50 protein-coding genes (2 of these 50 cut by a window edge) are annotated in these 57,671 nt (G+C 48.2%); 43 read left to right on the forward strand and 7 right to left on the reverse strand.

All coding sequences use genetic code 11. The features are described from left to right. The 18 genes from PBN151_RS24140 to treC form a co-directional block, all read left to right on the forward strand. Positions 1-222: the 3' portion of a cytochrome C oxidase subunit IV family protein gene (locus tag PBN151_RS24140; protein ID WP_021256217.1), read on the forward strand. 99 nt of this gene lie to the left of the window's left edge; only the last 222 of its 321 coding nucleotides appear in the window; its start codon lies off the left edge, out of view; it ends in the stop codon at positions 220-222. 117 nt (positions 223-339) lie between these two features. After that, positions 340-1,248: a cytochrome c oxidase assembly factor CtaG gene (ctaG, locus tag PBN151_RS24145; protein ID WP_028533568.1), complete on the forward strand. Its 909-nt coding sequence runs from the start codon at positions 340-342 to the stop codon at positions 1,246-1,248. Between the two features lie 87 nt (positions 1,249-1,335). Then, positions 1,336-1,800, forward strand: a complete 465-nt coding sequence (locus PBN151_RS24150; protein ID WP_021256215.1) for a DUF420 domain-containing protein — start codon at positions 1,336-1,338, stop codon at positions 1,798-1,800. Positions 1,801-2,146: 346 nt separating this feature from the next. Further along, on the forward strand, positions 2,147-2,872 hold the full coding sequence (locus tag PBN151_RS24155) for a hypothetical protein (RefSeq protein ID WP_072731028.1): 726 nt from the start codon (positions 2,147-2,149) through the stop codon (positions 2,870-2,872). Between the two features lie 36 nt (positions 2,873-2,908). Then, on the forward strand, positions 2,909-3,301 hold the full coding sequence (locus tag PBN151_RS24160) for a GntR family transcriptional regulator (RefSeq protein ID WP_021261259.1): 393 nt from the start codon (positions 2,909-2,911) through the stop codon (positions 3,299-3,301). Between the two features lie 29 nt (positions 3,302-3,330). Next, positions 3,331-4,236, forward strand: a complete 906-nt coding sequence (locus PBN151_RS24165) for an ABC transporter ATP-binding protein (RefSeq protein WP_083545310.1) — start codon at positions 3,331-3,333, stop codon at positions 4,234-4,236. Continuing rightward, positions 4,233-5,138 carry an ABC transporter ATP-binding protein gene (locus tag PBN151_RS24170; protein WP_021256211.1) on the forward strand — a complete coding sequence of 302 codons (906 nt, stop codon included), beginning with the start codon at positions 4,233-4,235 and terminating at the stop codon, positions 5,136-5,138. The genes PBN151_RS24165 and PBN151_RS24170 overlap by 4 nt, the downstream gene beginning before the upstream one ends. Then, positions 5,131-6,417 carry an ABC transporter permease gene (locus PBN151_RS24175; RefSeq protein ID WP_072731029.1) on the forward strand — a complete coding sequence of 429 codons (1,287 nt, stop codon included), beginning with the start codon at positions 5,131-5,133 and terminating at the stop codon, positions 6,415-6,417. The genes PBN151_RS24170 and PBN151_RS24175 overlap by 8 nt, the downstream gene beginning before the upstream one ends. Positions 6,418-6,677: 260 nt before the next feature. Next, a complete protein-coding gene (locus PBN151_RS24180; RefSeq protein WP_072731030.1) occupies positions 6,678-6,980 on the forward strand; it encodes an urease subunit gamma in 303 nt (100 codons plus the stop codon). 25 nt (positions 6,981-7,005) lie between these two features. Beyond that, positions 7,006-7,329 carry an urease subunit beta gene (locus tag PBN151_RS24185; RefSeq protein ID WP_072731031.1) on the forward strand — a complete coding sequence of 108 codons (324 nt, stop codon included), beginning with the start codon at positions 7,006-7,008 and terminating at the stop codon, positions 7,327-7,329. Continuing rightward, positions 7,326-9,038: an urease subunit alpha gene (ureC, locus tag PBN151_RS24190; protein ID WP_072731032.1), complete on the forward strand. Its 1,713-nt coding sequence runs from the start codon at positions 7,326-7,328 to the stop codon at positions 9,036-9,038. Before PBN151_RS24185 ends, ureC begins: the two co-directional genes overlap by 4 nt. 46 nt (positions 9,039-9,084) lie before the next feature. Continuing rightward, positions 9,085-9,504: an urease accessory protein UreE gene (ureE, locus tag PBN151_RS24195; protein WP_370510453.1), complete on the forward strand. Its 420-nt coding sequence runs from the start codon at positions 9,085-9,087 to the stop codon at positions 9,502-9,504. Beyond that, the gene (locus PBN151_RS24200; protein ID WP_072731034.1) at positions 9,497-10,183 is read left to right on the forward strand and encodes an urease accessory protein UreF; all 687 of its coding nucleotides are present in this window, start codon (positions 9,497-9,499) and stop codon (positions 10,181-10,183) included. Before ureE ends, PBN151_RS24200 begins: the two co-directional genes overlap by 8 nt. 34 nt (positions 10,184-10,217) lie before the next feature. Next, entirely contained in the window at positions 10,218-10,829 is a 612-nt protein-coding gene (ureG, locus tag PBN151_RS24205) for an urease accessory protein UreG (protein WP_072731035.1), read from the forward strand. Then, entirely contained in the window at positions 10,830-11,654 is an 825-nt protein-coding gene (locus tag PBN151_RS24210; protein ID WP_072731036.1) for an urease accessory protein UreD, read from the forward strand. A gap of 225 nt (positions 11,655-11,879) precedes the next feature. Then, on the forward strand, positions 11,880-12,596 hold the full coding sequence (gene treR / locus PBN151_RS24215) for a trehalose operon repressor (RefSeq protein ID WP_072731037.1): 717 nt from the start codon (positions 11,880-11,882) through the stop codon (positions 12,594-12,596). A gap of 344 nt (positions 12,597-12,940) precedes the next feature. Continuing rightward, positions 12,941-14,353: a PTS system trehalose-specific EIIBC component gene (gene treP / locus PBN151_RS24220; protein ID WP_072731038.1), complete on the forward strand. Its 1,413-nt coding sequence runs from the start codon at positions 12,941-12,943 to the stop codon at positions 14,351-14,353. A 78-nt stretch (positions 14,354-14,431) separates the two neighbouring features. Continuing rightward, a complete protein-coding gene (gene treC / locus PBN151_RS24225) occupies positions 14,432-16,132 on the forward strand; it encodes an alpha,alpha-phosphotrehalase (RefSeq protein ID WP_275936822.1) in 1,701 nt (566 codons plus the stop codon). A gap of 173 nt (positions 16,133-16,305) precedes the next feature. On the opposite strand, the gene PBN151_RS24230 is transcribed toward treC, so the two are convergent. After that, positions 16,306-16,665 (reverse strand): hypothetical protein, encoded by a 360-nt coding sequence (locus PBN151_RS24230; RefSeq protein ID WP_021256206.1) that lies wholly within the window; start codon positions 16,663-16,665, stop codon positions 16,306-16,308. Positions 16,666-16,833: 168 nt separating this feature from the next. Between PBN151_RS24230 and PBN151_RS24235 the strand changes: the two genes are divergently transcribed. Next, complete coding sequence (locus PBN151_RS24235) at positions 16,834-17,637, forward strand: DUF2935 domain-containing protein (protein ID WP_072731039.1); 804 nt, start codon at positions 16,834-16,836, stop codon at positions 17,635-17,637. A 120-nt stretch (positions 17,638-17,757) separates the two neighbouring features. Further along, a complete protein-coding gene (locus tag PBN151_RS24240) occupies positions 17,758-18,945 on the forward strand; it encodes a stalk domain-containing protein (RefSeq protein WP_072731040.1) in 1,188 nt (395 codons plus the stop codon). A 55-nt stretch (positions 18,946-19,000) separates the two neighbouring features. Here the strand turns inward: PBN151_RS24240 and PBN151_RS24245 are convergent, their stop codons facing one another. Next, positions 19,001-19,876, reverse strand: coding sequence for an AraC family transcriptional regulator (locus tag PBN151_RS24245; RefSeq protein ID WP_072731041.1), 876 nt, complete (start codon positions 19,874-19,876; stop codon positions 19,001-19,003). Positions 19,877-20,134: 258 nt separating this feature from the next. Beyond that, positions 20,135-20,719, reverse strand: coding sequence for a DUF6609 family protein (locus PBN151_RS24250; protein ID WP_072731042.1), 585 nt, complete (start codon positions 20,717-20,719; stop codon positions 20,135-20,137). A gap of 251 nt (positions 20,720-20,970) precedes the next feature. Between PBN151_RS24250 and PBN151_RS24255 the strand changes: the two genes are divergently transcribed. The 10 genes from PBN151_RS24255 to PBN151_RS24300 all read left to right on the forward strand — a co-directional run bounded on the left by PBN151_RS24255 (position 20,971) and on the right by PBN151_RS24300 (position 36,208). Continuing rightward, a complete protein-coding gene (locus PBN151_RS24255; RefSeq protein WP_072731043.1) occupies positions 20,971-22,608 on the forward strand; it encodes a spore germination protein in 1,638 nt (545 codons plus the stop codon). Positions 22,609-22,633: 25 nt separating this feature from the next. Then, complete coding sequence (locus tag PBN151_RS24260) at positions 22,634-23,749, forward strand: GerAB/ArcD/ProY family transporter (RefSeq protein WP_072731044.1); 1,116 nt, start codon at positions 22,634-22,636, stop codon at positions 23,747-23,749. After that, positions 23,733-25,052: a Ger(x)C family spore germination protein gene (locus PBN151_RS24265; protein ID WP_083545311.1), complete on the forward strand. Its 1,320-nt coding sequence runs from the start codon at positions 23,733-23,735 to the stop codon at positions 25,050-25,052. Before PBN151_RS24260 ends, PBN151_RS24265 begins: the two co-directional genes overlap by 17 nt. A 148-nt stretch (positions 25,053-25,200) precedes the next feature. Next, positions 25,201-26,256: a PTS sugar transporter subunit IIC gene (locus PBN151_RS24270; RefSeq protein ID WP_072731045.1), complete on the forward strand. Its 1,056-nt coding sequence runs from the start codon at positions 25,201-25,203 to the stop codon at positions 26,254-26,256. A gap of 246 nt (positions 26,257-26,502) precedes the next feature. Then, a complete protein-coding gene (locus PBN151_RS24275) occupies positions 26,503-28,131 on the forward strand; it encodes an SWIM zinc finger family protein (protein WP_072731046.1) in 1,629 nt (542 codons plus the stop codon). Further along, a complete protein-coding gene (locus PBN151_RS24280; protein ID WP_072731047.1) occupies positions 28,128-31,154 on the forward strand; it encodes a DEAD/DEAH box helicase in 3,027 nt (1,008 codons plus the stop codon). Before PBN151_RS24275 ends, PBN151_RS24280 begins: the two co-directional genes overlap by 4 nt. Positions 31,155-31,242: 88 nt before the next feature. Further along, on the forward strand, positions 31,243-31,917 hold the full coding sequence (locus PBN151_RS24285) for an SOS response-associated peptidase (protein WP_072731048.1): 675 nt from the start codon (positions 31,243-31,245) through the stop codon (positions 31,915-31,917). A 273-nt stretch (positions 31,918-32,190) separates the two neighbouring features. Beyond that, positions 32,191-33,129, forward strand: a complete 939-nt coding sequence (locus tag PBN151_RS24290) for a PD-(D/E)XK nuclease family protein (protein ID WP_072731049.1) — start codon at positions 32,191-32,193, stop codon at positions 33,127-33,129. 345 nt (positions 33,130-33,474) lie between these two features. Beyond that, positions 33,475-33,915, forward strand: a complete 441-nt coding sequence (locus PBN151_RS24295; RefSeq protein ID WP_036592279.1) for an ArsR/SmtB family transcription factor — start codon at positions 33,475-33,477, stop codon at positions 33,913-33,915. Continuing rightward, on the forward strand, positions 33,887-36,208 hold the full coding sequence (locus PBN151_RS24300; protein WP_072731050.1) for a heavy metal translocating P-type ATPase: 2,322 nt from the start codon (positions 33,887-33,889) through the stop codon (positions 36,206-36,208). Before PBN151_RS24295 ends, PBN151_RS24300 begins: the two co-directional genes overlap by 29 nt. A gap of 125 nt (positions 36,209-36,333) precedes the next feature. Here PBN151_RS24300 and PBN151_RS24305 read toward each other — a convergent pair whose 3' ends face one another. Continuing rightward, positions 36,334-36,882, reverse strand: coding sequence for a GNAT family N-acetyltransferase (locus tag PBN151_RS24305; protein WP_072731051.1), 549 nt, complete (start codon positions 36,880-36,882; stop codon positions 36,334-36,336). Positions 36,883-37,087: 205 nt separating this feature from the next. On the opposite strand from PBN151_RS24305, the gene PBN151_RS24310 reads away from it, so the two are divergent. Beyond that, positions 37,088-38,410 (forward strand): cell wall-binding repeat-containing protein, encoded by a 1,323-nt coding sequence (locus tag PBN151_RS24310; RefSeq protein ID WP_072731052.1) that lies wholly within the window; start codon positions 37,088-37,090, stop codon positions 38,408-38,410. Positions 38,411-38,571: 161 nt separating this feature from the next. Here the strand turns inward: PBN151_RS24310 and PBN151_RS24315 are convergent, their stop codons facing one another. Next, positions 38,572-39,360: a class I SAM-dependent methyltransferase gene (locus PBN151_RS24315; RefSeq protein WP_072731053.1), complete on the reverse strand. Its 789-nt coding sequence runs from the start codon at positions 39,358-39,360 to the stop codon at positions 38,572-38,574. A gap of 248 nt (positions 39,361-39,608) precedes the next feature. Here PBN151_RS24315 and PBN151_RS24320 point away from each other — a divergent pair, with 248 nt between their 5' ends. The 4 genes from PBN151_RS24320 (at position 39,609) to PBN151_RS24335 (ending at position 44,143) form a co-directional block, all read left to right on the forward strand. Next, entirely contained in the window at positions 39,609-40,409 is an 801-nt protein-coding gene (locus PBN151_RS24320; protein WP_227775033.1) for a DsbA family protein, read from the forward strand. A gap of 78 nt (positions 40,410-40,487) precedes the next feature. Further along, entirely contained in the window at positions 40,488-40,904 is a 417-nt protein-coding gene (locus PBN151_RS24325) for a disulfide oxidoreductase (RefSeq protein WP_072731054.1), read from the forward strand. Between the two features lie 35 nt (positions 40,905-40,939). Then, the gene (locus tag PBN151_RS24330; RefSeq protein WP_083545313.1) at positions 40,940-42,214 is read left to right on the forward strand and encodes a methyl-accepting chemotaxis protein; all 1,275 of its coding nucleotides are present in this window, start codon (positions 40,940-40,942) and stop codon (positions 42,212-42,214) included. A gap of 186 nt (positions 42,215-42,400) precedes the next feature. Next, positions 42,401-44,143: a glycoside hydrolase family 35 protein gene (locus PBN151_RS24335; RefSeq protein ID WP_370510452.1), complete on the forward strand. Its 1,743-nt coding sequence runs from the start codon at positions 42,401-42,403 to the stop codon at positions 44,141-44,143. A 112-nt stretch (positions 44,144-44,255) separates the two neighbouring features. On the opposite strand, the gene PBN151_RS24340 is transcribed toward PBN151_RS24335, so the two are convergent. Then, a complete protein-coding gene (locus PBN151_RS24340) occupies positions 44,256-45,323 on the reverse strand; it encodes an alpha/beta hydrolase (RefSeq protein ID WP_072731055.1) in 1,068 nt (355 codons plus the stop codon). Positions 45,324-45,909: 586 nt separating this feature from the next. On the opposite strand from PBN151_RS24340, the gene asnB reads away from it, so the two are divergent. Together asnB and PBN151_RS24350 are read left to right on the forward strand one after the other, a co-directional pair. After that, positions 45,910-47,760 (forward strand): asparagine synthase (glutamine-hydrolyzing), encoded by a 1,851-nt coding sequence (asnB, locus tag PBN151_RS24345; protein WP_021256184.1) that lies wholly within the window; start codon positions 45,910-45,912, stop codon positions 47,758-47,760. Between the two features lie 281 nt (positions 47,761-48,041). After that, positions 48,042-49,124, forward strand: a complete 1,083-nt coding sequence (locus PBN151_RS24350) for a cohesin domain-containing protein (protein WP_072731056.1) — start codon at positions 48,042-48,044, stop codon at positions 49,122-49,124. A 115-nt stretch (positions 49,125-49,239) separates the two neighbouring features. On the opposite strand, the gene PBN151_RS24355 is transcribed toward PBN151_RS24350, so the two are convergent. Further along, a complete protein-coding gene (locus PBN151_RS24355) occupies positions 49,240-50,862 on the reverse strand; it encodes an MDR family MFS transporter (RefSeq protein ID WP_072731057.1) in 1,623 nt (540 codons plus the stop codon). Between the two features lie 236 nt (positions 50,863-51,098). Between PBN151_RS24355 and PBN151_RS24360 the strand changes: the two genes are divergently transcribed. The 6 genes from PBN151_RS24360 to PBN151_RS24385 all read left to right on the forward strand — a co-directional run. Further along, complete coding sequence (locus PBN151_RS24360) at positions 51,099-52,025, forward strand: TetR/AcrR family transcriptional regulator (RefSeq protein WP_021256182.1); 927 nt, start codon at positions 51,099-51,101, stop codon at positions 52,023-52,025. Then, the gene (locus PBN151_RS24365; RefSeq protein WP_072731058.1) at positions 52,010-52,747 is read left to right on the forward strand and encodes an energy-coupling factor transporter transmembrane component T family protein; all 738 of its coding nucleotides are present in this window, start codon (positions 52,010-52,012) and stop codon (positions 52,745-52,747) included. The genes PBN151_RS24360 and PBN151_RS24365 overlap by 16 nt, the downstream gene beginning before the upstream one ends. 144 nt (positions 52,748-52,891) lie before the next feature. Then, positions 52,892-53,512, forward strand: a complete 621-nt coding sequence (locus PBN151_RS24370; RefSeq protein ID WP_139295418.1) for an ECF transporter S component — start codon at positions 52,892-52,894, stop codon at positions 53,510-53,512. A gap of 33 nt (positions 53,513-53,545) precedes the next feature. Next, positions 53,546-55,237 carry an ATP-binding cassette domain-containing protein gene (locus tag PBN151_RS24375; RefSeq protein WP_072731059.1) on the forward strand — a complete coding sequence of 564 codons (1,692 nt, stop codon included), beginning with the start codon at positions 53,546-53,548 and terminating at the stop codon, positions 55,235-55,237. A 54-nt stretch (positions 55,238-55,291) separates the two neighbouring features. Then, entirely contained in the window at positions 55,292-56,827 is a 1,536-nt protein-coding gene (locus PBN151_RS24380) for an MDR family MFS transporter (RefSeq protein ID WP_072731060.1), read from the forward strand. A gap of 237 nt (positions 56,828-57,064) precedes the next feature. Next, positions 57,065-57,671, forward strand: the 5' end (the start) of a protein-coding gene (locus PBN151_RS24385; protein WP_072731061.1) for a putative bifunctional diguanylate cyclase/phosphodiesterase. Its footprint extends 2,135 nt past the window's final position; the window shows 607 of its 2,742 coding nt (coding positions 1-607); it begins with the start codon at positions 57,065-57,067; its stop codon lies beyond the right edge, outside the window.

Consider the following 57,671-nt stretch of genomic DNA (forward strand, 5'->3'; position numbering starts at 1 on the left):
ACGTTGATCGCATTTGCTACGGTAGGTTCAGCGGGTGAAGTAAACCCAACGTTCACAGTTATCATCCTTCTCGTCATGGCAGTCTTGCAGGTTGTCATTCAGATGGGGTATTGGATGCATATGAAAGATAAAGGACATATGATTCCGATACTGTTCATGATAGGTGGAGCCGTCATTGCTTTCACGGCCATCATAATGGCTGTGTATTGGGTATGGTGGTAAAGTCGGATAAGTGAGAAGAGGGGACGCGAAGAGCGTCGCCTCTTTTTCCGTAATAGGGCTAAATGTGGCGAAATGGTGGCGCCTCGGGTGTTGCAGGATGAGGAGGGCTGAACATTTATGTTCGGATTGACAGAGTACTTTAGTTTCTATGATGTGTGGAGTCCGTTGTTTCTTACAGCAACGGTGCTTATCAATGTGTTATATTTCGGGCTGACAGGGCCTTTTCGCAATCGATTCTCATCTTCTGAGCCAGTGCCTGCGTCGAAGAAGCTAATGTTTGTAATTGGGACAGGCTTGCTCTACCTAGCTCAAGGCGGACCTATTAATATGATGAGTCATATGATGTTCACCTTCCATATGGCGATGATGGCATTATCATACATTATTGTACCGCCGCTTCTATTATTAGCTATTCCGTCCTGGTTATGGCGATATCTATTGGATCGCAAGCCGCTGAAGCGATTGAAGCTGTTAACGAATCCGATTCTTAGCGCTGTTCTATTCAATACCTTGTTCTCTTTCTATCATGTGCCGGCAGTGCATGATTACGTCATGACTCATTATACGGAACATATTATTTACTACATTGTATTGTTCATTGCTGCTATGCTGATGTGGTGGCCAATCGTCGTTCCGGTACCAGAGTGGAACTCGCTGACAGATGTGAAGAAGATGGGCTATGTTTTTTTGAATGGCGTTCTAATTACTCCTGCCTGTGCATTAATCATCTTTGCAAGCGAGCCTCTCTATGCTACGTATGTGGACAAGGAAGCCTGGGTGCAGGCAATGGGCTATTGCATATCCGGGGATCCTGTAAAGATGCTCGCCGCATTTGATGGGCCTAGCTTCTTTAATTGGTTCACTCCGATTGAAGATCAACAGCTCGGAGGCATTCTAATGAAGCTGATTCAAGAAACGATGTATGGCTGTATTCTCTTCTACGTATTCGTCCACTGGTTCAGACGTGAAAGTAAAGATGATGACGATTTTGTGGACACCACAGCAGAAGGGCAGTTGAATTCGTAAAAATGCTCTATAATGGGTAGCGTAAGCAGAAGCAGGAGAGTTATTGGCTGCTTCGTTGCCGATGTATATGAGGAGGGCGTTTCATTCGTGGATCTATACTTTATTATGCCAACTATCAGCACGACGTTCATCGTCGTCAGCGCCATATTGGTCGCTATCGGTTGGGCTCAAATTATTAAGGGCAAGCGGGAACAGCATAAGAAGACAATGCTGGCAGCGGCCGTAGCTGCGACAATCTTCTTCATTATTTATGCGTCTCGCACGGTTTTCGTTGGCAATACCGCATGGGGCGGCCCGGATGACCTTAAGGTATATTATCTGGTCTTCCTGTTGTTCCATATTGTGCTTGCAGCTGTAGCAGCTGTGTTCGGCTTGACGACACTGTATACAGGGTATAAAGGGAGTTATGCGAAGCACCGCAAGCTAGGCAAGTTCACCTCTGTCATCTGGTTCATTACTGCAATAACAGGGGCAACCGTATATCTTTTGCTGTATATCTTGTATCCAGGTGGTCATACAAAGCCAGTAATAGATGCTATATTTGGTCTGTAATCAACTAGTAGACGGCGATTTGTGAAGAGGATTTCCACGAATCGCTGGTTTGTTCTGAGTGCGATAGTTAGTTTAGAAGAAGCTCGTTCTTTCTGCACTTTAAGTGCGAAAGGCGAGCTTTTTTTGCGTGCTTAGATTCTTCATCATAGTAGGCTTTTAACGGTGCAAATAAAGATGAGTCTGGATAGGGTAATGTTTATTTTTCCTAATGATGAATTGACAGGGAAGTAGTCACTCATTATACTGTGTATAAAGATATATACAGTAAGCACAGTGATGAGCGAGCAAGCACACTTGATTTACCGATCTATAGTGTGAATCAGTTTGATATAAAGGGGGTCTTGAAGTGCGTAGACCATATAGAGAAGCGTGGATGCTTGTAAAGAGCGATCTTGTTCGATTCAAATGGGGCTTGTTGATGACGGTAGCGTTCAGTGTTTATATGGCCACGATGAGCGGTCTGGTGTTGCGAGAGTTATTTCGTGGCGACGAGGTCTTGACGAGAGCTTTCAAGGGGGTTGCGGATTTTGTGTTTCTTTTTACGATCCCGAATCTTGGTTTCTTTTTCTCTCGAAGATCAATGCGATATATGAAGGATGACTCGTATACGAAATGGATGCGGAAGCTGCGCATACTCCCAATCGATGCGAGAACCATAGTGTATTCACGTACGATGCAGATGTGTGTGGCTCTGCTGATTAATATGAGCATTGTTATCGTGGGGCACTTCTTACTCAGTGAGACACTGAGAAGTCTTGACTGGATCAGCATCTTATCCTATGTATTCATGCTGGTAGCGTACGCTGTTGCTGTTAATTGGTTGTATATCTCGTGTGAGCTGAGCATGAGCGGACGATTATATATGAGGTATACATTTATTCTACTAGGCGTTATAACAGTTGTGTCCGTCCTGGTAGGGGTAGCGGACGGAAGTATTTTACAGACTGTGGTAGACGTAGCGCGATCGTACCCTTGGATGGGTATCGTGTTGTCCATTGTTATCATCGTCAATTCGATGGTAATAGGAATGAATCGACTGCGTAAGATCGTTTTGAAGCGAGATTGGATGTAATGAAGCACAGAATGAATCAGGAGGTGATGAGAAGCGGTGTTTATACCGATTCAAATTAATACGAATAGCTCCGAACCGTTGTATGCCCAAATTAAACACCAGCTTCGTGCACTCATCCTGAGCGGGCAGGTAGAAGAGGGAACGCTGCTTCCGTCCATACGTGAATTCGCAAATCAGCTCCAATGCAGTGTGATTACAGTCAGAAGGGTATATCAAGACTTGGAGAACGAAGGGATGCTGCGGACGAAGCAAGGCACGGGGACATTTGTGACACCGGTTCAAGCGGCAGATCGCGACAGGTATCGCAAGGAAGCGATCGAGCAGGCACTCGAGCAAGCCGTAGAAGCTGCAATGCATGTGGATGTATCAACTGAAGAACTCATGCAGATGCTTCAGGAAATCATCCAGCGTAAGCACAGCGGGAGCTAGTATTTGGTGCGTACAAGGGGGGAGAAGCATTGGACAATCAACATGTAATTGAGATGAAACAGGTAGTGAAGCAGCGTGACAACTTCCGCATTGGCCCGTTAAATATATGCATACCACAAGGCTGTGTCACCGCAATCATAGGTACGAATGGGTCTGGCAAGACGACGATGCTTGGAATGTGCCTGGGACTTGTTCATCCTGATGAAGGTAAGGTAACTGTGCTGCAGGAGAAGACAGAGCCAGAGCTAAGCACACTTGTGAAGGCGCGAATTGGCTTCGTAGCGGAGAACTCTGATTCGGAGGAGGACGATATGACAGCGGAGCAAGTCGTATCCTTTGTTTCACAGTGGTATCCTTCATGGGATTGGCAGCTCTACCACCAGCTTATGGCGAAGTATGAGCTGCCGCCGAAGCAGAAGCTGAGTAAGCTGTCGAAGGGAATGCGCCGCAAGCTGGATTTGATCGTTGCGATATGTCCGCAGCCAGAGCTGCTGCTGCTTGATGAACCGTCCTCCGGGTTCGATCCACTATCTTGGCGCATGATGATCAATGATTTGCATTCGTATTTAAAGGATGGGAAGCGAACCGTCTTAATCGCGACACATATCGTGGATGAGGTGAAGCGGTTGGCCGATTATATTCTGATTATGCATAAGGGCAAGGTGCTTCATTTTACGGAAAAGGACACCCTGTTCGATGCTTGGAAAGTGTTCGTCGTGGATGGCGAGGCAGCGGATTACGAAGGTGCACCAGGTCTGATGAAGGCTATGCAGGAGCGCTTCGGGGTAAGACTTATTGCGCATAATGCTACCGGTTTGGAGCGTTTTTTGCACGATGAAGGGATTGAGGTTGTTCAGACTCATGCATTGGAGCTGGATGACATATTAGCTTATATGATTGAGATGCATATTGAGGGGAGCGTATACGCGCAATGAATCCATTACAGTTGCAGCAAGTCGTGAAGCAGTACGGTGACAAGACAGCCGTGAATGGTCTTAGCTTTAAGGTAGAAGAAGGGGAAATCTACGGATTGCTTGGTGCGAATGGTGCGGGCAAGACAACGACGATGCGGATGGTGCTCGGTCTTATTTATCCAGATGGCGGTTCGATTACGTATCATGGCAAGCCGTATCATGAAGGGCTGACTCGTATTCTCGGGTATTTGCCGGAGGAACGGGGAATGTACCCGAAGGTGAAGATTAGCGAGCAGGTAACGTACTTGGCGCAGCTGCGCGGGATGAAGCGTGCGGAAGCAGACAAGAACCTAAAGTATTGGCTGGAACGGTTCAATGTACCGGAAAACTACAACAAGAAAATTGAGGAGCTGTCTAAGGGGAATCAGCAGAAGATTGGCTTCATTGCAGCTATTGTTCACAAGCCGAAGCTGCTCATCTTGGATGAAGCGTTCAGTGGTTTGGATCCCGTTAACGTCGAACTGTTGAAGGAGACGGTTAAGGAGCTGCGCGATCAAGGCACGAGCATTCTGTTCTCTACGCACCGGATGGAGCATGTAGAAGAACTGTGCCAGAACCTGACGATTTTGCAAAAGGGCAATGCGGTGCTGCAAGGGTCGCTGCGTGAATTGAAATCTCAATATCCACGAGAGCATGTCATCCTGCGCACGAGTGGAGATGTGGATGGTTTGGATCGCATCGCAGGCGTCCAATCCGTTTCCCGAACAGGAGACGGTTATAAACTGCACATTACGAATGAAGTGGCCGCACAGGATATCCTGCAGCTTGCGATGGCACAATCGACAGTTCAGCAGTTCGAGCTGAAGGAGCCGACATTGAACGAGATCTTCATTAAAGCAGTTGGAGGCGAATCTAATGCATAACCTGGGGACGGTCATTCGATTCACATTGAAGACGAAGATGATGACGAAGTCGTTCATCATTACAACGATTATTTTAGCACTCATTATGTCAGTTGGGGTTAATATTCCGTATCTGATCTCGCAATTTTCGAGCAATGAGCCTACATCAATCGGTCTGGTACAGGGTGGAGAGTACGCGGACATTGTGAAATCATTTGAAGATCAAATGACGAAGCATGGAGGCAGCGACTTAAAGCTTGTTCCGTCCGCTTCAGAAGAAGAGCTGCGCAAGAAAGCGGAGTCCGGCGATCTGGAAGGATACTTGAAGTTCGAGCTAAAGAAGGACGAAGCGGGCAATGTGGAGAAGCAATCGTTCCCGCAGGTTGTGTTCCATGGCAAGGATGAGCTTGGACATGGCGATGAGGCGACGGTTACAGGTGCATTAAGTGCAGTGAAGACTGAGTGGCTCGTGAAGGATTCACTTACCGAACAGCAGAAGGCAGAGCTGAGCAAGCCGGTTACGATTGATACACAGAAGATCGTGAAGGAAGGCGAGAAAGCGAAGGAAGAAAATCCGATACAAAAAACGATTTCGATTATCGTCGTTATGGTATTGATCATTCTGTTCTTCATGACGAATACGATGACAGGTAACATGATTGCATCCGAGGTTACGCAAGAGAAGAGCTCGCGTATTATGGAAATTCTCATTACGAGCGTATCGCCGCTCGCGCAAATGTTCGGGAAAATTATCGGCATGTTCATACTTGGGCTGATACAAATTATTGTGTTCTTCGTTGTGGTTATGATTAATCTGCTGCTGCCGCATAATTCAGCCCCACTGAAGGCACTCAACTTCGATATCTCGATGATTGATTGGACAGTGGTTGGTGGTGGATTGCTGCTCTATGTGCTTGGCTACTTCCTATATGCAACGCTGTTTGCAGCAGTAGGCTCGCTCGTTAGCCGGACTGAAGACTTGGCACAAGCGATTATGCCGATTACGATGCTATCGTTGGCGGCATTCTACATTGTAATGTTTAGCGTGTCGTCACCGAACACCTTGCTGGTAAAAGCGACATCCTTTGTTCCATTCTTCACACCGACCTCGATGCTGCTGCGGATTGGTACGGGAAATGCAGCATGGTGGGAATTCTGGGTGAGCATTGCGATCTTGATCGTATCCATCCTGTTCTTCGGCTGGCTCGCTGCGAAGATTTACCGCACGGGCGTACTGATGTACGGCAAGCGCCCATCGTGGAAGGAACTTCGCAAGGCGATGAAGGCGTACAAGATTTAAAGATGCGTGATTACTGTTGTGAGTAACAGCTATCATTGAGATAGATTTGGTTGCTAATTGATATATTTTTTGTGAATTTTTTATATATTTTAGGACCAGTAGAAGCGAAATTTCTTGTTTCTACTGGTTTTTTTATTATATTATATAGGTAAAAAATACCACTTTAATCTGATTGAGTCAGAGGGAAGGTGCATACCTAGGGATTGAGTTCATTCTCTTCAGTGCGAAACCGGTTTCGAAATTCGAAGGAGGCTCATACTATGCAATTGCTGCCCCGTGAGATCGATAAACTTCTCATCGTTGTTGCGGCTGATCTCGCCAAGCGAAGACGGGAAAGGGGTCTTAAGTTAAACCATCCTGAATCTGTTGCGCTGATTACTTATGAAGTTATTGAAGGGGCCCGGGACGGGAAAACAGTTGCGGAGCTTATGGAATATGGGGCGACGATTTTGTCCCGCGACGATGTGATGGACGGAATTCCTGAGATGATCGACGATATCCAGGTTGAAGCCACCTTTCCGGACGGCACGAAACTAGTAACTGTACATCATCCGATACGATAGATGAACTGCGTTGGGAGAGAGTCTGATGATACCTGGACAAATCTTTTTACAGAAGGAAGATATTATATGCAACGCCGGCAAAACCGTCTTGAGATGTACTGTCAAAAATACCGGCGACCGTCCTGTGCAGGTTGGATCGCATTTTCATTTCTATGAAGTTAATGAAGCTCTCATTTTTGACCGCAAGAGCGGATTTGGGAAGCGTTTGAATATTCCGGCGGGCGCCGCGGTTCGCTTTGAACCCGGGGATGAAAAAGAAGTGGAGCTGATTGATTATTCAGGGGAGCGCCGTGTGTATGGATTTAATAACAAGACGGATGGATCTGTGGGAGGCGGATGCCAATCATGAGCTTTAGAATGTCCAGAAGTCAATATTCGCAAATGTACGGACCGACAACGGGAGACTCGATCCGCTTAGCGGACACGGATATCATTATCCAAATTGAAAAGGACTTTACCTCTTATGGTGATGAGGTTGTTTTTGGCGGAGGAAAAGTGATCCGCGATGGCATGGGCCAGCATCCGCTTGCGACCCGCGGCGACGATATTCCGGATGTCGTGATTACGAACGCAATTATTTTGGATTATACCGGCATCTATAAAGCGGATATCGGAATCCGTGACGGAAGGATAGCGGGGATCGGCAAAGCGGGCAACCCTTTGATCATGGATCATGTGGATATCGTCATTGGCGCAGCGACGGAAATTATTGCAGGGGAGGGCAAGATCGTTACCGCCGGCGGCATCGATACGCATGTGCATTTTATTAATCCCGGACAGGTCGAGACGGCGCTGTCTTCAGGCCTAACGACGTTAATTGGCGGCGGAACAGGTCCAGCTGCGGGCTCAAAGGCAACCACAGTAACTCCTGGAGAGTGGAATATCCACCGCATGCTGCAGGCGGCCGAAGGGCTGCCGATTAACGTCGGGTTTACGGGAAAAGGACAAGCTGCGGCGGAAGAACCCCTTGCCGAGCAGGTACGGGCCGGAGCGATCGGGCTGAAGGTGCATGAGGACTGGGGAGCGACCGCCTCGGCGCTGGATCATGCATTAAGCGTGGCCGACAAGTTCGATGTGCAGGTTGCGGTTCATGCCGACACCTTGAATGAAGGTGGCTTTATGGAGAACACCATGGCAGCGATCAAAGGTCGGGTGATCCATATGTATCATACGGAAGGGGCCGGGGGAGGCCATGCTCCTGACCTGATTAAATCGGCCAGCTATATGAATGTGCTGCCTTCGTCCACCAATCCGACGCTGCCGTATACGATTAATACGATCGACGAGCATCTGGATATGTTGATGGTGTGCCACCACCTGAATCCGTCGATACCGGAGGATCTGGCTTTTGCGGATTCCCGCATTCGGCGCGAAACGATAGCCGCTGAAGACATTCTCCAGGATATGGGCGTATTTAGCATGGTCAGTTCAGACGCGCAGGCGATGGGCCGCATCGGTGAAGTCATTTTACGAACATGGCAGACCGCAGACAAAATGAAAAAACAGCGGGGCATGCTTCCGGGTGACCGTGAGCTTTCCGATAATAACCGCGCTAAACGTTATGTAGCTAAATATACGATCAACCCGGCCATTACGCACGGGATTTCCGAGTATGTCGGATCGGTTGAAGTCGGAAAAATCGCTGACCTTGTCATTTGGTCTCCGGCGTTTTTCGGCGTGAAGCCTGAAATGATCATCAAAAACGGGATGGTAGCCCAAAGCCTGATGGGGGATGCGAACGCATCCATTCCAACGCCGCAGCCGGTCATTTACCGTCCGATGTACGGACAATATGGGAAAGCACGTTCCCAAAGCTCCATCACTTTTATTTCGCAATCTGCTTTTGACAACAAAGTTCACGAACAGTTGGGGCTCGAAAAAATCGTTCTGCCTGTGCACGGTATCCGGACATTAACGAAAAAAGATATGAAGCTGAATTTTGAAACGCCTGAGATCACGGTTGATCCGCAAACGTATGAGGTTCGGGTTAATGGAGAGCTCATGACATGCGAACCGGTGGATAAAGTGCCGATGGGACAGCGTTATTTCTTATTTTGAGGTGAAGCTGATGATTATCGAGAAGGTAATTGCAAATATCGAACAAATGAACAAGGAAGAAGTCGGAAAGCGGCATATCGAGAAAGTATATTTGGAAAGCGGTGATCTCGTCAAACGGATTCAGCGCGTTACAACCGACCATGGCAATGAAATTGGGATCCGACTGTCAGAGCAGCGCGATTTAGTGGTCGGCGACGTGTTATATATGGACGACAAGAACATGATCATTGTTGATGTCCGCTCCGATGACTTAATTGCAATTCGTCCGCGCAGCCTGCAAGAAATGGGCCATATCGCACATCAATTAGGCAACCGGCATTTGCCTGCCCAATTCGAAGGTGACGAAATGCTTGTTCAATACGACTATCTTGTGGAGGAACTGCTGGTACAGTTGCACATTCCCTATGTACGGGAAAACCGGAAAGTAAAGCAGGCGTTTCGTCATATTGGCCACAGTCATGGATAAGCAAGCACTCGCTCTATTTCAGCTTTGCGATTCCAACTTTCCTACTGGAGCCTTTAGCCATTCCTTCGGACTTGAAACGTACATTCAGGAAGATCGGGTTAGGGATCAGGCCACATTTACCGAATGGCTCGATACCTATATTCATGAACAGCTTGTATACGCGGACGGGCTTGCGTCCCGTCTTGTCTTTGACGCGCTGCAGGCAGGGGATATGGAGACGATATGGAAGCTGGATCGGATGCTGTTTGTGCAAAATCTGCCCCGCGAGACAAGGGAAGGTACGCAAAAGATGGGAGACCGGATGTTAAACCTCGTGCAGTCTTTGTATGAGTCGCCTGTGTTCTCCAAGTATAGGGGGCGTATCCTTGAAAAGTTGAGTTTTGGGCATCCGGCCATCGTGTTTACGATGGTCGGACACAATCTCGGCGTTTCCGGGACGACGACCCTTTTGTATTATCTCTATTCAGTCGTCTCCAGCTTGGTCCAAAACGCGGTTCGCGCAATTCCATTAGGCCAAACGGCAGGGCAGAAGGTACTGAAGCAATGTCAGGATGGATTAATTCAAGCGGTAGAACAAATCGGCCGATTGGATGTGGAGGATTTTGGAGTCGTATCGCCCGGTCTGGAATTATCGCAAATGAAGCATGAGCGTGTCAATATTCGGATTTTCATGTCGTAGTGAATATTCCATAACAGAAGGAAGCGTGTGAATTATGGGGCCTATTAAAATCGGGATCGGTGGGCCGGTCGGAGCTGGAAAAACACTGCTCGTTGAAAAAATAACCCGTCATCTTGAAGGGGAAATCAGTATGGCTGTCGTCACAAATGATATTTATACAAAAGAAGACGCCAAATTTCTAATGGAGAACGGCGTTCTGCCCGTGGATCGGATAATCGGCGTTGAAACTGGAGGATGTCCGCACACGGCCATCCGCGAAGACGCTTCGATGAATTTTGCGGCCATCGACGAACTGATTGAGCGCCATCCGGATGTCGAGCTTATTTTTGTGGAAAGCGGTGGAGATAATCTCGCGGCCACTTTCAGTCCTGAATTGGTTGATTTTTCAATTTATATTATCGACGTGGCGCAAGGGGAGAAAATTCCGCGCAAGGGCGGACAGGGCATGATCAAATCGGATCTGTTCATTATCAACAAAACCGATCTGGCGCCTTATGTCGGGGCAAGCCTGGAAGTGATGGAAGCGGACACGAAGGTTTTCCGCGGGAATAAACCGTTTGTGTTCACCAATTTGAAGGATAACAAAGGATTGGATCAGGTCATCCATTGGATCAAAAGAAATGCGTTCTTGAAGGATCTGGAGTAAATGGAGGAATGGACGGGGGTTCTGCGGCTGAATGCTGAGGTGAGAAGCGGTAAAACCGTCGCCAGAAACGTGTATTTTCAAGGTGCATTTAAAGTGATGCGGCCAATCTATCACGATGATTCGGGGCAGGCGTGTTACTATATATTGAATCCGGGCGGAGGTTATCTGGACGGGGACCGTTATCTGATGCAGGTTTCATTGGAGGAAGGTGCCCGGCTCACTTTAACGACGCAATCTGCGACCAAAATCTACAAAACGCCGAAGAAACCCGCCTATCAAGAAGTTGAAATCCAGTTGAAGAATGGCAGCTATCTCGAATATATAACTGATCCGATCATCGGGTACGAACATGCACGGTATAAGCAAAAAACGGTCATTCGGATGGAAAAGGGAGCTAATCTGCTGTATTCCGAAATCGTCACCTCCGGATGGTCTCCCGATGGGCGGCAATTCAGTTATGACCTGCTGCAATTCATGAACGAGATTTATTTGGATGGCGTATTAGCGGTTCATGACCATATCAAATTGAATCCTAAGGCGCATCGTATGACTTCCCTTGGTCTTATGGAAGGTTATTCGCATCTCGGGTCGATGATGATGATCTCGGAACAGGTCGATCAGGATTTCTTGGATCGGCTTTACCATGAGATTGATGGAATTTCCGAGGATTGCCGAATCGGCTTATCCCTGCTTCCGGTGTCTGGGTTGATGGTGCGTGTACTTGCGAACTCGACTCAAACGATAGAAGCAATTTTTGCGTGTTGCCACCGGTTTATCAATCAGTCATTTTTCAATACGACCCCAAGTTTTCTCAGAAAATACTGAGCAGGTTTTGTTTGAACTTCTAAGCAATGTCATCAATGTTTTATAAACTGATACTCACACACTTCATCATTGTAGAGGCGCTGCACGGGCAGCGTCTTTTTCATTGGCTTTAGCGGTGCCTGCGCTGAGAGGCTTTCTTCTTTTTAACTGCTGAAGCAATCGTGATATGATAGAGGCAAGCAATGAAGGTTAGGACGGAAGCATTATTGGGGGTTAGTTGCTAATATGAGCACAAGTAAGCTATACATGACTATTTATGAAGAGATTAAGGGGAAGATTGCTTCAGGTGAGTACGCACCGGGAACAAAGCTTCCTTCGGAGCATGAATTTTGCGTTATCTATGACACGAGCCGGGGAACGATACGTAACGCGCTCGATCTGCTTGTCGAAGAAGGGCTTGTCAATCGCCATCCTGGCAAGGGTGTATATGTGCTAGACAATAATGCCATCGCGTTCTCATTCGGCGGATTGGTCAGCTTCAAGGAAGCAAGCGAGAGCAGCGGGCAGAAGTTCGAGACGACCGTACCTTACTTTGAGGAAATTACGATTACGGACAAGCTGCATGAGCGGACTAAGCTGCCATTGGGCGCAACAGCATATTGTCTGCATCGGGTGCGCGAGCTTGACGGAGAGCGCATTATTTTAGATATCAATTACTTTTTGAAAGAGAAGGTGGAGGGCCTAACGAAGGAAATTGCTGAGCGCTCGATATACGACTATATCGAACAGCAATTAGGCCACAAAATAGGCTTTGCCCAGCGCGTGATCCAGGTGGAGCCTGCGACGGCAAAGGATCGGGAACACTTGATCATGAAATCGTACGGCTTCGTTGTCGTTGTGAAGAACTATGTTTATATGCATGACGGCGAGCTGTTCGAGTATACGGAATCGCGCCATCATCCTGAACGATTTGTGTTTACTGATTTTGCGCGGAGACGCTGACAGGGTTCTAAGTAACTCCGGTAATGGTAAAAAGGATAATTTCAAGCGCTAAAGCAGTCTTAGCTATACGGAAGGACGTACGTTTAAATTTATTGGGAGAAGTGCGAGATCGAAACTCCGATTCAAATGATAAAACCGCCCGATTTTACGAATTTTATATTGGACGCAACCAAACTATAAGAAACAGCGGCAATCTTGGATGAGAAAAAGAAATCCTAGACTGGGCGCTGTTTTTTCACGTTCTCCAAACCAACTTGTCTATACAAGTGTTTACAAACCTGTCTATACAAGTTATAATGATCTCAACAAACGTGGAAGCGATTCCATTGGGGAGGTACATCGATATGGCAGTTGATCAACGTTCGGTTGAGCAGATTTTAGAAGCCATTGGTGGAAAAGAAAATATTTCTGCGGTTACGCATTGTGTGACGCGACTTCGCTTTGCTTTAAATGACGAAAGCATTGTTGATCAGCAAGCTTTGGAGAAGAATGAACTTGTCAAAGGATCATTTGCGACGAACGGGCAGTTCCAAGTCATTATCGGTCCAGGACTTGTACAGAAGGTGTACGAGAAGCTGCTTGAGATTAGCGGTGGGGAACGGGCGTCTACGCAGGACATCAAGAATGTGGCATCCAAGAAACTGAACCCATTGCAGCGTGCAGTGAAGGCGCTTGCAGATATCTTCATTCCGATTTTGCCTGCTATTATTACGGCAGGTCTATTGATGGGGATCAACAATATATTGACTGGCAAGGGCATCTTCTTCGCGGATCAAGCCTTCATTGATGTATATGCTCAGTGGAAGGGCTTCGCGGAGATGATCAATCTGATCGCCAATACCGCCTTCGTCTTCCTGCCGGGGCTGATCGGCTGGTCAGCGGTTAAAAAGTTCGGCGGCAGTGAACTGCTCGGGATTGTACTTGGCTTAATGCTTATCCATCCGGATTTGCTGAATGCTTGGGCATATGGGGATGCAGTTGCGAATGGTACGGTACCGCACTGGAACTTGTTTGGTTTTGAATTCGAGAAGATTGGCTATCAAGGGCAAGTGCTTCCTGTACTTGTATCTGCTTTCTGCTTGGCGAAGATCGAGGGCTTTCTGAACAAGCGTGTGCCGGATGGCTTCAAGCTGCTGTTGGTCGCTCCGACTACGCTGCTTCTTACCGGGTTTTTGTCCTTTATCGTGATTGGACCGTTGACCTTCACAATCGGCAACGCCATCACATCGGCTTTCGTTGGAATTTTCGAGCACGCGGCTGTACTGGGTGGACTTATTTACGGCGGCTTGTATGCGCTGCTTGTCGTAACAGGTATGCATCATACATTCCTGGCAGTCGACCTGCAGCTCATTGCAAGCACGGGCAGCACGTTCCTATGGCCGATTCTCGCCTTGTCCAACATTGCGCAGGGCTCGGCGGCGCTTGCGATGGTGTTCGTTACTAAGGACGAGAAGCTGAAAGGGATGTCCGTGACCTCGGCGATATCTGCTTACTTGGGCATTACCGAGCCTGCGATGTTCGGTGTGAATCTGCGGCTGCGGTACCCGTTCATCTCAGCGATGATCGGCTCTGCATTGGGCGCAGTCGTTATCTCAGCATTTCAGGTAAAGGCCGTGTCTATCGGCGTTGGCGGATTGCCAGGCTTCCTATCTATCTTCCCGCAGCAGTGGGTTCCATTCTTCCTCGGCATGGCGGTGGCGTTGATTGTACCGTTCGTCATTACGCTTATTGTCGGGAAGACGAAGCGTCAGGCATAATTAGGGCATTCATAACGCGATACACAGAGCGATTCCTATATCGTACTAAAAATAAGAACTACATGGTGGTGCAAGACAATGACACAACAATTGGAGCAGGAGTGGTGGAAGAAATCTGTCATCTATCAGATTTATCCGAAGAGCTTCAACGACACAAACGGTGACGGAATTGGGGATTTGCAGGGGATTATCGACAAGCTGGACTACTTGAAGGAGCTCGGAATCGATGTCATATGGTTGACGCCGATTTACGAATCTCCGCAGAGAGACAACGGCTATGATATTAGCGATTATTACCGTATCCAGCCGGAATACGGCACGATGGATACATTCGAGAAATTGTTACAGAAAGCGCACGACAAAGATATCCGCATCATTATGGACATCGTCGTTAACCACACCTCGACGGAGCACGTCTGGTTCAAGGAGGCTGCAAGCAGTACGGACAATCCGATTCGCAACTACTATATTTGGAAGGATGGCGTGAACGGAGGGGAGCCGAACAATTGGCAGTCTAAATTTGGCGGCAGCGCCTGGGCGTATGACGAGAAAACGGAGCAATATTACTTGCACTTATATGACGTTACCCAGGCTGATTTGAACTGGGAGAATCCAGTGCTGCGGGATAAAGTGTACGACATGATGCACTATTGGCTGAATAAGGGCGTTGATGGATTCCGGCTGGACGTTATCAATGTGATTTCCAAGGATCAGGACTATCCGAACGATACGCTGGCAACAGCTACGGCTGATGGACGCAAATATTACACAGACGGGCCGCGCATTCATGAGTTTCTGAAGGAGATGAATGCTCGTGTATTCTCGCAGTATCCGCACATGTTGACGGTTGGAGAAATGTCGTCGACGACGATGGAGAACTGCATCAAGTATACGCACCCGGATGAGCGCGAGCTGAGCATGGTGTTCAACTTCCACCATCTGAAGGTCGATTATCCGAATGGGGAGAAATGGGTTAAAGCCGACTTCGACTTCCTTCAGCTTAAGCGGATCATAAGCGAGTGGCAGGTTGGCATGAATACAGGCGGGGGCTGGAACGCCTTGTTCTGGTGCAACCACGATCAGCCGCGGGTAGTATCTCGCTTCGGCAATGACGGCGCCTATCGTGTGCAATCGGCGAAAATGCTCGCTACGACGCTGCACTTGATGCAGGGCACACCGTACGTGTATCAAGGGGAAGAGCTCGGCATGACGAATCCGCATTTCTCGCATATTAGCGAGTATCGGGACATCGAATCGATCAATGCGCATCGCCTGCTGGAGAAGCAGGGCGTTCCTGAAACGGATATTATGGCTGCACTGCAGCAGAAGTCGCGCGACAATTCGCGCACGCCAATGCAGTGGGATGCTTCGCATCACGGAGGATTCACAACGGGTATCCCTTGGATCGGCTCGGCTCCGAATTATCAAGACATCAATGCCGAGGCGGCACTGCGCGATCCGGATTCGGTCTTCCACCATTATCGCCAATTGATTGCACTGCGCAAGCAGTATGACATTATCGTGCATGGTGACTACCGCCTGCTGCTGAAGGACGATCCGCGCATATTTGCTTACATGCGCACACACGGATCAGAACGATTGCTCGTCATCAGCAACTTCTATGGCGAGGAGGCGGAGTTCACGCTTCCAGTGGAAGTAGCACTACACGGTGAAGCGCATATCCTTATCAGCAATTATAAGGATACACCGAGTACGATCCAACAGCTTACACTCCGACCTTATGAGTCTGTGGCCTTTCTTATCGGGAATCATGACTAGAGAAAATAGAAGCAATGCTTGGCAGTCCTGCCGGGCATTGCTTTTTTTAATGGGAGAGACAGAGGGGGAAAAGAAAGCAGACAGCTTCTTCTGACATCTTCTAATGAAGACAGAATCTTATCAGTCGGCTGTCTGCTTGCTGGCTTGAAAATTAGGTTGGTAACGGCCTATTTTTAATATCCTCTATATCCTGTTTGGGGAGTAGTGTTTACTTGTGAAACGTAATGTTGCGTATCGCTCACCTGTGGATACGTATGAGCCACATACCCCGCTGCATAACTGGTTGGTGCAGTATGTGATTGATGGGCGAGGCTGATAATTTGCTGCAATTGTTGTACAGCTGTTTGATGACCTTGAAGCGCAGTCTGAATCACATGGGCCGCATGCTGTTCAATTTTAGCAAGCTCCTGTAATCGTGCAGCATTTTGCTGCTCTTGATGCAATAGCTGCTGGTATTTTTGCGTTGCTGCATTGGTTTGTTGAATCAATTGTTGCGCTAGTTGTTCGATTTGCACGGTATTCGTATGTGTCATTGGGGTCAGACTCCTTTTTATCCATAGTTTCGTATGGTTTCATCTTCCTTATATTGTCTAGCTTGAATGTTATTTATGCACAATGACTCCAGATGCGGAGATACCTAAGTTATTAATTTTAATCCTCCTTCATAAACCTTTGTTAGAACGATAAAGGAGGTCATCCCGTTGAATCAACCAGCGTTGTTTGAGCATCGCTTCTGGCTGCAAATTTTAGGCGATCATGCAAGATTCATCTTCAATGCGCTCTCCCCCAAAGAAACGTCAGATATACAGACTGCACAACAATTTATTCAAGCGTTCGATCAGCTTCTGCATCAAGCACGAGAGCTGCAATCGGATACAGAGATCGGAACACTGAATCAGCAAGCCTACACGCTAACTATCAACCTGCGGCAATTTAAGCTAAGCATTCTTGAGCGCCTTTTGCTTGGGCGTGTTACAATTGCGTTCACTCCAACCTTTATCAATCACATGGTGAATGAACTTGAGGAATACTTACGTATTTTAACCAACCTATTGGAAGGAAAGCCGGTTCCCCAATTTGATGCACTGCACCACGATTTCCTTTGGTTGCCTGACGCAGCGGGTCATGCTGCATCTATTTCCAGCGATTTGGATTTTGTAGAAAAGCGATTGATTCAGAAAAGTAAGGATTTTGAAGATCATTTTCAACAGTTCTATTTAAAGAGTATTGAAATGGCAGGGTACATGCGGACACAGCTTCGGGATTTTCCAGCGTTCCGCAGATTTCATACTGACGTCGATATGGAGATGAATTTGTTCAGAGCCTTTTTGAAGGAACTGGAGGATCTAGAATTGTCAGCCGAAGTGCTTAGTCGCATTTCCCCGCTCATACCAGATCATATGATGAGGGAAGAGTGCTATTATTTAATGAAGCTAGCACAATTAGGCTTAGTACCCGATCCGGAATGCAATCCAGATCATCCGAGGATAGATGAGAAGGTGTAATACGCCGCTGCAAAGCGGTTTTTTTACGTTTCTCGAACTTCATTACGATTAAGCTATGCGCAACTCTTTCGGCTACTGATTCGTCTAACCAAGTAACTAGATAATGTAGGAGGCGATAACATGAAAACATGTATGGCTTTACTTATGTCTGTTATGCTGGCTTTTGGTAGTGGATCGAGTTCGTTTGCTCAGGAGTCAGCTTCGTCATCCCATACAACGACCGAGACGCTGGATGTAGCCAAGATGTATCGTATTTCCCATGAGCTCACTATGGATGTTAACAGTGGACAAGCCGTGTTGGATGGGAGAACCTTATCTCTTGATAAGCCAATCATGAAAAACGGGCGTGTTTTTGTGCCTCTTCGCACACTGCGTGCAACAGAAGCTGTTGACCTATTGAAATTTGACGCGTCTGCCCAGCAAGTCCATGTCGTCATGAATAGCGAACTGAAGCCGCCCTTTGAACAGCTTATCTTTCGGGTAGGCTCTGATAAGGTTTATATGGAAGACGGATCTGCCTTGCCTGGCGTGACCATTGCGAAGCCGTTCATAGCCAAAGGCGTCACTTACATACCGATTCAAGCTTTGACTTATTTGGGCATTAGCCCAGCTACAGCGAAACAGAAGGTAACACTGAAGTGGAGCAATAAAGTCATCGAACTGCTACAGCCAAAATGGGAAACGGACAAAGACAGCACAACCTTTACGATGCTTTATCAAAAGGATATGAACACACCATCAGTCGCGACCGCCTTGAGCGGAGGAGGTTGGGTAGGAGGCGATGATCATGCCAAGGTCTTGAAAAAAGACATTTCGCTTGATGGTCGGCATTATAATCGAATCGAGTTTACCCTACCGCTCCGCCCCGGACCAAATGCGTTGAAAATTACAGCCGTGTCAGGTGGAGAGAAGTCTCTGTCGGTTATGAGGAAAGTCTCGAATGAAAGTACGTCTCCTATTCGTTTATCCGATGAGGGGAAAAAGTACATCGCGTTCGATCAGTCTGCATCGGGTTATGTTCGCATTCCGCAGGGGGGTTCAATCGACATTGCTGGTCGGGTTGTTGCTGGGAACGAGAAGCTTGGAGCGCTTAGCTTCACCGTGCAGCAATATGTTGACGAGCAAGCTGTAAAATCTAATCCTTATAAGGACATCAAGGAAGGAAAGCTGCCTATCCAAGATCAAGGATTTACAGGATCGGTTAAGCTTCAGCATAAAGGATACTATCTGGTTACCCTCTATAGCGCCGACAATGTTCCGGCATTTGACCGCGGAGCTTGGGCAGAAATCGTTGTTGAAGTGTATTGATGATAATTGAAAAAACCCTTGATTCGGTTAACCTGCCGAATCAAGGGTTTTCTGCTTATTCTGCTTTTTCTTTTACGCCGATCCAGATTTCGCTGTATACCTGATGTGGGTCAGACATATCTCCGGTAAAGCAAATTTCAGGCACATCGATTAACTCATAGGAAGATGAAGGCAGCCACTCGGAGGCGATTTTTGCCCATGTCTGCTGTAGGGTATGAGGGTAGGAACCAACTGAGCTGAATATGGCCCATGTACAGGCTGGCACTTCAACTACTTCAAAGCCGTCAAAATCAGCATCAAGCGTCGTAATCGATCCGATGAGATGATCTAACTCGCCTTTTTCTTCATGACGTTCTTCGCCGAAATGGTAGGACGCATTAACCACAGTGGTGAAGTCAGTATTTCGATAGCTTTGGAGTTTTGTCCGCTGTTCTACGGTAATCGATTGAGATAGCTTCAGAATGTCAGCATTCTCGCCCTCGAATACGATGGGCACGCGGCGCTTCACACCCACAAGCTTGAAGGCGTCTTTCCGTTCGATCCGATAATTCATGTCGATTCCTCCTCGTATAGTGAGCTGGAAGGTCATGCGTGGAAATACTTTCAGATGATTCAGACCTCTCACTTCCGAAGGAGCAATCCCAAGCCAATCCTTGAATGCTCTCGTAAATCCGTCTACTGAATGGTAGCCATACTTGATCGCGACATCAATTACCTTAACGTCACTCTTGTGTAATTCCTGACCAGCTTGAGACAGCCTGCGGTTGCGAACATACGTGTTCAGAGACATACCGGCCAAATATGAAAATAGTCTTCGAAAGTGATATTCCGAGGTTCCTGCAAGTCGAGCCACCTGGGCGTAATCGATGTCCTGATCCAAATTGTCTTCGATATAGGCCAAAGCAAGATTCATATCCTTCAGCATATCCATGTCATGCCCTCCTTTCCTCTTCATTGTATCGAGGTTGAATAATCGACATCCGACATTTCGCGTATGGAAATGGTCGTTACGTATGATTTAGGATATCCTCAATTATCGAATCATGAAAGCTTGGAATTCCAGCACCCGAAGCCGTTGCTCATAAATAAATCCCCGGCCAGTCAGCGGATGATCGGCCAGGGATGTTTTGCGAATTCATCAATCTATGGACACCGGAATCATACATGGATCGGTGTGGTAGTAAAGAAGCTATGTAGCATTAGACGCAGATGCCTTGCGGCGTATGTTCATCGAAGATGGTTTGCTCCACAGCATTAAGTATAGACCGAACACAACCTTGATAACGAGGTCGATATAAGCGAGCATATGGAAGCTGATCGAATCGTCCATAATGCCGACAAGCGCATTGACGGATAAGAGTATTGCAATGATGATCATGGAACGTCCGTGTACCCATACCATCGGAACGAAGTGTATGCCGGTGGCGAGAAAAGCGCCAAGCCAGATCATGCGATAGTTTTCATCCTGGAAGTGCGGCCCGCCAATCAGAACCATCATTACGAGCATCGCGATGATTGATATAAGCGTCATTCGATTCTGGAATGCGGTAGGTGGACCGTAAGATAGCAGTCGATAGGCTTTTTTGTTGTTTAAAATTCCAAAAACTCCGATTGCATACCCGAAAGAAAACACCGGCATCAAAATAAGCTGTGTTCCCCCAGTGAGCAATCCCGCCAAGCTGACGATCCCAATCCAGATCATCCACGCGCCGCATACCCGTTTGTTAAGAAACTCGAGCTTTCCGGTTTCTGTTCCTATGGGTTGTTCTTGCATATGTTTCGTCTCCTTTATGTAACTTCTGAATACCGAATTTTATTATATAAATAATAAGTTCTAAAATATAGTTTTTCTACTTAAAACTAAACCTGATTTATGTTTGATGTTGCAAACAACATAGTTCGTACTGTTTTGCGTGAATAGGCTGCCAATGTCAAAATACCTGTTTTGCCATGGTAGGCCTCATCATCTTCCACGAAATGCATACTCAGGAAAGAGCGGGGCATATTACGGGAAGGTGATGAAAAATGTGGCAGGCGATTGCGCCTTATATACCAAGCTGGCAAGCGTTCGCGCAAGCGGCGATTGCAGGCATTGTTCCTTTTGTATTATCGAAGATTATGTCTATCACGATGAAGGATGAAAATGATCAGGGGAATCGGAAAGCCGAGACGGCTTACGAGGGGTTTGTAGGCCATTTTGAGGAGGATCTCAATAAGGTCAAGGAAGATATCGGCCAGATGGAGGATGTGAACATACGATTGTTCCAGCTTGGCTATACGACACAGCGTGCAGCGCTTGTGTTCGTTGGAGGGATTTCGGATCGGGACTTCATTGATAAGCACCTGCTGAAATCCTTGATGGGCGAGCTTCGGCCACCATCTGAGGGGGAAGCAGTTGCTTCTCCTGATTATATGTATACGAAGGAATATTTGATCGAGCATATCCTCCCTGTCGGATCGATGAAGGAGAATCGAATTGTTAATGACTGTACGTACGATGTGTTGAAGGGCGATACGGCTTTGTTCATTGAAGGGCATATCGGAGCCATTATGTTCAATACGAGGAAGGTGAAGGTGCGCGGCGTGGACGAGCCGCCATCTGAGGTGCTCGTACGCGGACCAAGGCTTGGCTTCAATGAATGCCTCGTTGACAATATGACGCTGCTCAGGCAGCAAGGTGAGAACAAGAAGCTCACTTTCATTCATCGCCGTGTCGGAACCCGGGTACAACGTGAGATGGTTCTCGCATACATCGAGGATATAGCGGATAAGCAGCTCGTTACCGATGTGCTGGATCGCATTAGCAAGATCGATATCGATGATGTTCCGGATTCAAGCTATATCGAACAGCTGATTGAGGATAATTACTTATCTCCTTTTCCGCAGCTGCAAAGCACGGAACGGTTGGATCGAACCTTTTGTGCCTTGATGGAAGGACGGGTGGCGATTTTTCTTGAGGGAAGCCCGTATGCTGCGCTTGCACCGGCGACGTTCACCATGCTGCTTCAATCGCCGGAGGATTATTATGAACGATGGATGGCGGGGACGCTAGTTCGTTGTCTGCGGTATTTTGCGGCATTTGTATCAAATTTTGGCCCTTCCTTGTATATTTCCTTGATCTCATTCCATCAAGGTCTGATCCCAACGAAGCTGGCATTGTCCATTGCAGGCACCCGTGTTGGCGTTCCGTTCCCTGCAATCATCGAGGTACTCATTATGGAGGTGGCGCTGGAGATCTTGCGCGAAGCGGGTCTTCGCCTGCCGAAGCCGATTGGGCAGACGGTCGGTATTGTGGGCGGACTCGTTATCGGAGATGCCGCGGTTAGAGCGGGTATCGTCAGTCCATTCACGGTTATCGTTGTTGCAGTAACGGCGATATCCTCCTTCGCTATTCCGCAATACAGTGCAGGTATTTCTTTGCGCATTTTGCGGTTCATCGCGATATTTTTTGCATCGATCCTTGGCTTGTATGGTGTTGTTCTGTTCTTCTTAGTGCTATGCAGTCATCTCGTTAAGCTGAAGAGCTTCGGTGTGCCATATATGAGCCCTGCTGTGCCTTACCGTTTGTCAGATTGGAAAGACTTCATTTTGCGTGCCCCGCTAAGGCTGATGAAGAAGCGTCCCAAGATGCTGGACACACGTAATCCGACCCGTAAGGAGTAGCAGATAGAAGGAGCTGTAGAGAACCATGAGTCAACCAATTGGATCGAGTGAAAAAATTACGACACAGCAAGCGGCTGTATTTGTAGCCAATTATATACTGGGAGTGGGGATTCTAACGCTCCCCCGAGCAGCAGCGGAGAAGGTGAAGACACCAGATATATGGCTGAGCGTCATTCTCGGCGGCCTTGTTGCTATGATAGCAGGCATTATTGTAGCGAAGCTCAGTCAGCAATTTCCAGGTAAGACCTTTTATGAATACAGTCAGCTTATAGTAGGGAAATGGCTAGGGATCGTGCTGAATGTGTCGATCATTATTTATTTCATCGCGACATCCGGTAATATGGTGCGAGCCATGTCGGAAGTAATGAACTTGTATTTGCTTGAAGGTACTCCACGCTGGGTGGTGATTATCTCCTTCCTGTGGGTGGGCATATATATCATGGTCGGTGGGGTATCCGCAATTGCTCGCTTCTTCGAAATTGTATTTCCGCTGACGGTTCTGATTATTACGGGATTGGCTCTGCTAAGTTTTAAAATATTTGACGTAAATAATTTAAGGCCAGTGCTAGGACAAGGGATAGGCCCTGTATTGAATGGTGTGAAGACGACAGGACTTTCTTTCTCCGGCTTTGAAATATTGCTCGTACTGCAGGCATATATGTCAACACCGAAGAAGGCTGTTCGTGCAGTTGTAATTGGCATTCTCATTCCGATGCTTTTTTACGTGGTTACTGTAGTGATGACAGTTGGATCTTTATCCATTGCTGGTGTTGTCAGCCGCACCTGGCCTACGATCACGCTGTTCCGCAGCTTCGAATATCCGGGGATCTTATTTGAACGATATGAATCGTTGCTGCTGGTCATCTGGGTAATTCAGATTTTTACTACATATGCGATTACACATTATGCGGCTGCGCTTGGCATGGCACGAATGACAAATAAGAATATTCGTCCGATGCTGTACTTGCTTATTCCGGTTATCTATATTGCCTCCATGTCTCCCAGAAATATTAATGATCTCTTCTCTATGGGAGATCGAATAGGTGACGCAGCCATGGTGATGTTCGGGATATTACCTATTATTTTGTTAATGATTGTGAAGTTGAGAAGGAGAATGGCAAGCGATGAGCAGGAACAATAAGTGTCAGAACGTATCCAATCGTTGCTGCAATGTTGTCTTAGATGCTGCACAATCAGGTTGGCAATTGCGGGAGGATAAGTTAAGGAGATGCAAGCTGACAGCCATGCGCATTGCGATCATCTCGCTTAGCATCCTGCTGCTCAGTGGGTGCTGGAGCCGAAGAGAAATAGAAGATTTGAACATTACAGTAGCTGCAGCGTTGGACATTGGCCACATAGCGTCAGAGGAGCAAGAATTTGAGAAAAAGGGTGCAGATTATCCGCGTAATCAGAGGATTACATTAACGTATCAAATGGCGAAGCCAGAGCAGTCTTCAGGGCAAGATGCATCAGGAAGCAAGAAAAAATATCGAAATGTGTCCCTGTCAGGGGATTCTTTATATCAGATTTCAAGAGAGACTTCCTTGAAGGAAACGAATCCAATATTCGGACAGCACTACAAAGCGCTTGTCATGGGTTCTGACTTGGCGCAGCAACTGAATTTGCGAGATATACTGGACTTCTTTATGCGGGAGCAGGAATTTCGTCCTAGCTGCTTGGTTTATATTAGCCGGGGAACAGGGAAAGAGGTATTAGATGTAAATCTCACGGGAGACGTTCCAGCCTTTCGCTTGGTAGGGATATCTGATAATCACTATCGAACGAATCGTTTATTGAAGCCCTTGTCTCTCACCAACTTGCTGGAGAAGTTGAATTTGATGACCAGTTTCTTGATACAGAATGTCGTCACAGCCAAAGGGGAGCTGAAGCTGTCGGGAGCTTCCATTATATCAGGCAGTACAGGCAAGCAGCTTGGCTATCTTGACGAAGAGGATATGGAAGCGGTGAACTGGATTCTGGGCGGTAGCAAGGGCGGTGTGCTAAAAAGTAAGGACATCATCACCAACCAAGTATCCGTATATGAAATTACCAACGTGAAAAGTAAAATTACACCGCATGTTGAAAATGGCCGTATTTCTTTCGATGTAAAAGTAAAGTCGGACGGTCGGCTAGGCGAGCAGATGATTAGCGATGGCAATGACTTTGACAATAAGTTTATTCGTCGCTTGGAAGAAGATGCTGAGAAGCAGATTAAAGAACTGGTGACCAAATTGCTGGATAAGCTGCAAAAGAAATACCACGCAGACGTGTTAGGATTTAGCGATAAGCTGCGTATCGCCTATCCTCGCCTGTGGGAGCAAGAGAAGAAGACATGGGATGAAACGTTCGCGACGACACCGATTCGGTATGATGTCCAAGTAACGATTAGAGAATATGGAACGACGAATATGAGAGAACGGCAAGTAGTAGGGAAGGAGGGTTAAGTCGGGTTCTATCGATTCATAGGTTGGGTATTATATACAGTGAAAACCCTGCTCTCCAATTGTTACAATGAATGCACATATAGTCTTTTGGATTTAAAATACATGTGTACACATGATTTGCCGCAGCACGTGCATTGGGGGAGAGAAGATGCAAATCATTCAAGGAACATCCTTGCTGCTGCTTGTCCTATCTTTATTTAGCTTGTTCAGCTTCAAAGCGCCTAACGGAATGAAGGCGATGGGAGCCTTGGCGAACGCTGCAGTTGCCAGCTTCTTGGTTGAAGCATTCCAGCGATATGTTGGCGGTGATATGCTGCAGCTTGACTTCCTAAAAGAAGTGGGGGTAACGGCTGGCGGTATGGGAGGCGTGGCAGCAGCAGCGCTTGTGTCATTAGCAATGGGAGTATCACCAGTGTATTCGCTTATGCTAGGTGTTGCATGTGGCGGGCAGGGGCTGCTTCCGGGCTTTATCGCGGGATACGTCGTCTCGTTCCTGGTTAAGGCATTCGAACGGAAGGTGCCGGCAGGACTTGATCTTATCGCCTGTATTGTGGTCGCAGCGCCACTGGTACGTTATTTGGCGAAGCTTGTAGGTCCTATTGTAGATGCGACGCTGCTCAACATTGGCAGCATTATTTCGGCTACGGCTACCAATAATCCGATTATTATGGGCATTATTTTGGGCGGTGTGATTACAGTTGTTGCGACTGCACCACTTAGCTCGATGGCCTTAACGGCTATGCTTGGCTTAACAGGATTGCCGATGGCAATCGGAGCCTTGTCCGTAATGGGGTCATCATTTATGAACTTCGTGTTCTTCCACCGCATGAAGTTCGGTGATCGTCGTACAACACTTGCAGTCGCTATTGAACCTTTGACACAAGCGGATCTGATCTCAGCCAACCCAATCCCGGTGTATGTCACGAACTTCATTGGGGGGGCAGCCGCTGGGGTGGTAGTGGCGCTTTTCGGGCTGGTCAATGATGCGACAGGGACTGCAACACCGATTGCGGGACTTATGGTGATGTACGGTTTCAATGATCCAGTTATGGTTACGATTACGGCCGTGTTATGTGCATTAGCCGGAGCTGGAGCAGGATTCCTTGGCTCGATTCTATTCCGCCATTATCCGATTCGTACGGTGGCTGAGGTTCGTGGTACACATCCTATTCAGGCTGATTCAACCAGTGAATCAGAAATATAAATCGGGGAGAAGAAGGATCATGATAATCTGGGCATATCCCCAATCTACAAGGCATGCATATACGTTAATCAGGCGAGGGCGGAGCTTGCGGATCTGATCGATTGAGAGTGTTTCCACATGGGAGACGCTCTTTTTCTTCTATATTCCCGTTTTTTTGTGTAAACTGAAAGGATACAGAATTTCGCGGATGCTTGCGATCGGACAGGTCTTGGAAGAGCATTGCCGCAGTAATGGAGGGTATTGACGTTGCAGCAACCGGACGTATCTGTGGACGACATCAACCGCTTAGCCGGTCAAATGAAGGAGCACTATTCGTACGCGACGCTGGAGCAGGGATGGCGCTATTACCGCAAGAATGCAGTATCCCATGTTCATGAGGACGCGGGAAAAGCTCGGGTAATCAGGGCTGAAGTGCATGAGACGGAACGCTATCATGTGAGCCTCCATATGAAACGTGTCGAGGCGAGTACTTGCACTTGCCGAACTGGGAATGAGTGCAAGCATAGGGCGGCGCTGTTCTTTCAATTATGCGAGGCAGCAGGGAAGAAGCCTGAACTGTACCTGTCTGATTTCCGTCAAGCCTTCATTGAGCTTGAGAGACAACGTACGGCTGCTCGCAAGCGTGAAAAACAGAAGGCCGAACGGGAACGCCGCGTTAGAGCGAGTCAGATGACCTTATCAGCAGATGCTTCCGCCAAGGACTGGCATCTCTTATTTCATAGAAAATACGCACGGCCGTTTACAGACTTCCAATCCTCTGTCGTGGATATTACCAAGTGGGTTAAGGAGCAGTTGTATCGTGACAGCGAAGCGATGGCTGAGCCGGTGCGGACGCTGCTGCGCATGCATGTGCAGTTGTTCTTGATTCAGCAATTGGCTGAGCGCTATGCGCAAGCTGCACGAGGCTACCATTCTCGCGATATATCCGCGGATGATGCTGTTCGTCCTTGTATGGAGGAGCTTACAGAATTAAGCCGCCGCTTCGCAGGCTCAAAGTTACCAAAGGCCTTTAAGGAGCATCTTCGCCACTTAGGTGTCGTGGCAGAGCAGGTGGCGCTATCTGAAGAGGAGTCCCCTGTAGATAGACTAGCTGCCTTTGCACTCGTGTGGTCGGGGGTATTGAACGATCCCGAAGAGCTGCAGCTTGAGCGTACACGGCTTAAGGAGAGGTTGAAGCCGTTATCCGAGCTTCGTCCCCGCCTGCGTGATTCAATTCGGGTCGCGCTTATCCATATTGAATCGTTGCTTGGCTGTGACGAGGATGCAATCGCTCATGTGCATTCGCTTACTTTCTATAATGAACCTGAGCGCTTTGTACAGTATGCTAACGATCGAATGCACAGTGGAGATCACGAGAAGCTGCTGATGTGGTTGAAGGCGCTGGCTCCGATGGTCAGCCAATCCCGCCAACGAGAGCATTTGGAACGGTATTGGATGTTGTGGAAACAGGCTTATGATGCACACGTAGGTATGCATCAAGAACTTGATTCGCTGTTGCTGGCACTGCTGCCTGGTATATACCCGTATCTGTCTTCTTTCCTCCTAGAGCAGGGAAGATATCGTGATTGGGCTGATATTCAGATCGCACGCCGCATATCGCCGGGGGAGGCAGATACGGCTGAATGGAGGCAAGTCGCTGCCGCGGCGCCAGACATGTTGCTGCCGTTATATCATCAGGCCATTGAACGGCATATTGAGGAACGCAATCGCGATCAATACAGGATAGCGGTTACCTTGCTGCATGAGCTGCGTTCGATGTATGAACGCAAGGGCTCTCTTTCGACGTGGGAGCGGTACATGGATAACTTGCTGGAACGGTATTCTCGGTTAAGAGCATTTCAAGAAGAGTTGAGAGGAGGGGCACTGCTTACATGATCGAACAATCGCCTTGGAACGTGGAATGCTTGAGACGAAGCGACGGTACATTCCTGGTATTTCATAGTGGAATGAGGCGGGACGTGCGAACACTGAAGCATCTGTTGTTCGGTTGGCATGCTCCTTCCTTCTACGGTACGATGCTCCCTGTAGAGGGAGAGGGGCGTATTGAAGGGATTGTTGTTACCGCGGCTGAAATGCTGGAGGTGATAGCGATGACGCCGCACGTAGGTTGGACAGAGTTGAAATCAGGAGACAGCTTCCGCATTCTAAGTGAGACGGCTAAGCTGTATATGGCTCTGCTGCAAGAGGGGCGATATGAGCCGTCTTACGACAAATGGAAAGCGGGTGCATTCGGCTGGGAACTGCTGTTAAGCGAATCCGAGCAGAAGCAGCAGCGCGAATTGCTTCACCAAGCGCAACAGATCGAGCATCCCGAGCTTGTCCATTGGTTCGATGTGTTGATGACAGAACTGCTAACGGATAATCAGGAGCGAGACTCATTGCGCGCTGCCGCTCTGCGTGCACGCCCGGAACTGGAGGAGCTGCGCATTCCCCTGCAATCATCGCAGTGGACGGGGGAGCAAGATTGGCTCGAAATGATAGGCTGGACCCGAGATGAGACACCCTTCCGTGTTGTGCTTCGTATTGATGAGCCAGAACAGGAGCGGATGCCTTGGGCGCTTCGCATCTTGCTGCAGGACAAGATGGATCCGAATGCTCTAATTGGATGCGTATTGAGCGAGTATAGGATTGATGGCGAGATCAGGAGCCAAGTGAAGGCAGCTGCAGGAGATTTCCCGGAAGAATGGAAGCCATTCCTCCAAGAGAGGCTGATTCGAGATATCGGAAAGGTGCTGCAAATCGCCCCTTGGCTTGAGGATTCCGGGGTTAGCCGGAAGCTTCTATTGGAGCAGCCGGAACGCACCAGTATGCATGAGACAGAAACAGGTTTGAAAACAAAGCAAGAAGATCAAGAGGACACAGAGAACCGTTCTCTCCGATTGAAGACGAAGCTTAGCGAAGAGGATGCATGGCGCTTCTTAGCTGAGGGAAGCCTTCAGCTAGCAGAGGCTGGGTTCCGGGTCATTGTGCCTGCTTGGTGGCAGCGTGTGCGCCAGATGAGAACTCGGCTAAAGGCGAGGGTTCCTTCTTCCGCAGGTTCCTTCTCCGCTTCTGCGATGGGATTGAATCAGATGATTCAGTTCGATTGGAGACTCGCGGTAGGTGACGTGAACTTAAGTGAAGCGGAATTCCGTCAGCTCATCGAACAAGATCGCAGGCTTGTTCAACTCCATGGCCAATGGATTCAATTGAATCCGGATGACGTGAAGGAAATTCGCCGCTTGATGAAGCAAGTCGATGGCGGTGGGATGACATTCGGCGAGGTGCTTGAGCATCATATGGCCATGGAACGGAAGCGTCTGGAGGAAGGGCTGCTGGATGAAGATATTGAGCGTGACAATAGCCTACAGCTTGAACTGGAACTGAATGAGCAGTTGCAGCATTGGCTAGGCATGCTACAGCATCATGAATCGATTCCACCTAGTAAGTTGCCGGTAGGATTGCAGGGAACACTGCGGAAGTATCAGGCTGATGGATACTCTTGGCTAATGTTCCTTCGTCAATTCGGCCTTGGCGCCTGTCTTGCGGATGATATGGGGCTTGGTAAGACGATACAATGGATAGCCTATGTACTGAGAGTGAAGGAAATGGAACCGGCGTCAGGGGCTTCTCTATTGATCTGTCCAACTTCACTTATTGGGAACTGGCAGAGAGAGCTGGAACGATTTGCGCCGGATGTTCGAGTGTATTTGCATTATGGTGCTGACCGAATCAGGGATGAGCGATTTGCAGAGGAGATTCGCATGGCTGATGTGGTCATCACAACATACACGTTGGCCTTGATGGATCGTGAGCTACTATGGCCAATCATGTGGAACTCGCTATGCTTGGATGAGGCGCAAAACATTAAGAACCCTTATGCGAAGCAGTCTGCGGCCATTCGGAAGCTGCGCGCGAAACACCGGATTGCCTTGACCGGTACGCCAATGGAGAATCATTTGACGGAGCTGTGGTCGATCTTTGATTTCGTAAATCCAGGATATTTGGGCACGTTGGCACAATTCCGAAGAACGTACGTGAATCCGATTGAACGTGGTCGAGATGCAGAGTGGACGAAGCTTGTGCAGCGGCTTGTGCAGCCATTTCTGCTGCGCAGGCTGAAACGGGATCCTGAGATTCAGCTTGACTTGCCGGATAAGAATGAATCGAAGGTCTACGTTCCTCTGACCGCGGAGCAAGCCTCGGTGTATGAGCAGACGCTGCAGACACTGTTCGATGATCTGGATCGACTCGATCCAATGGAACGAAGGGGCAGAGTGCTCACTGCGTTGACGAAGCTGAAGCAGGTATGCAATCATCCATCACTTGTGCTGCGAGACCGAGTATCTGGACGGGATTCCGCTCGTTCAGGCAAGCTGACACGCCTGCTAGAGATGCTGGATGAGCTGCAGTCGACGGGAGAGCGGAGTCTCATCTTCACACAGTATGCTGAGACGGGCAAGCTGCTGCAAGAGGTGCTGGAGCGAAACATGAGGGAGACCGTTCCGTTTCTGCATGGCAGTGTGCCGAAGGCAGAACGGGATCGCATGGTTCAGCGCTTCCAGGACGAGTCACTTCCAGCAGAAGAACGTCCGCGCATCTTCATTCTGTCGCTAAAGGCTGGTGGAACGGGACTGAATTTGACAGCTGCCAATCATGTGTTCCATTACGACCGCTGGTGGAACCCAGCGGTGGAGAATCAGGCTTCCGACCGGGCATACCGTATTGGGCAGACGCGGAATGTGCAGGTGTATAAGTTGATTGCACTCGGCACGTTGGAAGAGCGAATTGACGATATGATTGAGCAGAAGCAAACTTTGAATGAGCAGGTAATTGGCGGTGGAGAGAAGTGGATTACAGAGCTGTCCCCAACCGAATTGAGAGATTTGTTCGCCTTAAGGCGGCATGTCATGGAGTAAGGGATTTGTCCTCATTCCTTTGCGCGGAGTTGTCTGCATAATTTTTCTAATTATACAGACAATAATGTCCATGAGGAGGATGATGGACATGTGCAGGAGACTTTCGATTTCCGCTGATCTATCAGAGATTGAACGGGCATTTGGCATTGAGCAGGTGCTCTACCCCTATCAACGGCGCTTCAACATTAGTCCGACGCAGACGGTGCCGGCTATTAGGGAGCTTGAGGGTAGACGTGTGTTGGATGAATACCGGTGGGGGATGGTACCCTTCTGGGGCAAGGATTCACTGAATGCTGATATTTATTCCATTCATACGAATTCAGCATACTGGAAGCTGACAGAGCGACAGCGGTGCATCATTCCGTGCAGCGGGCTCTATTATTGGCGGCAGGAAGGCAAAAAGAGTTACCCCGTTCATGTGGTGCTTCGCAAGCAAGGGATCTTCGGCGTAGCGGGATTGTACGAAGTATGGCGCGACGCACAAGGGAGAGTGCAGCAGACTTGTACGCTGCTAATGGCGCGTTCCAATGAGCTAATTGCGGAATTCGAGACACGTATGCCAGCTATATTGGATCCAGAGGAGGCCGATGCGTGGCTTCGCCCAGTCTCGATTGAGATTGAGGCGCTTGCCAGACAACTGAGGCCCTATGCTTCGGAACGGATGAGACTATACCCGGTAACTTCGCTGATTGAGAATGAGCAATATGATCATTTGGACTGCATTCAGGAATTGGATGTAAGGCTTGGCCGAGTTAAGGCCTGACAGCAGGGGGAAATAGGGTGTCTGCTGACGGTTCAGGATGCAGATGAACAATATCGCAAGAAACAACAAGGAACAATGCTCTTTGTGCAGCCTTGACTCGAACAATCGGGTCGAGGCTGTTTTGCTGTACTGCACTTATGGTCAAGTGGTTGCAGCTTGACATAGAGATACAGCAGGTATAGGATAACTTCTCCCTTTTATGTATGGTGAGCATGCTATAATAGCTTTTACAACTGAAGTTCGGTGAGTGAATTGGGGAGAGGGGAGATTTCCATGCAGCGTAAGCCTTACCCGGAATGGTCATGGTCGCCGTCGCGTCATGTGCTGTTCGAAGAGTGCAGACGCAAGTATTTCTATCATTATTATGCCTCGCACAATGGATGGTTTCGAGATGCGCAGCCATTGGCAAGGCAGGCCTATCAGCTGAAGCAAATGACCAACCTGCATCTTGTATTCGGAGATGCGATGCATAAGATGGCAGAGGCTGCATTGATGCAGATGAACCAATCCAGTCGGGTGATGGACGCTGAGGACATCGTTCGGCGAGTACGAAACTTGTTGAATCAGGCGTATACGGACTCGCTTGACGTGGAGGCATGGAGAGAACTTCCGAAGCAGCGCACAATGCTGCATGAAATGTACTATGGCAAACAACTGCCAGCCCGTACCATTGAAACGATTAAGGCTCGGATCCCGATACTGGCCGACCGTTTTCTGAACAGTCTCAGTGTGCAGCATTTTAGAGAAGATTCGGGTGTCCAGCTTATGGAACTGGAACGCTTAAATACAATATTGTTAGCAGATACGAAAGTATATGTGAAGCTGGATGTCATGTTCCGTCAGGATGATCAGTACATTATTGTAGATTGGAAGACGGGGCAGGAGGATGAGCGCAATAAGACGCAGCTGCGCCTGTATGGATTATATGTGCACCGGGTGTACGGGGTTCCCTATGAGAAGCTTGATATTCGTACAGAGTATCTACTCAGCGGCAGCTGTGTAGAAGATCATGTACATGAGGAAGAGATGGAAGAGTTAGAGCGCCACGTCATAGATAGCATGCTGCTCATGCGTGACTACTTGGAGGAGCCGCTCCGCAATCAGCCGTTCTCGATTGAAGCATTCGAGCCGACCGAAGAGACTAGACGTTGTTGTCGTTGCCCTTTCTTGGAGATATGCGAATACGGGAACCGAAATGAGGCCGTATCGTAGCCATATGAATATAGACGCTTCCATCTCCACCAGTATAGTGGTTTTGGAAGCGTCTTTGCATTTTTTGTGGAAGACGGACCTGTTTGCTACTGACGAATACGAATTGGGGCAGTCTGTGAGAGGGTTGAGGCTAGGTAGGAGCGTATTTTGGCAGAACATTAAAATAATCGTTTGAATTTATGAATGGAACTGTGTATACTACAACTACAGAAACATTCAAACATTCGTTTGATTATTGTAATGATTACGATTAAGCAGATAAAGCACCTTCAATGCAATCATTCGGAATTAACGTGCTTAATCTTCAAGGAAATTAACAACAATATAGGTAATGAGGTGAATGCAATGGTTGCACAACGTTCAACGGAAGATCTGGAGAACATTCAATCGCATACGCTCGATAAAGAAGATGTATGTGAAATTGTATGTTATGACGCTGTTAAAATTAATGCTTTAAAGGGTCGGGTTGAAGACAACGAGGTACAGGGCATGGCTCAAATGTTCAAGGCGTTATCTGATCCGACACGGATGAAAATGGCATGCTTGCTGGATGAAGGGGAAGAGTTGTGCGTATGCGACATGGCGATATTGACAGGCCAATCGATTGCGACAACTTCACATCACTTGCGAGTGATGAAGAATCTAGGCATCGCGAAATCACGCAAGGATGGTAAAAATGTGTTTTACACCTTGAGTGACCATCATATTCGGTTGCTCGTTCGAATGACACTAGAACACTTGAGAGAGGAGCATTGTCATGACGACGCGGAGCACAGAAAAGGCTGATGAACGAATTGCATATCGGGTGCAGGGATTGTCGTGCGGCAACTGCGCTAGGGAAATGGAAGGCGAGATTCGCCGGTTGAAGCATGGCGAGGATGCCACATTAAGCTATAACAGCGGTACACTCAAGATGAGCAAGGACATTGATGTGGCTGCCGTAAAACGGATATTGCGTACAGATGGCGCCAAGCTGGTCGAATCAGGCGGAGGAGCTGCCGCAAGCGCTGCAAGTGCTCCAGTCCAAGGTCACATACAATGCGCTTGTGACGGTCATGACCATGAGCATTCCCACGAGGGGCATAGCCATGCAGGACATTCGCACAGTCATTCCCATAGCCACTCAGGTGGCAAGGCGCATCAACATGACCATGGGCATGACCACGGAGCCGAGGGTCATGGACACGATCACAGTCATGGGGATATGAATCGAATGAAGTTGCTGCTGGGCATCTCAGGCTTGCTCTATGTTGCAACATTTATTTTAGATAGCTCGCTGCCAAGCGGCGTGCTGATAGGCATGTATCTGCTCGCGATGCTGCTTAGTGGATATGGCACCTTCATGAAGGGACTTCGCAATCTGCTGCGGCTGCGCTTCAATATGGACACTTTAATGACCGTGGCGCTTACCGGGGCAGTCGTTATCGGAGAATGGAAGGAAGCAACACTCGTTGCCATCTTGTTCGGATTGAATGAGATGCTGGAAGGCTACGGCATGGAGCGTGCTCGCCAGTCAATGGAAGCTCTGCTGGCGGTAGCTCCGAAGCAGGCAACTGTACTCCGCGAGGGGCAAAGTATTACCATTCCGATTGAACAGCTCGTTGCAGGAGACATTGTACTCGTTCGGCCGGGTGAGAAAATTCCTTCAGACGGTACGGTCGTTGAGGGGAACAGCGCTGTAAACGAAGCAGCCATCACTGGTGAATCGCTGCCGGTAGCCAAAGCGGCTAACGATGTTGTGTTCGGGGGCAGTGTGAACACGGACGGCATTTTGAAGGTTCGTATTGATAAAGCCTATGAAGATTCCTCATTGGCGAAGATTCTGCATCTTGTGCAGGAAGCTCAGGATACGAAGACGCCAACAGAGTTGTTCATCGATCGATTCGCTCGTATCTATACGCCAATTATCATGATTATTGCAGCACTAGTAATGCTTGTGCCTCCTCTTCTTATGGGTGGAGAGTGGTATAAATGGTTCTATCAAGGGCTTGCTGTTCTTATCGTCGGATGTCCATGTGCACTTATTCTTTCATCGCCAATTGCAATCGTCAGCGGAATTACACGCAACGCTCGCAACGGAATTCTGATCAAGGGCGGCGTCCATTTGGAGCAGCTCGGCAAGATTGAAGCACTGGCTTTTGACAAGACGGGTACGTTGACGAAGGGAGAACCTGCTGTACAAGATGAGGCAATTTATGATGAAGAACGCTTCTACCGCGTAGCTGGTTCTATAGAACAGGCTTCTCTTCATCCACTTGCGAAAGCTGTTATGCGTCATCTGGAGGCCAAGGGACGCACTTCCTTCGAAGAACCTACGCATAGTGAGACCATACCGGGAGAAGGCATACGGGCTGAAATCAACGGTGCTGTATACTGGGTAGGCAGCGAACGCGTCATTGATAAGCTGCAAGGCGGTTCTGCTGATCGCGTACAGCAGGCGCGAGAGGCTGCAGAGCAGATGAAATCACGTGGATTAACCTTGGTAGTGGTTGTGTCTGAACAAGATGGTGAGCCGCTGGGTGTGTTCGGATTGGCCGATGAGATTCGTGAAGAGAGTAAACGGACGATAGCAGCACTGCACGCAGCTGGGGTGAAGCATACGGTCATGCTGACTGGCGACCACGCTCAATCTGCGGAGCAAGTAGCGAAGAACGTAGGCGTGACAGACTGGTATGCGCAATTGTTGCCACAACAGAAGGTCGACAAGATTAAGGAGCTTGGCAAGAAGTATCCGGTCGCCATGGTGGGTGACGGCATTAACGATGCACCTGCACTTGCTTCGGCTAGTCTAGGTATTGCGATGGGCAAAGGAACGGACAGTGCCGTTGAGACGGCAGATATCGTCCTGATGCAAGATCATCTTGGCAAGCTGCCAAGCGCCATTCGAATTTCGCATAAGGTCAACCGTATCGTACGCTGGAATATCGGACTTGCGCTGGGACTGAAGATCATTGCCCTGCTGCTTACGATTCCAGGTTGGCTGACACTTTGGATTGCCATCCTTTCTGATATGGGAGCAACCATTGTTGTTACCTTGCTCGGTATGACGGTACTCCTTGGACGAGATCATGAGGAATAACGTGAGAACGTAAGAGATTGTCTCTATTGGGAAAAAGTAATCACCAGAAACCGCATATACCGCCTGTCTTCTCCATTTTCGGAGGGGCAGGCGGTTTTTGTAATTGAGGTTCTCTCTTACAAGCTTCAGGATGCGCGTGAAGCGAAATTTTTCTCAAATAGAAGATAGTTGTTGTCGGTTCTTCCTTGGTACACAAAGCCTGCCCCTCGATAGAATGATTCCAGTGCGGCAACACCAGCAAGGCAGTCGAGCCGGATGTTGTGCTTGTCTGGGAAATCAATACCGCTCTCGACCCAGGCCAATATGTCACGTCCGATCCCTTGACCCGCATAATGGCGGTTCACAGCCAGTCGGTGCACATATACAGCATCCTCCAATGAATCATTCCCCCACAGCATACGATCCCAAGGACTTGGCGTTGTTAACAGCATCACCATACCAGCAAGCTGCTCTTCCTGTTTAAACAGGAAGACATCGCCGTTCAAAATTGCGTTTGCAGTCTGGTGAGAGTCTTGTCCCTCAAGCAATGGATTCCATTGCGTAGAGCCTTGTTCGTGAAGCCATCGTGCAGTATTATGCAGCAGCGCCATTACGTCCTCCGTGTCAGCTGGAAGTGCGCGAACAACGCGGAGCCCGTTAGGCAATGACTGATTTTGAATCAATCCTTCATTCACAACAATACCCCTCCATTTTTACGCCCTATGTCCATAATAGTTATTCGTGCTAAGGCGGTAATTATATTGAAGCTATTGTATCGCATCCACCTCGATTTTTGCACTGCTGATCCGGAACACGGAAGCAGAAGCATTTCTAGAGTAAGAATGGGATCAGTCGGGCATCCTTACAAGATATGGATGGAGCAACTGGAGGTATATGTTCATGAATGAGGCATGGATGCCAGCACGGCAGATGAATAACAGGGATACAAGACAGAATAGGGATGCTGTGATGGCTGCGCAGAATGGGAGCATGGGAAATCGAAAATATGTCATGCGAGCGATATGCTGGGGAGTACTATTCTCATGCTTGCTGCTAGCAGGATGTGGATCTACGATGACCGTCTCCTCGGGGGAAGCAGCGTTTTATGCTGGAGAGCCATTGGTTAGTGAACAGGCAGTGCATTCCCCTTGGATCGCAACGAAAAATATGACCCGAATCAATACCGATGATCATGTGAAGGCAGCTGTCACCATATCTCGTACAGTATGGCCTGGGCACATCGATGAGCAGCGACCGAATGGTGTCGTGCTCGTGCCTGATGAGCAGTGGGCGACTGCGATGGCTGCGGCTGATTTGATTCATTTCCCGAACAATGGCCCTCTTCTCTATATCAAGACAGATCGATTGCCAGAAGAGACACGAGCAGAATTGCTGCGCTTGAAGCCTAAGGGAGCTCCTGATAATAGAGGGGTTCAAGTTATCGTTGTAGGCAAGGTAGATGGGGCAGTTATAAATGAAGTCAAGAAGCTCGGATTCAAGATGGATGTTATTGCTGGGGATAAGCCGGCAGAAGTGGCAGCAGCGATTGATGAGTATTATGCTAGAGTGAGCAAGGAGCGGCCGATGTCGGTAATAATCGTCTCCTCAGATGAACCGGCTTATGCACTGCCTGCGGTCAATTGGATTGCACATATGCAGGAGCCTGTCTTGTATGTGAATAAGCAGGGAATTCCACAGGCTACGGCTGATGCGCTTGCCAAGCGCCGCAAGAAGGCGGTTATGTATATTCTTGGCTCGGAGAACATTATTCCACGGGAAGTGACCGATGAACTTGCGGTGTTCGGAAGGGTAGAGCGGATTGCTGCTGCGACGCCAGTTGAGCAGGCGATTGCCTTTGCTCAGTATAAGGACAAGAAAACAGGGTTCGGGTGGGGAATAACCACACCAGGCCACAATTTCTCCTTCGTGAAGGAAGGAAATGAGTGGCTGGCGATCGCACAAGCCCCTCTTGCGCATCTGGGCAAACATGCCCCGCTGCTCTGGGTACAGCGGGATCAGGTGCCAATGGCGGTGTATGACTATGTGCAGTCGATCAGACCCTATTACGAGCATAGTCCAGTAGAAGGGCCATATAATGCAGCCTGGTTAACAGGAGCGGAAATGTCCGTTGTCCCACGAATTCAAAGTGAGCTGGATGCTTTGCTCGAAATTCAAGCGAGGAGCGGGGCAGGACACGGATCTACGCATCATCACAGTTCGTGATTCAGAATAACGCAGCATGTAAGCTTCCTTCCCCGAAGCTGATTGTTTCGGAAGGAAGCTTGTTACATACGGAACGTTAACTGGATAACGTGCAGGTACACGTTGACATGCTATTCAAGGAGGTTGTTATCTTGCCCTCAGTTGTAACATGCTGGGTGATTTCAAGTTGGTTGAGACGGCTTACTAGCTACAATTCGGAGCCGCTTATAATCGCCAGTCCACACACCGTTATGATACAGAGTAGGTCGGCATTTCGCTTGAACCAGTTCCATAAATCGTGGAATATCCGCTGAAGATAAGGATGAAGTAAAATCATGCGTGAAGGCATGCAGCCAATGGAGCAGACCGTTCTCACCGTCAGTCAATAACGTGGGGCGTTCGAAGTGAATCGCAGAGGTGACTTGAAATCCGGCCTGCTCAAGAACAGTGCTGTATTCGCCAATAGTCGGATAATACCAGGGATGAAGCGGCTTCGGATCGATACTGAAGTGTTGCTCTAGAACCTCCTCGATGGCTCCAACAATAACTTCCACATTCCCTTTGCCTCCAAGCTCTGCGACGAAGCGCCCGCCAGGACGTAGAGCGGTGTAGATATGGCGTGCGGCTGCTTCAGGCTTCTTTACCCAGTGGAGGGCGGCGTTCGATAATGCGGCATCAAATGATCCTGCGTAATGTCCGGGGCATTCGGCGGTGATATCCATGGGGATGAAGGTGAGGGAGGGATATTTGTTACGTGCCTGCTCAATCATGTTGACGGATTGGTCGATTCCGACTACTCTTGCCCCTGCCTCTGCCATGTTAGCTGCCAAATCGCCCGTCCCGCATCCCACATCAAGAATTCTCTCTCCTGGCTGTGGCGAGAGCCATCCTACTACATCTGTGCCATACTGCGATACAAATTGAAGCTTGCTGTCATACAGTACAGGATTCCAATGATGATCGGTTGACATTAGCAACGCCTCCTCTTTTGTTACCTTCGATAGGATCGATTGATCCACTGCAATTAGTATGACAGATGGGATGTATATAGGTGAAATATATAATATCTATAAACTTTATAGTTATTAATTATTGAAAGGCTAGGTTGTTGCAAAGTGATGGCAATCTTTGATAAATAATCTTTCATTTTGCACAAAAGAAATGGAAAAATGGACAGCTTTCCATTACATTTAAGGAAGGTGAAAAAAAGTTAGAAGAGGTGAATAGATTGGGTAAATCTTCAAAATCCAAACGTGCGAAGCAGCCTGGTCAGACTAGACCTTCAACTTCAGCATCCACTGCTGGACAATCCCGGCCAACGTCAGCTTCACGCAGCAATAAAAAGCGCAATGACCGCATCTTCATGTTCATGATTCCTGTGGCCATTGTGGTTCTGCTCGGACTTATATTTGTATTGAACAAGCAAGGGGAGCAGATCAAGCAGGATGAGGTCTTGAACAGACCTGCCGTTCAGTTCGATCTGACTGGACAGCCGACACTTGGTTCTACAGAGGCGAAGGTGTCAATTGTCGAATTCGGTGATTATAAATGCCCTGCATGTAAGGACTGGGAAACAACGGTGTTCCCGCAGTTGAAGAAGGACTTTATCGATACGGGGAAAGTGCAGTTCACCTTCATCAATTACCCGTTCATCGGCAACTCTTATTTAGCGGCGAATGCAGCAGAGGAAGTGTTCCGTCAGAAGCCGGAAGCATTCTGGCCTTATCATGAGGCAATTTATCATGCGCAGGGCAAAGAGCAAGACAATTGGGTGACAACCCCATTGCTCGTAGACCTAGCCAAGCAGGTGTCGTCAGACATCGATGTAGCGAAGTTGGAAGATGCAATTGAGAAGCAGGCGCACAAAGACGCTATCGCGCAGGATTTGAAGTTAAAGGATCTTGCGAAGGTATCAGGTACGCCATCTGTGTATGTGAATGGCAAAGAGTTTACAGGTCAATGGGACAGCTACAGTGAATTGAAAGCGTTCATCGAGAACGCATTGAATGAAGCGAAATAGCATCTACAACGAGTATACAAGCGGTAAGTGATTCGTTCGTTAATAGTGTTATTCTTTTAAATCAGGAGGTAATGATATATGTCTGTAATCCGGCGTTATGCATTATATGTTGCTTGGATCATCTCCCTGATTGCAACTTGTGGAAGCTTGTATATGAGTGAAATATTGTTGTGGGAACCGTGCAAATTGTGTTGGGTTCAGCGGATATTTATGTATCCGCTCGTCCTTGTGCTGGGGATTGCCGCATACCGCAATGACCGCAGTATCGTTCGGTATACACTCCCGCTATCGATTATCGGCGGGTCAGTATCAACCTATCATTATTTGTTGCAGAAGGTACCGGGGATGGCAAGCTTAACTCCTTGCCGCTCTGGGGTTCCGTGTAATTACGATTATATGGAAGGCTGGATTACAATTCCGTTGTTGGCGTTTATCGCATTTCTACTCATCACGATTCTGCTGATCATCGCACGCAAAAACGAGCCAGAGGAATAAGGCGTAGGGTTGTCGACGAGGTGGGGGAGAAGGAAATGATGAAATTCGGATTGCAAATGAAAATGGTAGTTGGCATGCTGGTGGTGTCGGGCGTTACCTATGCGACAAGCGGATTTTTCATCTTCGTGCTGAAGCCGTACTTAGCACCAGGAATGAATGAACTGTTGTATGACGGCATCATCTTCATGCTCGGCATATTCTGGACCTGCTTGCTAGGTTGGCTTGCAGCACGCCTCATTGTGAAGCCGATTATTCAATTGACGAAGATGGCAGACGAGGCGGCGCAGGGAAAGTTGAATGTGAGCCTACCGTCGTACCATTTCCATGATGAGGTCAATGTTCTGATTGCTTCTTTTGGCCAAATGGTACGCAATTTGCAGCATATGATTACAGAAATTAAAAGCAGTGTTGATATTACGACGCAAAATACTTCAACATTAAGCGGTGCCATGACTCAAGCCGCTCACCAGATCGAACAAATCTCCTGCGCGGCTGACGAGATGAATCGTGGAGCGGAGCAGCAGGCGATGTGGACTGCCTCAGCAGCTGAATCGGTGGAACAGATTCACGCCTCAGCTGCTGCCGTTCAGGAAAGAGCGGAAGAGACGGAGCGTATGACTCAAGATATGCTTGGAACGCTTGCAGACAGTGAGGAGATGTTGAAGTCGATCATTGATGGCATGCTGATGGCGGCTGAATCTGGACAGGCCTCGATAGACACGGTACAGCGGCTCAGCGAGCAGGCGGAACAGATTGGAGATATTTCGACTACGGTGCGAGAAATTGCTGATCAGACGCATTTGCTTGCCCTGAATGCTTCGATTGAAGCGGCTAGAGCAGGAGAGCATGGTGCTGGATTTGCCGTCATCGCATCCCAAGTTCGGAAGCTGGCGGAGCAGAGTGCTTCTGCGGTGAATAATATTAATGACCGCATCGTTCTGATGCAGTCTCAGGTGGAGCAGGCTGTTCGCTTGATTACGAAGCAAGTCGACATCGTAAGTGTTGAAGCGGCGAAGAAGGATGAAGCTGCAAATGCCCTGAGTGCTATCGCACATGTAACGAAGCAGGCTTCGAAGGCCGTTCATGATATTGCAAGTGAAGTAGAGCAGCAGACAGAGCGCTTCGCAACTACGCTGGAGCAGACACGGAGGATGGCTTCCATTGTCAATGAGATGGCGGAAGGCACTCGTCAGGTAGCGAGTGCGACACAAGAACAGACAGCTGTCATGGAAGAAATGGCTGCCTCCTCTGATGTGTTACGAGATCAGGCGACTCGTTTGCAGGCGCAGACATCGGCATTTAAGAATTAAAATAGGAAATTACCTAATTAATAGCAATTGAACGTAGACTTGCATCAGCCAAATGGATGCAAGTCTTTTCTTGTGACATTTGTTCATAAACTGGTATGTAAAATACATGTTCATTTGCGGCGAAATTGATATGATGGAGATTAAGTGCTTCACAATAAACGGTATAAGGCAGGAGGAGAATAAATCTTGACAACGCTTTCATATGGAAGTCAGCAATTTATGCTTCAAGGCAAGCCTACACTGCTTATTTCTGGTGCTGTTCATTATTTCCGCATTGTGCCTGAATACTGGACAGATCGGCTTCGCAAGGTGAAAGCGATGGGCTGCAACTGCGTAGAGACATATATTGCTTGGAACGTGCATGAGCCGCGAGAAGGTCAGTTCAACTTCAAAGGAATGGCTGACATTGCGGAGTTTGTCCGCATTGCAGAGCGCGAAGGTCTGTACGTTATTGTGCGCCCAAGCCCTTACATATGTGCGGAATGGGAGTTCGGGGGGCTGCCGGCTTGGCTGCTGAAGGAAGATATGCGGCTGCGCTGCAGTGATCCTAGATTCCTAGAGAAGGTATCCGCATACTATGATGCCCTTCTCCCGCAATTGAAGCCGTTGCTTGCGACAGCAGGGGGGCCAATTATTGCCGTGCAAATTGAAAACGAGTATGGCAGCTATGGCAATGATCAGGCTTACTTGCAAGCTTTGCGCGGCATGTTGGTAGAACGTGGCATCGATGTCCTATTATTCACTTCAGATGGTCCTAGTGATGATATGCTGCAGGGTGGGATGGCCGATGGCGTGCTCGCGACCGTCAACTTTGGTTCGAGACCGAAGGATGCGTTTGACAAGCTGAAACAGTATCAGTCAGATGCGCCGCTTATGTGTATGGAGTATTGGAACGGTTGGTTCGATCACTGGTTCGAAGAGCATCATACGCGCAGCGCAGAAGATGCAGCGCAGGTGCTGGATGAGATGCTGGGAATGGGCGCATCGGTGAACTTCTATATGCTGCATGGGGGTACGAACTTCGGATTTGGCAGTGGAGCTAATCACGGGGGACGCTTCAAGCCAACGGTAACCAGCTATGACTATGATAGTGCGATTAGTGAAGCAGGAGATATTACACCGAAGTATCGGTTATTCCGAGAGGTAATCGGTAAGTATGTACCGCTGCCTGAAGGTGACCTGCCTGAGAATACGCCTAAGACAGCGTACGGTGAAGTCACAGTGAACCGAGCTGTGAAGCTGTTCGATACGCTTGCGTCTATGACGGATGTGAAGATGAGTATATGCCCGGAGCCAATGGAAATGTATGATCAGAATAATGGCTTTATCTTGTACTCCACTCAAGTGTCTGGTCCACGCACAGAATGCACGCTTACGATTCAGGATGTTCACGATCGTGCTCATGTATTCTTGGATCAGAAGCTAATCGGCATAGTGGAGCGCTGGGATCCCCAGAAGCTGGCGGTGACGATTCCAGAGGGTGGAGCGCGGCTTGATATTTTTGTAGAAAATATGGGGCGTGTCAACTATGGATCAGAGCTGTATGATCGCAAAGGGATTACGCATGGCGTTCGATTGAATGGGCAATTTCTGTTCCATTGGGAAGTGCGCAGTTTGGAGTTGGAGAATCTGAATGGCTTGCAATTCAAAACAGCTGATTCTGGGTTGGAGGGAGAGCAGCCGGCATTCTACGAGGCTACGCTATCGATTCAAGAGCAGCCGCAGGATACATTTCTTCGCTTGGATGGATGGAAGAAGGGTGTAGTGTTCGTAAATGGCTTCAATCTTGGACGTTACTGGGAAGTTGGTCCGCAGCAGACACTCTATGTTCCAGCACCGATACTCCGCCAAGGAGAAAACCAAATTGTCGTATTTGAGCTGCACACACCGGGGGACAAGCTTACTTTTGAAGCGGTTCCGTCCTTATAATGCCATATGTAGATTGTCGGAAATACAGAGCAGCCTTTCTTCTTCCGAGAAGGGCTGCTCACTTATTTTGCTTCACAACAAGGTTAATTATGCCTAAGTCGATCAAAGTTAATCAAATGACCGGAAGCATGTTGTCGGCTTCAGCAGGAATGAGATCAGGGATAAGATCGATTCCGGGTTCCAGTACGGAACTAGGTTCTTCTACCACTTCGACTGTATCTTGAACGGCATCGGACAATGGTTCTGCCACTTCTTCATGATTTGGAGATCCAACGGTTGTCTGTATGAACGTTGTTACTCCTTGCCGGTAGCGTTCTTGATCAACGGAATAAGCGGTACCATGCCCGGCTCCCTCAATGAGGATCAATGAAGATGTATCATGCTTCGCTTCATGCAGTTGCTCACTCATCCATGTCGGCACGAAACGATCCTCCTTGCCATGAATGAATAAGACGGGGAGGGGGCACGTCTTCATAATTCGTAATGGGCTTACTTGCTCCATGCGGAATCCAGCCTTTCGCAGAAGCAATCGATTAATGAGTGCCATAGTAGGCCATGCAGGCATTTGATTCAGCTTCGTTACTTGATAATGAATGAGCTGTGTCAAATCGGAGTAGGGGCAGTCAGCCACAATGAATTGCACCTGTGGCCTGCGGATTGCTGCGTATTCGAGCACGGTTCCCCCACCAAGCGATTGACCATGCAATCCAATGATGCAATCCTTCCCCTTCCGTTCAACAATCCAGTCCACCCACATTTGCACATCGTATTTTTCTTTGTAGCCAAAGGTTGTGTACTTGCCTTCACTCTGACCATGCCTGCGCTGATCAATAAGTAGTACATTAAAGCCTTGCTCGGTGAACATATCCATAAATTGAGCTGACCAAGGAAGAGCTCCTGTATAGCCGTGAACAATTAGCGCAATCCGGCGTGAATTCGGAAATTTCTCCATATAATAGCCGTGCAGCTTAATGCCATCATGGCTTCGGATAGTGACTTCTTCTTTGCGGCAAGCTTCAAATTGTTCACGAGTAAAGACCCCTTGCTGTTCAAGCATCTCCAGACAGCGCTCGTAGGTGGAACATTTGGAGCGCGTCATATAGTGAACAGCATAATGGGGAATGAGCCAAGCAGACAGTAACAAAAAGATAATAATGCCAAATGCAATCGGTGTCAGCATTGCTGTCAGACCTCCAATCACGTATACATTAGTCAAGCATGTTGTCCGCGGATACGGATTAGGATGTGCAGATTGATGTCGATTTAACCGGACTCCAAGCAACCGTCGCAAGTAATGCTTCCAGTACTGAAGCATTGACCAAATAGCTAAGGAAAGATTCGTGTCATGGCTGAACGGGTAATGGGCTTATCAATATAGACTATGACCATATAAACCTGTATGTGAAGTGGTATGAATTGCAAGAGCAGGATGGATTGGATTTCGGAGCCATTGTCCGTTACAATGGAACGGGGTAAGAGAAAGAACGAACTCGAGGGTCGAATAACATTCCGAAGTGGAATTATATACATAAGAAAGCTTGAACAATGCAGCAATACAAATGACTGCAAGCTGATTATTCGTACTTTCATGAACATTACACACAGAAATGCCGCTGATTTAGCTGCAAGCCTGTGTCACATTTCGTCAAAAACGTTTATAATGATTGCATAGACAAGCCCCGCCTCTGCGGGGTGTTGCCTTGTTCTGAGCGGGAACTGAGTACGTTCTACGCCATATGCAACGAGCGAAAGGATTTGGAACAATTATGTGTGGCATTGCTGGTATATATCATTTTCATGATCAACAACCCTCTGAACAAGTAGTACGCTCGATGATGGACTTAATCCACCATCGCGGACCGAATGACGCGAAGCTGTGGATTGGCGATCGTGTTGGACTAGGCTTCCGCCGTCTGTCCATTATCGACGTCGCAGTTGGAGCGCAGCCGCTCAGCAACGAGGATGATTCGATTTGGATTATTTTCAACGGGGAGATATACAATTATCAAGAGCTGCGTGAAGATTTGATCCATCGCGGGCACCAATTCAAGACACATACGGATACAGAAGTAATTATTCATCTGTACGAAGAGCATGGTTCGAAGTGTGTGCATCATCTTCGCGGTATGTTTGGCTTCGCCATCTGGGATCGCAACAAGCAGGAGCTGTTTATTGCGCGTGACCATTTCGGGATTAAGCCTGTATATTATTATCAAAATGACGAGATGTTCGTCTTTGGTTCGGAAATTAAAAGCTTGCTGGCGGTTCCAGGTGTTCAACGCCAAGTGAACATGAACAGCTTCTATAATTATTTAACATTCCAATACGTACCTGATCCGAACACGATGTATCAAGGGATTCATAAGCTGCCACCTGCGCACTCTATCACAATCCCGTTCGGCGGGAAGCCGATCATTGAGAAGTATTGGGATCCAATGTTCGAGCCTGTTGATCGTCCATTGACACAAATTATCGAGGAAATTCGCGATGTCATGCGCGACTCCGTAGAGCACCATCTTCATAGTGAAGTGGAACGCGGCTGTTTCCTCTCCAGTGGGATTGACTCGACGATTACATCTACTTTGATGCGTTCGATGGAACCGATTAAGACATTTAGTGTCGGCTTCGAAGGTGCGAACAATGAGACGATTATTGCTCGGGATACGGCTAGACAGCTGGATACGGAGCATTATGATCGCATGATTACACAGGAGATGTACTTCGACGCAGTACCGCGGGCGATCTGGCACTTGGACGAGCCAGTAGCGGATCCATCCGCGATTGCTTTGTATGAGGTTGCTCGCTTAGCGAAAGAGCATGTCACAGTCGTATTGTCAGGTGAGGGCGCGGATGAATTGTTCGGTGGATACCGCATATATCGCGAACCGCATTCCCTTCGTTATCTGTCATGGATGCCTGAAGGCATGCAGCGTGCGATGCACAAGATGGTGCAGTCCGTTCCGTTCAACTTCTATGGCAAGAACTACTTGCTTCGTGGAACGACGCCGCTTGAAGAACGATTCCTCGGCAACGCGAACATTATGACAGATGATGCGAAGGTAGAACTGCTGCGTGCGACACAGTCCGAGATTGCTGACTTCACGAAGCCGTTTGATATCGCACGCACCTATTATGACCGTACACGCCACCTGGATCCTGTATCGCGGATGCAGTATATCGATATGAATCTGTGGATGCCTGGCGACATCCTGATGAAGGCGGATAAGCTGACGATGGCGCATTCGCTTGAACTGCGCGTTCCGTTCTTGGATCGCAAAGTATTCGACGTGGCCCGCAGCATCCCAGCCCATTACCGCATTGCAGACGGTACGACGAAATATGCGCTTCGCAAAGCGATGCAGGGCATTATCCCAGATTCGGTATTGAACCGTCCGAAGCTTGGCTTCCCGGTACCAATGCGCGACTGGCTGCGCACGGAACGTGCAAACATCATGTGGGAAGAGCTGTCCGCAAGCGGTATTGACCACCTCGTCAATTTGACGGCTGTTGAAGATATGTTCCGCCGTCACAAGAATGGACAAGGAGACTACTCCCGCAAGATTTGGACATTGCATGTGTTCGCCCTCTGGCACCGCACATACATGAAACAGCAATAAAATAGTGGATTTAGATAAGCAGCTCCTGTTAAGCAGGGGCTGTTTTTTTGCGTCCAGTTGAAACTGGGAAAATGCAGGATATTGTAATTCCGATTAGGCAGCATGCATCACATCTCATCTCATGAAACCAACTAATAAGCTCATTAATGAAGAACGCGATTATTATCGAAAAAGGGAGAATTTTGAACGTTAGCTGACAGGTTTAACAAAACTTGTTTGGGATTATTTTCATATCCCCATTACAATCAGAGTGAATCTATAAAAATTGGAGGTTATGAACCATGCGCAATAAGTTTGTCCCGTCTATAATCATGGGACTCGTATTCCTATTAGTATTTTCAGTCTCGACAGCATTTGGAGCAAGCAGCATAGGTGATCCATCCTATAATCCAGACTACGGCTGGAAGCGTTACACCCAGTATTCTTCCGAAATTATGTATAGCGGAAATTGGTGGAATAGTGGTAATGCGAAACAAACCAGCTCCAGAAGCGCTTCAGTAAAGTTCAACTTTGTCGGCAGCTCGGTTCGCCTCATCGCACAAAATTATGGATATGGCTCCTATGATATATCCGATAACATTACAGTTATTGTTGATAAAAAACCTTACACCACGATTTCAATGAGAAATATTCCTTCTGATTACTACAATCCACGTCTGGCTTATGAATTGACAGGATTATCGAATAGCGAGCACAGTATTGAATTTATCAACCAGACCGACAAGCTTATGTTCGTCAGCGCCGTGGATGTACCATCTGACGGGCAATTGCGCCCATACAATCCAGACGCCGTGTATACACCGAAAGTTAGTGTAACTTCTGTGACGTATACAGTGTACTTGAATCAAACGTTTGACGTCCAAATTAAGCTGGATAATGTCAAAAATATTTATGCAGAAGATGTCAGCTTAACCTATGACAAAACGCGGTTCGAGCTCGTTGATGCATACGCTGATAATAAGCTGATGATCGTCCATCAGAAGGACTCCGATGTGCTCCGCTTCATTACAGCAAGTAAGGGGCGCTATAACGGTATTAATGGCAGCAGTGTATTGTTAAATTTGAAGTTCAGAGCTACTAATTTAGGACGCGGCAAGGTTGATGTTGTAAAAGCAGTTGTTGCGGATAACGGACAGAATGAAGTAAATGTAGCTCGCGAGAACATGAACTCTTGGACGTTCACGGTGGTAGGAAGCCCTGAGTTCAGCTTGAAGCATATCGGTAAGCTTGCCTATCACTATCAAGAGGACAAGTCGGTATTGCCAAGCAATATTCAAAATGTCGTGGGCGACAACGGTCCAATCGAGCAGGTTGACCTGAAGCAACTGGTCAAATCAGTGTTGTCCAACCCTTTGTATAACTAGTATCCAAACGGCAACAAACGTTGTATCAAAATGCTAAAAAAGCAGCGAGCCTATTCCACGAAGGGAACGGCTTGCTGCTTTTCCTTTGTTGCATCTATTCGCCGGTTGGCGAGAATTAATTCGAAGAAGCTTGTGGCTGTGTCATTGTATCGTCAGAGCCCTCGCCTGGCTTGCGCTTCTGCATTGCCTCACGGGAAATGCGTCCGTTGCCGATCAGCAATGCAACGAAGATACCGACCACGATGAAGCCGAGACCTGTCAAGAAGACAGTGGAGAAGGAAGCAGACCAAGCATCCTTGATCGTATTCAACACGTTCACTTTCAAGTCCTCAGGAAGCTGTTTCAGCAAATCGCTGTTAATCAGCAACTGATACAGCGTATTGGAATCTGTACCGGTCTTGCTCAGAACGGCTTGCGTTCCTGGATCAGCACTAGCAGTTGCATTCGCAATATTTGTTGCAATGACGCTGTTCATAATAACGTTGAACAAGGTTGCCCCGATCGTCGATCCGATAGAACGGAAGAACGTCGTAGCGGAAGTGACTGTACCCAGCTTTTCGCGTGGAAATGCATTCTGTACAACCAGCGTAATAATTGGCATAACCATACCGATACCAAAGCCAAGTACAACCATGAACGAATAAGCTATCCAAGTTGAAGTGCTGACACCCATTGTACTCATGAGCCAGAAACCGATGGACGTAATGATCATGCCCATCGTCATAACCGCACGATAACGCATGCGCAGAACCAGCTGTCCAGCCAAGATGCTTGCAATAATCAAGGCAATCATCATTGGTGTCATCGTAGAGCCTGCTTGTGTCGGTGTTACGCCAAGCACCCCTTGCATGAACATTGGCACGAACATAATGGCACCGAACATGCCAAGACCAACGAGGAAGCCGAGTGCTACAGATACGTTGAAGATACGGCTTTTGAAGAGTGACATATCAATAATTGGTTCTGCTGCTCTGCGCTCAACGAAGACAAACAGAACGAAGAGCACCAATGCACCAGCAAACACGAGAATGCTTGTTGGAGAATCCCATGCATACTTGTTATGGTCGAGCGACAGCCCAAGCAGCAATAAGACGATACCCGGGATAAGAGTGAAAATTCCGAGCCAGTCGATCGAGATTTTTTTGCTCTTGTCTCGAGGCTCATCAATTGATTTCATGCCAATAAAGATTAAGATCGTTGACAATAAACCGAACGGAACATTAATAAGGAAAATCCAGTGCCAGCTGATATTATCAACAATAAATCCGCCAAAGAACGGACCGATGACGGAACTAAGACCGAAGATGGCCCCGAATACCCCTTGCCACTTGGCGCGTTCCTGCGGACTGAACATCATTCCAATAATCGTCTGGGACATCGGCATCAGCATACCGCCGCCGATACCTTGGATCGCCCGGTAAATAATTAACTGCTCCATATTCACTGCCGTTGCGCATAAGCCTGAACCAACAACGAAGATAAGCCATCCAGTCAGGTAGATGAATCGGCTTCCGAACAAATCCGCTAATTTCCCGGCAAGCGGGATGACTGCTGTAGAGCAGATCATATAAGCGGTTGTTACCCAAGCGAAGATGGCAAACCCATTGAGATCCTTAATTATCGTTGGCATGGCCGTGCCGACGATCGTCTGTTCCAGGGAACTGAAGAACATCCCCATAATCAGACCGAATAGTACCATATTGCGGCGAGATGCCGTATGGTCTTTCACTGTGGCCATTTATTAATCACCTTTCTTTCATGCTCGTTTATATGTTGTGTGAACGACTGACCTTCGGGTCAAAAAATAGCATGTTGATACTATAATCCCGATTGACCGCGAAGTCAATTGTTTTGGAACTAAAATATTTTTCATAATATTATGTTTGTGGTATGGTAGGAATAACGTAACAAACGATGCTGACTAGGCGGTCAAAAAGGGCTGAACCGAAAGTCATGACATACGGAGGACGGAACATGGAAGAGAAAAAACGTCTCATCATGGAAACAGCGCTCTCGCTGTTCGCTGAAAAGGGTTATCATGAAACCTCGATTCAAGAAATTGCAGAACGTATCGGAATTGCCAAGGGCTCAGTCTATTCCTTCTTTCGTTCGAAGGAAGAAATATTGTTCACAATATTCGACCATTATCATCAAATGATGTATGAATTAGCGCGGGATACACTCGCTGACAATTTGCCGGCTCGCCAGAAGCTGAACAAGCTCATTCACATTTCTCTGGAGCAGTTCGGCAGATTCAAGTTGTTCCTTACCCTGCAGCGCAAGGAAGCACACCTATATAAGAAGCGGGAAATTCGAGATATGGTTTTCGATTTCCGTGCAAAGCGCTTCTTTACCTTCCGCCAAGTGGTAGCTGAAGTTTACGGTCAGGAAGCAGAGCCTTATTGGATGGACTTAGCGACAATTATTAGTGGTATGACCATTGAGTTCATGAGTTATGCGACATTTGACCGGAAAAATGTGGACTTCGATCAAGTGTGCACCTTTATTGTAAATGTTCTGGATGCGACTGCAGAGTCACTTGTTCGCAAGCATGCCGAGCCTGTACTTACCATGGCGCTTATGAATGATTTTATGCGTTCCGGACACGTAAGCATGTCCAACTCGCAGCAACAATTGCTGGATCAAGTGTGGCTGCTGAAGGATGCAGTGATGAGTGCGCCGTTCAGCTTGAAGCAGCGTGAGGAAGCGGAGCAAGCGTACACAGCTCTAGAGTCGGAGATATTAAGGGGAAGCGGCAAAACGGTTAATGCGAGAGCAATGGCATTGTTCCTCTGCTCGATGCCGGACGATCCAATTGAGCAGGCGGCCAAGCGTATTCTAACCTTGCTGGAGCACACTTGCGAGTCAGAAGGGGATGAACGAACATGCAAGCGTGGCTGAACAGAATTGATCCGATCACGAAGGGGATATGGCTGTTCGGCACCGGTCTTGCCGTTATGATTAGCATGAAGCTAAATTGGCAGCTTGGCTGGTTCTTATCCCTGCTTATCATCGGAGTGACAGGCGCGGGGTGGTCAGGTGCGCGATGGAGAACGGTGCTCATTCTGCTGCTTGGCTTCGCTCTGCCGCTCTTTCTATTCCAGTGCCTAGTCCTGCCGGGTACCAAGATTCGGCTTACGATTCTCGGATTGAATCTGACCGAGGAAGCGTGCCGTACTTCACTCACGCTGACGCTGCGTGCATTGACGCTGTTCCTGTCGTCATTGCTATACGCTACGACTACAGAGCCGCGTGATGTTGTCACGGCGTTGTCCCATCATCTAAGGCTGCCGAATCGCTTCGCGTTCGCCGTTGCTATCGCGCTGCGCTTCGTCCCTCTTCTCGCTGAAGAAGCGCGCAATATTCGTGAGGCACAGCGGATGCGTCAGCTTACCGCGCCGCAGGGGATTGGTGAGCGAATGCGTCTAGCGGGGCAATACGTCGCTGCGGTTACGTCCAGTGCGATGCGCCGCGTTCAAAATGTAGCGACAGCAATGGAAGTGAAGCAATTTGGGGCGAACGCTGCCCGAACGTCATGGAGAACCTTGCGTTTTACCGTTCTTGGAATCAGCTTTGCGGCTGCGGCCGTAGGAGCAATGACGGCAACAATCCTAATGGGTTAACAAAAATCGTAAACGATAATGATAGATTTTGACTTGCATTTCCATGCCATCCCTTGTAACGTTAATGGTAGTTTATCTGTTGTTGGTTAACATATGCCAGCATCATAACGTTACATAAGTAGAAGAATTGGGGATGAATCATCTATGAGAATGGGAAATGGAACAACTACAATGAACGAATCTCGTTTCTCGCTCGGTTCCCTTACACTAGCGGACTGGGTGCTGATGGCATTGCTTGCAGCTGCAAATGGTGTAATGACGACCGGGTTATCTTGGGTAAATAAGCTGCTGCACTCTGTTGGTGGACCGATGCTAACATCAACGATCGTCGGCTTGTACATGATATATGGTCTGCTTGCGATATATGTTATCCGTAAGCCAGGGGCAGCGTTGGTAACATATTCGCTTGGCGCTTGTGTACAAATCTTAATGGGAAGCGCATATGGTGCTTGGTCTTGTATTGCTGCGGCATTATGCTATGCGGTTGTGATTGAACCGTTGTTTTATGTATTCCGTTACCGTCAATACAATTGGTTCACCATGCTGTTCGTAGGTACAGCAGCAGTACCGCTGTGGTTTGTGGTTTCGGCCTTTATGTTCGGTTATATCCACTATGAGATGTGGGTGCTTATTGCAACCTTAATTATCCGCTGTATAAGCGGGATGCTGCTGTGCGGTGCTCTAACCAAGATGATTGGGGATCGGATTGCTTCTACAAGAGCAATGCGCCCATTCGCACTAGGAAGAGAGTCACGCGGGCAGTAGTATGGTAGTAGTATGGTAGGGGGCCGGTCTAATATGAGAATCCTACAGTCTAAGGAGGTCATGCGCGCTGAGCGTGTGGCCTTTACTTATTTTGGCGAGTCTGAACCAGTATTGCAGCCATGCAGCTTCTGTATCAAGTCTGGATCTGTTGTGCTGCTGGCAGGGGGAAATGGGAGCGGCAAGACAACGCTCCTCAAGCTGATGGCCGGTGCAATGCAGTCGCATGAAGGCCAGCAGCAAGGTGAATTGAGCTGCGGCATGGTGAAGGATGGACAGGCGCCAATCAGGGGCTTCATCCTGCAGGAGGCTAAGGAGCAGTTTGTGATTGGTACGGTTGAGGATGAGTTAGCCTTCGCACCCGAGAATCTTGGCCTGCCGCGAGAGGTCATCCATAGTAGAGTAGAAGAGCAGCTTGATAAGGCTGATTTGCGTCAACTGCGCTTGCGTCAGGTTCAGCAGTTGTCAGGGGGCGAACAGCAACGTACAGCTGTTGCTTCTGTATTGACGATGGAGCCGGATGTGCTGCTTATTGATGACGCGTGGAGTCAGATGGATAAGGAATCTCGACGCCGTCTGTTAGAGCAGCTTCAAGCTTGGCATAGTCAGGGTAGGACGATAGTATTAGCCGCATCGCGCCTAGACGAGCTGTCAGACGAGTGGCAGCATGGCTGGATACAAGATGCACAGCTTCTTCTGTTGCATAATGGGAGAATGGTGTATGATGGAAAGATGCCTGTATATCCCGCAAGGGATGGTTTGAACGGTCTATCCCGTCCGAAGGACGAGCTTCGCTGCTTGGAGCTCTGTTATGAGGTAGGCATTATACCTCCGAAGTGGGAAGGAAACGCTGAGACAACTATTATGTCCATGCAGGTGCCAGTCACTGTAAAACAAGGAAGTGCTAGAGACGATGCTACTGTACGAGCAGAGTGTGCTGGGGGCGAGTGTAGTAGAATACTTGAAGAAGAAGTCCTTCTGCACTTATCGAAGGTGGGCTATCGGTATCATCCTATTGCTCATCGTGATCAGAAGCGTCGGCAGACAGAGGACGCGCTTCATAATGTTACCTTCCAGCTTAAGGCAGGGCGATGTATGTTGCTGACGGGCAAGAACGGGTCGGGGAAGTCAACCTTGTTCCGCCTTATAACCGGCGGCTTGTCGAAGCGCTCCGGCAGCATGGAAGGTGAATGGTGGATTGCAGGCCAATTGGGGCAGAAGCTGCGATCCTGTGAAGTGGCAAGACTTATTGGATTCACAGCACAGCAGCCCGAATCGGGCTTCTTTGCAGCGTCCGTGCAAGAGGAACTGCGAGATGCTCTCCATGCAGCGAATCAATGCGGGCGATTGCGCATAGAAGGACAGTCTTGGGAAGGCCACGCTGTCTACACGCATGAACAGGTGGAACGGGAAGTGGAGTCTCGCTTGCGGCAATATTGTCTATGGGAAGTGAAGCATCTGCATCCGCATGATATGCCAACTGGATTGAAGCGGCTGCTCAGTCTAGCAATTGCTTCCGCGCACGAACCTGAAGTCATTCTGCTGGACGAGCCGACAGCCTCCTTGGATGCGGTACATGCAGCCTTCGTTCGCGACTGGTGTCTGCGCCAAGCGGAACAGGGACGCGCGTTGATTGTTGCCACACATGATCGCATGTGGGAAGAGGTAGAGCACCCGCGATTGATGCATGCTAATATGGATCGGGGCTCACTCCACATCAATCTATAGTGAATCATGAGCTGCGGAAGCTGTACGAGATTTAGGAACGAAGGAAGGGTATTTATGGGGAACGAGGCTTCTATGCAAGCTGGACGAAGCCGCAAGCTTGTCACACTTGCACTGCTATTGTCGACCTTTCTGGCGGCAATCGAAGTAACAGTAGTAAGTACAGCAATGCCGAAGATTGTTGCGGATTTAGGCGGATTATCCTTGATTAGCTGGGTATATGCTGCTTATTTGCTTACTACGGCAATCTCAACACCATTGTTCGGGAAGATGGCTGATTTATATGGCCGTAAGAACATATTTATTATCGGCTCCGCTCTGTTTGTAGGGGGATCGATGTTGTGCGGTCTATCGGGCACTATGACGCAGATGATTATATTCCGTGCTCTTCAAGGAATCGGAGCAGGCGCTGTAATGCCTGTTACCTTCACGATGGTAGCGGATATTTACACATACGAGGAACGGGCCAAGATTCAAGGCTTATTCAGCTCTATTTGGGGAATTGCTGGGTTGGTCGGGCCGTTAGTCGGCGGGTTCTTCGTCGATTCATTATCATGGCACTGGATATTCTACTTCAATGTGCCGTTCGGCATCGTGTCGGTATGGATGATCATGGTGTGCTTCCATGAGAAGGTGGAGCGCAAGGACAAGCCTGTCGACTATGCGGGGGCAGCGACATTCTCCATCGGGATGACCGCATTCTTGTTTGCTATTATTACAGGCGGACAGGGGATCGCGTGGAATTCTCCATGGATGTTCGCACTGTTTGGGACTGCGGCTGTGTTCCTTGTTCTCTTCTTCCGGATCGAAGTGAAGGCAAAGGAACCGATGGTGCCGCTCAAGTTGTTCCGGATTCGCGACATCGGGGTGTCAAACCTTGTCAGCTTCCTCGCAAGTGCGATCGTGATGGGGATCAGCTCCTATATGCCGCTCTGGACACAAGGTGTGCTAGGGCAAAATGCCTCCAGTTCAGGCCTGTCACTGACCCCAATGTCAATTGGCTGGCTGATTGGATCAATTGTAGGCGGCCGTATGCTGATTAAGATAGGGGCACGCGTGACATCGACGCTAGGGATGATATTGATCGTGATCGCTTCCATATGGCTGTCGACGATTTCAGATACAACTCCGCTTATTTTGATCGTAATCATTATGTCATTGTCAGGCCTAGGTTTCGGCCTGTCGTTCACGGTATTTACCGTCATTGTCCAGTCTTCTGTCGATTGGAGCATGAGAGGTGCTTCAACAGCATTGAACACGTTCGTACGGTCGTTGGGGCAGATGCTTGGCATTGCCGCGTTCGGGACATTCTTAAATGCGAGCATTGCATCGATGGTATCTGATGCGGGGCCTGACGTATCCTCGCGTGTCTCGAATGAGGATCTGAGCAAGCTGTTGAATCCAGAAAGTGCAAGCTCGCTGTCGCCTGATTTAATGGGTACACTGCGCTCTTTCCTGGAGTCAGGGCTAGGGCAGGTCTTCCTGATAATGGCTATTATCGCGGTCGCATGCTTAGTAAGTATGTTGTTCATGCCTAAGTCGACAAATTCCGGGGGATCATCCGGTCAGGATGAAGCTTCTCCATCTCATTAAAGACAGGTGCCATGATACTTCTTTACGTAACTTAACCTAAAACACTAGATAATTAGGTCGTTTTTCCGGCAGTAGAAACTGCTTGGGAGGGCGGCCTTTTTCTTATGGGGATTGTTTCTCTTGCAAATAAATCACTCTACATTATCCTGCACAAAAGTAGGAAATTTTGGATTTGTGTCGAAGTATTTCGAAATAAGAGAAATGTACTGCTTCCATCTGTAAAGGAGTCACTCTGCCATGTCACGTACGTTACACCCATTGGCTTCGCTGCGTACAAGTATGCTGTTCGTGATACTGACCGTTCTCACTGCAGTGTTCTCTGTAATTGGACTCGAATTTTCATACGGTGCAGAGTTCATGCTGTGCGGGGCCACTCTGCTCATAATGCTTGTTCTGTATGGTTCGCACTGGGCGGCAATTATGGCGCTTATAGTTGGACTGGGATATTATTTTTCAGGCTACGGTTCGTTTATTTTGCTGCTTATTGGATTGGAAATGATACTGGTTGGATATATGTATGAACGGAAAAGGGGGTTCCTGCTTCTCTGGGACAGTCTGTTCTGGTTCGGAATCGGAGCCCCACTTGCAGCGGTTTTATTTTGTCTGCAGACCAACGAGTACAATGCAGAAGCACTACTTCAATATTTTATGTTCGCAATGAGCGGACTATTGAATGCTCTGATTGCTGATGTGGTCGTTACCTATATGCCATGGAAACGGCTGCTGCCTGATTTGCGAACGAAGTCCGTGTATCTCAATCAGCTTCTGATGCATCTCTCCGTCGCAATCGTGTTCATTCCGTTTCTGCTGAATATGCTGATTGATAGTCGCGATATGCAGCAGG

Source organism: Paenibacillus sp. NAIST15-1, from assembly GCF_001894745.1.
GTDB classification, from domain to species: domain Bacteria; phylum Bacillota; class Bacilli; order Paenibacillales; family Paenibacillaceae; genus Paenibacillus_B; species Paenibacillus_B suaedae.

What these genes read in the sequence shown, in the direction of transcription:
- PBN151_RS24365 (WP_072731058.1), top strand. Translation starts at nt 52,010, where the DNA reads ATGCAAGCGTGGCTGAACAGAATTGATCCGATCACGAAGGGGATATGG.
- PBN151_RS24300 (WP_072731050.1), top strand. Translation starts at nt 33,887, where the DNA reads ATGACGACGCGGAGCACAGAAAAGGCTGATGAACGAATTGCATATCGG.
- ureE (WP_370510453.1), top strand. Translation starts at nt 9,085, where the DNA reads ATGAACAAGGAAGAAGTCGGAAAGCGGCATATCGAGAAAGTATATTTG.
- PBN151_RS24230 (WP_021256206.1), bottom strand. Translation starts at nt 16,665, where the DNA reads ATGACACATACGAATACCGTGCAAATCGAACAACTAGCGCAACAATTG.
- PBN151_RS24360 (WP_021256182.1), top strand. Translation starts at nt 51,099, where the DNA reads ATGGAAGAGAAAAAACGTCTCATCATGGAAACAGCGCTCTCGCTGTTC.
- PBN151_RS24200 (WP_072731034.1), top strand. Translation starts at nt 9,497, where the DNA reads ATGGATAAGCAAGCACTCGCTCTATTTCAGCTTTGCGATTCCAACTTT.
- PBN151_RS24175 (WP_072731029.1), top strand. Translation starts at nt 5,131, where the DNA reads ATGCATAACCTGGGGACGGTCATTCGATTCACATTGAAGACGAAGATG.
- PBN151_RS24375 (WP_072731059.1), top strand. Translation starts at nt 53,546, where the DNA reads ATGAGAATCCTACAGTCTAAGGAGGTCATGCGCGCTGAGCGTGTGGCC.
- ctaG (WP_028533568.1), top strand. Translation starts at nt 340, where the DNA reads ATGTTCGGATTGACAGAGTACTTTAGTTTCTATGATGTGTGGAGTCCG.
- asnB (WP_021256184.1), top strand. Translation starts at nt 45,910, where the DNA reads ATGTGTGGCATTGCTGGTATATATCATTTTCATGATCAACAACCCTCT.
- PBN151_RS24250 (WP_072731042.1), bottom strand. Translation starts at nt 20,719, where the DNA reads ATGCAAGAACAACCCATAGGAACAGAAACCGGAAAGCTCGAGTTTCTT.
- PBN151_RS24255 (WP_072731043.1), top strand. Translation starts at nt 20,971, where the DNA reads ATGTGGCAGGCGATTGCGCCTTATATACCAAGCTGGCAAGCGTTCGCG.
- ureC (WP_072731032.1), top strand. Translation starts at nt 7,326, where the DNA reads ATGAGCTTTAGAATGTCCAGAAGTCAATATTCGCAAATGTACGGACCG.
- PBN151_RS24280 (WP_072731047.1), top strand. Translation starts at nt 28,128, where the DNA reads ATGATCGAACAATCGCCTTGGAACGTGGAATGCTTGAGACGAAGCGAC.
- PBN151_RS24325 (WP_072731054.1), top strand. Translation starts at nt 40,488, where the DNA reads ATGTCTGTAATCCGGCGTTATGCATTATATGTTGCTTGGATCATCTCC.
- PBN151_RS24380 (WP_072731060.1), top strand. Translation starts at nt 55,292, where the DNA reads ATGGGGAACGAGGCTTCTATGCAAGCTGGACGAAGCCGCAAGCTTGTC.
- PBN151_RS24310 (WP_072731052.1), top strand. Translation starts at nt 37,088, where the DNA reads ATGAATGAGGCATGGATGCCAGCACGGCAGATGAATAACAGGGATACA.
- PBN151_RS24260 (WP_072731044.1), top strand. Translation starts at nt 22,634, where the DNA reads ATGAGTCAACCAATTGGATCGAGTGAAAAAATTACGACACAGCAAGCG.
- PBN151_RS24315 (WP_072731053.1), bottom strand. Translation starts at nt 39,360, where the DNA reads ATGTCAACCGATCATCATTGGAATCCTGTACTGTATGACAGCAAGCTT.
- PBN151_RS24370 (WP_139295418.1), top strand. Translation starts at nt 52,892, where the DNA reads ATGAGAATGGGAAATGGAACAACTACAATGAACGAATCTCGTTTCTCG.
- PBN151_RS24240 (WP_072731040.1), top strand. Translation starts at nt 17,758, where the DNA reads ATGAAAACATGTATGGCTTTACTTATGTCTGTTATGCTGGCTTTTGGT.
- PBN151_RS24285 (WP_072731048.1), top strand. Translation starts at nt 31,243, where the DNA reads ATGTGCAGGAGACTTTCGATTTCCGCTGATCTATCAGAGATTGAACGG.
- PBN151_RS24295 (WP_036592279.1), top strand. Translation starts at nt 33,475, where the DNA reads ATGGTTGCACAACGTTCAACGGAAGATCTGGAGAACATTCAATCGCAT.
- PBN151_RS24290 (WP_072731049.1), top strand. Translation starts at nt 32,191, where the DNA reads ATGCAGCGTAAGCCTTACCCGGAATGGTCATGGTCGCCGTCGCGTCAT.
- treR (WP_072731037.1), top strand. Translation starts at nt 11,880, where the DNA reads ATGAGCACAAGTAAGCTATACATGACTATTTATGAAGAGATTAAGGGG.
- PBN151_RS24170 (WP_021256211.1), top strand. Translation starts at nt 4,233, where the DNA reads ATGAATCCATTACAGTTGCAGCAAGTCGTGAAGCAGTACGGTGACAAG.
- PBN151_RS24340 (WP_072731055.1), bottom strand. Translation starts at nt 45,323, where the DNA reads ATGCTGACACCGATTGCATTTGGCATTATTATCTTTTTGTTACTGTCT.
- treP (WP_072731038.1), top strand. Translation starts at nt 12,941, where the DNA reads ATGGCAGTTGATCAACGTTCGGTTGAGCAGATTTTAGAAGCCATTGGT.
- PBN151_RS24245 (WP_072731041.1), bottom strand. Translation starts at nt 19,876, where the DNA reads ATGGATATGCTGAAGGATATGAATCTTGCTTTGGCCTATATCGAAGAC.
- PBN151_RS24350 (WP_072731056.1), top strand. Translation starts at nt 48,042, where the DNA reads ATGCGCAATAAGTTTGTCCCGTCTATAATCATGGGACTCGTATTCCTA.
- ureG (WP_072731035.1), top strand. Translation starts at nt 10,218, where the DNA reads ATGGGGCCTATTAAAATCGGGATCGGTGGGCCGGTCGGAGCTGGAAAA.
- treC (WP_275936822.1), top strand. Translation starts at nt 14,432, where the DNA reads ATGACACAACAATTGGAGCAGGAGTGGTGGAAGAAATCTGTCATCTAT.
- PBN151_RS24210 (WP_072731036.1), top strand. Translation starts at nt 10,830, where the DNA reads ATGGAGGAATGGACGGGGGTTCTGCGGCTGAATGCTGAGGTGAGAAGC.
- PBN151_RS24185 (WP_072731031.1), top strand. Translation starts at nt 7,006, where the DNA reads ATGATACCTGGACAAATCTTTTTACAGAAGGAAGATATTATATGCAAC.
- PBN151_RS24270 (WP_072731045.1), top strand. Translation starts at nt 25,201, where the DNA reads ATGCAAATCATTCAAGGAACATCCTTGCTGCTGCTTGTCCTATCTTTA.
- PBN151_RS24180 (WP_072731030.1), top strand. Translation starts at nt 6,678, where the DNA reads ATGCAATTGCTGCCCCGTGAGATCGATAAACTTCTCATCGTTGTTGCG.
- PBN151_RS24330 (WP_083545313.1), top strand. Translation starts at nt 40,940, where the DNA reads ATGATGAAATTCGGATTGCAAATGAAAATGGTAGTTGGCATGCTGGTG.
- PBN151_RS24355 (WP_072731057.1), bottom strand. Translation starts at nt 50,862, where the DNA reads ATGGCCACAGTGAAAGACCATACGGCATCTCGCCGCAATATGGTACTA.
- PBN151_RS24265 (WP_083545311.1), top strand. Translation starts at nt 23,733, where the DNA reads ATGAGCAGGAACAATAAGTGTCAGAACGTATCCAATCGTTGCTGCAAT.